This window comes from Mesorhizobium sp. WSM4308 (assembly GCF_002294905.1).
Classification (GTDB): Bacteria; Pseudomonadota; Alphaproteobacteria; order Rhizobiales; family Rhizobiaceae; genus Mesorhizobium.
Genome location: NZ_NSFW01000030.1, coordinates 1 through 46722 on the forward strand (window position 1 = coordinate 1; position 46722 = coordinate 46722).

At 58.8% G+C, this 46722-nt stretch carries 38 protein-coding genes and 6 pseudogenes; 19 read left to right on the forward strand and 25 right to left on the reverse strand.

Annotation, left to right across the window (positions count from 1 at the left end):
- Positions 1-132, forward strand: a pseudogene (locus CK227_RS34670) (IS481 family transposase); the annotation flags it as partial.
- A 161-nt stretch (positions 133-293) separates the two neighbouring features.
- Here the strand turns inward: CK227_RS34670 and CK227_RS34675 are convergent.
- Positions 294-566, reverse strand: a complete 273-nt coding sequence (locus CK227_RS34675; RefSeq protein ID WP_199489650.1) for a hypothetical protein — start codon at positions 564-566, stop codon at positions 294-296.
- A 1173-nt stretch (positions 567-1739) separates the two neighbouring features.
- Here CK227_RS34675 and CK227_RS34680 point away from each other — a divergent pair.
- Complete coding sequence (locus tag CK227_RS34680; RefSeq protein WP_063169380.1) at positions 1740-2273, forward strand: peroxiredoxin; 534 nt, start codon at positions 1740-1742, stop codon at positions 2271-2273.
- A 68-nt stretch (positions 2274-2341) separates the two neighbouring features.
- A complete protein-coding gene (gene rpoN / locus CK227_RS34685) occupies positions 2342-3775 on the forward strand; it encodes an RNA polymerase factor sigma-54 (protein WP_063169381.1) in 1434 nt (477 codons plus the stop codon).
- Here the strand turns inward: rpoN and CK227_RS34690 are convergent.
- From CK227_RS34690 to CK227_RS34710, 6 genes and pseudogenes are all read right to left on the reverse strand, one after another.
- Positions 3772-4398: a nitrogen fixation protein NifQ gene (locus CK227_RS34690; RefSeq protein WP_063169382.1), complete on the reverse strand. Its 627-nt coding sequence runs from the start codon at positions 4396-4398 to the stop codon at positions 3772-3774. The genes rpoN and CK227_RS34690 overlap by 4 nt on opposite strands.
- Positions 4385-5437: an LLM class flavin-dependent oxidoreductase gene (locus CK227_RS34695; RefSeq protein WP_063169383.1), complete on the reverse strand. Its 1053-nt coding sequence runs from the start codon at positions 5435-5437 to the stop codon at positions 4385-4387. Before CK227_RS34695 ends, CK227_RS34690 begins: the two co-directional genes overlap by 14 nt.
- A gap of 138 nt (positions 5438-5575) precedes the next feature.
- Positions 5576-7177, reverse strand: a complete 1602-nt coding sequence (locus tag CK227_RS34700; RefSeq protein ID WP_063169384.1) for an SDR family oxidoreductase — start codon at positions 7175-7177, stop codon at positions 5576-5578.
- 148 nt (positions 7178-7325) lie between these two features.
- The gene (locus tag CK227_RS34705; protein WP_050580531.1) at positions 7326-7913 is read right to left on the reverse strand and encodes a nuclear transport factor 2 family protein; all 588 of its coding nucleotides are present in this window, start codon (positions 7911-7913) and stop codon (positions 7326-7328) included.
- Positions 7914-8051: 138 nt separating this feature from the next.
- Positions 8052-8213 (reverse strand): annotated as a pseudogene (locus CK227_RS37670) (ferredoxin); the annotation flags it as partial.
- Positions 8204-9382, reverse strand: a complete 1179-nt coding sequence (locus CK227_RS34710) for a cytochrome P450 (protein ID WP_063169385.1) — start codon at positions 9380-9382, stop codon at positions 8204-8206. The pseudogene CK227_RS37670 and the gene CK227_RS34710, both read right to left, overlap by 10 nt.
- A 1487-nt stretch (positions 9383-10869) precedes the next feature.
- Here CK227_RS34710 and CK227_RS34715 point away from each other — a divergent pair.
- Positions 10870-12102, forward strand: coding sequence for an MFS transporter (locus tag CK227_RS34715; RefSeq protein ID WP_063169386.1), 1233 nt, complete (start codon positions 10870-10872; stop codon positions 12100-12102).
- A 261-nt stretch (positions 12103-12363) separates the two neighbouring features.
- On the opposite strand, the pseudogene CK227_RS34720 reads toward CK227_RS34715, so the two are convergent.
- A pseudogene (locus CK227_RS34720) lies at positions 12364-13395 on the reverse strand (ChuX/HutX family heme-like substrate-binding protein); the annotation flags it as partial.
- A 51-nt stretch (positions 13396-13446) separates the two neighbouring features.
- The gene (locus tag CK227_RS36535; RefSeq protein ID WP_126066777.1) at positions 13447-13770 is read right to left on the reverse strand and encodes a hypothetical protein; all 324 of its coding nucleotides are present in this window, start codon (positions 13768-13770) and stop codon (positions 13447-13449) included.
- 210 nt (positions 13771-13980) lie between these two features.
- On the opposite strand from CK227_RS36535, the gene CK227_RS34725 reads away from it, so the two are divergent.
- The 14 genes and pseudogenes from CK227_RS34725 to CK227_RS34790 all read left to right on the forward strand — a co-directional run bounded on the left by CK227_RS34725 (position 13981) and on the right by CK227_RS34790 (position 25482).
- Complete coding sequence (locus tag CK227_RS34725) at positions 13981-14301, forward strand: iron-sulfur cluster assembly accessory protein (protein WP_029356570.1); 321 nt, start codon at positions 13981-13983, stop codon at positions 14299-14301.
- 347 nt (positions 14302-14648) lie between these two features.
- On the forward strand, positions 14649-15860 hold the full coding sequence (nifS, locus tag CK227_RS34730; protein ID WP_063169388.1) for a cysteine desulfurase NifS: 1212 nt from the start codon (positions 14649-14651) through the stop codon (positions 15858-15860).
- A 179-nt stretch (positions 15861-16039) separates the two neighbouring features.
- The gene (nifW, locus tag CK227_RS34735; protein WP_063169389.1) at positions 16040-16417 is read left to right on the forward strand and encodes a nitrogenase stabilizing/protective protein NifW; all 378 of its coding nucleotides are present in this window, start codon (positions 16040-16042) and stop codon (positions 16415-16417) included.
- Positions 16418-16605: 188 nt separating this feature from the next.
- Entirely contained in the window at positions 16606-17457 is an 852-nt protein-coding gene (locus CK227_RS34740) for an electron transfer flavoprotein subunit beta/FixA family protein (RefSeq protein ID WP_063169390.1), read from the forward strand.
- Between the two features lie 16 nt (positions 17458-17473).
- Positions 17474-18583 (forward strand): electron transfer flavoprotein subunit alpha/FixB family protein, encoded by a 1110-nt coding sequence (locus CK227_RS34745; protein WP_024505237.1) that lies wholly within the window; start codon positions 17474-17476, stop codon positions 18581-18583.
- 10 nt (positions 18584-18593) lie between these two features.
- Positions 18594-19898, forward strand: coding sequence for an FAD-binding protein (locus CK227_RS34750; protein ID WP_063169391.1), 1305 nt, complete (start codon positions 18594-18596; stop codon positions 19896-19898).
- 12 nt (positions 19899-19910) lie between these two features.
- The gene (locus tag CK227_RS34755) at positions 19911-20210 is read left to right on the forward strand and encodes a ferredoxin family protein (protein WP_024505235.1); all 300 of its coding nucleotides are present in this window, start codon (positions 19911-19913) and stop codon (positions 20208-20210) included.
- A gap of 255 nt (positions 20211-20465) precedes the next feature.
- Positions 20466-21182: an alpha/beta fold hydrolase gene (locus CK227_RS34760; RefSeq protein ID WP_063169392.1), complete on the forward strand. Its 717-nt coding sequence runs from the start codon at positions 20466-20468 to the stop codon at positions 21180-21182.
- 691 nt (positions 21183-21873) lie between these two features.
- Positions 21874-21960 (forward strand): annotated as a pseudogene (locus CK227_RS36545) (helix-turn-helix domain-containing protein); the annotation flags it as partial.
- A gap of 273 nt (positions 21961-22233) precedes the next feature.
- Positions 22234-23715, forward strand: coding sequence for a nitrogenase cofactor biosynthesis protein NifB (nifB, locus tag CK227_RS34770; protein ID WP_063169393.1), 1482 nt, complete (start codon positions 22234-22236; stop codon positions 23713-23715).
- A gap of 29 nt (positions 23716-23744) precedes the next feature.
- A complete protein-coding gene (locus CK227_RS34775) occupies positions 23745-23939 on the forward strand; it encodes a 4Fe-4S binding protein (protein WP_024505232.1) in 195 nt (64 codons plus the stop codon).
- A gap of 85 nt (positions 23940-24024) precedes the next feature.
- Entirely contained in the window at positions 24025-24345 is a 321-nt protein-coding gene (locus CK227_RS34780; protein WP_024505231.1) for a nitrogen fixation protein NifZ, read from the forward strand.
- Positions 24342-24554: a putative nitrogen fixation protein NifT gene (nifT, locus tag CK227_RS34785; protein WP_024505230.1), complete on the forward strand. Its 213-nt coding sequence runs from the start codon at positions 24342-24344 to the stop codon at positions 24552-24554. Before CK227_RS34780 ends, nifT begins: the two co-directional genes overlap by 4 nt.
- Positions 24555-24588: 34 nt before the next feature.
- Positions 24589-25482, forward strand: a complete 894-nt coding sequence (locus tag CK227_RS34790) for an SIR2 family protein (RefSeq protein ID WP_024505229.1) — start codon at positions 24589-24591, stop codon at positions 25480-25482.
- 307 nt (positions 25483-25789) lie between these two features.
- On the opposite strand, the gene CK227_RS34795 is transcribed toward CK227_RS34790, so the two are convergent.
- The 5 genes and pseudogenes from CK227_RS34795 to CK227_RS36550 all read right to left on the reverse strand — a co-directional run bounded on the left by CK227_RS34795 (position 25790) and on the right by CK227_RS36550 (position 32569).
- Positions 25790-26356 carry a sugar O-acetyltransferase gene (locus CK227_RS34795; RefSeq protein ID WP_024505228.1) on the reverse strand — a complete coding sequence of 189 codons (567 nt, stop codon included), beginning with the start codon at positions 26354-26356 and terminating at the stop codon, positions 25790-25792.
- A gap of 464 nt (positions 26357-26820) precedes the next feature.
- Positions 26821-27864 (reverse strand): annotated as a pseudogene (gene nifA / locus CK227_RS34800) (nif-specific transcriptional activator NifA); the annotation flags it as partial.
- A 772-nt stretch (positions 27865-28636) separates the two neighbouring features.
- Positions 28637-29845: a beta-ketoacyl-[acyl-carrier-protein] synthase family protein gene (locus tag CK227_RS34805; protein ID WP_095804225.1), complete on the reverse strand. Its 1209-nt coding sequence runs from the start codon at positions 29843-29845 to the stop codon at positions 28637-28639.
- A complete protein-coding gene (locus tag CK227_RS34810; RefSeq protein ID WP_029356603.1) occupies positions 29846-30127 on the reverse strand; it encodes an acyl carrier protein in 282 nt (93 codons plus the stop codon).
- Positions 30128-31345: 1218 nt separating this feature from the next.
- Positions 31346-32569, reverse strand: a pseudogene (locus CK227_RS36550) (IS110 family transposase).
- A 701-nt stretch (positions 32570-33270) separates the two neighbouring features.
- Between CK227_RS36550 and CK227_RS34825 the strand changes: the two are divergent.
- On the forward strand, positions 33271-34188 hold the full coding sequence (locus CK227_RS34825; protein WP_063170390.1) for a LysR family transcriptional regulator: 918 nt from the start codon (positions 33271-33273) through the stop codon (positions 34186-34188).
- A 48-nt stretch (positions 34189-34236) separates the two neighbouring features.
- On the opposite strand, the gene CK227_RS34830 is transcribed toward CK227_RS34825, so the two are convergent.
- From CK227_RS34830 to CK227_RS34880, 11 genes are all read right to left on the reverse strand, one after another.
- A complete protein-coding gene (locus CK227_RS34830) occupies positions 34237-35040 on the reverse strand; it encodes a TIM barrel protein (RefSeq protein WP_063169395.1) in 804 nt (267 codons plus the stop codon).
- Between the two features lie 164 nt (positions 35041-35204).
- A complete protein-coding gene (locus CK227_RS34835; RefSeq protein WP_051695606.1) occupies positions 35205-36266 on the reverse strand; it encodes a LacI family DNA-binding transcriptional regulator in 1062 nt (353 codons plus the stop codon).
- Positions 36267-36541: 275 nt separating this feature from the next.
- The gene (locus CK227_RS34840) at positions 36542-37825 is read right to left on the reverse strand and encodes a dicarboxylate/amino acid:cation symporter (RefSeq protein WP_210326678.1); all 1284 of its coding nucleotides are present in this window, start codon (positions 37823-37825) and stop codon (positions 36542-36544) included.
- 392 nt (positions 37826-38217) lie between these two features.
- Positions 38218-38979, reverse strand: coding sequence for a sulfotransferase domain-containing protein (locus tag CK227_RS34845; protein ID WP_063169397.1), 762 nt, complete (start codon positions 38977-38979; stop codon positions 38218-38220).
- Between the two features lie 283 nt (positions 38980-39262).
- On the reverse strand, positions 39263-40051 hold the full coding sequence (locus CK227_RS34850; protein ID WP_063169398.1) for an ABC transporter permease: 789 nt from the start codon (positions 40049-40051) through the stop codon (positions 39263-39265).
- A gap of 3 nt (positions 40052-40054) precedes the next feature.
- Positions 40055-40969: a nodulation factor ABC transporter ATP-binding protein NodI gene (gene nodI / locus CK227_RS34855; RefSeq protein ID WP_024505873.1), complete on the reverse strand. Its 915-nt coding sequence runs from the start codon at positions 40967-40969 to the stop codon at positions 40055-40057.
- A gap of 261 nt (positions 40970-41230) precedes the next feature.
- Complete coding sequence (gene nodC / locus CK227_RS34860; RefSeq protein WP_063169399.1) at positions 41231-42556, reverse strand: chitooligosaccharide synthase NodC; 1326 nt, start codon at positions 42554-42556, stop codon at positions 41231-41233.
- A gap of 15 nt (positions 42557-42571) precedes the next feature.
- Positions 42572-43231, reverse strand: a complete 660-nt coding sequence (nodB, locus tag CK227_RS34865) for a chitooligosaccharide deacetylase NodB (protein ID WP_063169400.1) — start codon at positions 43229-43231, stop codon at positions 42572-42574.
- Complete coding sequence (locus CK227_RS34870; protein ID WP_063169401.1) at positions 43228-43818, reverse strand: NodA family N-acyltransferase; 591 nt, start codon at positions 43816-43818, stop codon at positions 43228-43230. Before CK227_RS34870 ends, nodB begins: the two co-directional genes overlap by 4 nt.
- Positions 43819-44671: 853 nt before the next feature.
- The gene (locus tag CK227_RS34875; RefSeq protein WP_095804226.1) at positions 44672-45880 is read right to left on the reverse strand and encodes a beta-ketoacyl-[acyl-carrier-protein] synthase family protein; all 1209 of its coding nucleotides are present in this window, start codon (positions 45878-45880) and stop codon (positions 44672-44674) included.
- A complete protein-coding gene (locus tag CK227_RS34880) occupies positions 45881-46162 on the reverse strand; it encodes an acyl carrier protein (protein WP_029356603.1) in 282 nt (93 codons plus the stop codon).
- Positions 46163-46722 lie beyond the last annotated feature (560 nt).

Here is a 46722-nt window from a genome sequence, read left to right on the forward strand (position 1 = left end):
CATCGTGCCGCCGAACTGCCTGTCTGGCTGCACAGATACAATTGGCATCGTCCACATGGCAGCCTAAAGTCAAAAACGCCTATCAGTCGCCTCGCCCTGATCGAGGACAACCTGTTGAAGCTCCACAACTAGGTCGTCCAGCATCACAGTGAACCGCGTACGTAGTATTTTGTCGTAGGCGGCATTCTGGATAGCCGGATACGGGCTCTTCACCCGCTGCACCACCGATTGCGGGATGATGTCGCGAGAAACATTCACGGATTTCGTGAAAAAAGTGTACCCGCCGAAGAGCCCTACTCGCGGGGGCGGTGCAGCACCACCTCGGTGTCACTGCTCGTGTTCATGCGATGGACTAGGCCGGCCAGCTGTTGACGCAGCTCGCGGTAGTTGTAAGTCTCACCCGTGTAGACGAGCACCAAGTCAGGTCGGCCATCCCCCTGGAGCATCCTCGGCTGGCGGCCGCCCTGGATATCGATGATTGCCAGGCGGTGGTGTCCCAGCGCCGCAGGCCCGCCGATCCAAGTCCCCTCGTCGTCCGGACCGTGGTTCGCTATGGTGGCCGTCATATCGGCAAGCTCCCTTCGCGCATCGGGACCTCCGAGGTCTCGATTGAAGTCGATCCATTCACAGATGCCGCACAGGTTATGTCGCCGCATTTGGGCGAAGCAGATATAAGGCCAGTGGGAAACCATCGAGGCAAAGTGACGGATCTAGCCCAGCTACGATCCGCATCCGACATTGTCGGACATCGGACAGCACCGCGATTCGCTGCATAGGAAGCCTGGAGTCGCGATTTCCCCTGGGGGAATCAGCGCATGAAAGGAGAGCTGGGTCGTGTCTGCCGAAATGAGAAATTGCTCCCCCTTATTGCATCACCGAGGAATGTTACCCAGCGCGATAGACGGACATGCCCTATCTCCCCCCGTTGCAGCTGAGGGAGATAGGGGCCAGCTCTTCATTCAACCCTCATGGAGGATGATCAGCCCAGCCATTTCCATGCGCCGGCCTTCACAAGCCGTGCACCATTCAGGTTCTTTTCCTTGAAGCGCGACGATCCTTGTCAGACGTCGCAACACTTGCTGCCGAGAGCACGAGCTCTTCCTCGAGCATGCCTTGATCTGCGCCTCGAACGGCTCGCACATGCTGGGTTTCAACGACTTCGCAGAGGTTGATATTCTGCAGTGACTTCGTCTCGCTGCTGCACGGCATTGACGCTGGGAGCCATGCTCGCGTGGCGCAATTGTGCTGAAGCCGGTGCCCACGGCAACGTTTCTTAACCCGCCCCAGATCCTGGCGTTTGGCTATTTCCGACATTCGTGTCCGGCTTCGGACAAAGGCCGGGTTTGCCGAACGGAGTCGCACCCAATTTCCAGTGCTGCTTGAGCAATAATATCGACCGGCATTACTGCACAACACGAAAGTTGCTGCAAAAACCGAAGTGAACCCAAGGCATCGGGTCAATTGGCATGGCGCTTGCGACTCGGTCGATAGAACGCAGTCAAAATCACGGTTGCAGACCATGCCTACCTCTCAAAGCTCGATAAAGCACGCGAGCAAAATTCCCCGTCTCCGCGGAAGCTCGTCGCCGTTAAACGTGCCTGCTCGGGGGCGGTCTTGCACAAGACCGGTCCGAGGCAACCACGCCAAGGCGCGAGGCTGCCGGAACTGTCGACCGAAGTCGATGCCGCTTCAGTTTAACCGAAAAATGCACCGTACCACTTTGGCCTGGAAGCAAATCAATGACCTATAGAAAGAACGTTCCTCTCGTGACCTTTCGCACGCGTGTTCGCGATGAGTCGATCGGGGGGCCAAATCCTTATCAGTGGGAGAACAAGACCTCCGACGATTATTTCGGGGGCAAGCGCATCATCCTGTTCTCGCTGCCTGGCGCCTTCACCCCGACCTGCTCGACCTTCCAACTGCCCGATTTCGAAAAACTCTATGATCAATTTCTGGAACTGCGAATTGACGCGATCTACTGCGTCTCGGTCAACGATGCTTTCGTCATGAATGCGTGGGGAAAGTCCTTGGGGCTGCAGAAGATCGAGCTGATCCCAGACGGGTCGGGCGAGTTCACGCGCAAAATGGGCATGCTGGTCGCGAAGGACAATCTGGGCTTTGGCATGCGCTCCTGGCGATACGCCGCTCTGATCGACGATGGCGTGGTGGAGCAGTGGTTCGAGGAGGAAGGCTTCTGTGACAACTGCGAGACGGACCCCTATGGCGTTTCATCCCCGCAAAACGTTCTCGACAAATTGAAGGCGGCGGCATGACCCAGAAGTGGAAAGTCTCACACAACCCAAGCACACACTAGAGCCTCCTCGGCAGATCACGGTTCAACATGCATCTCTCAGCAAGCCTGCTTCAACGCCAGAAGCAACGTATGGTCTTATCGCCTCAAGCCATTGAAGCTATTCGCTTGCTGCGATTGACGCATACTGAACTCCATCAGCTCGTGCAGCAGGCACTCGAGAAGAACCCCGTTTTGAAGCCTGACCCGTTTGACGACGATTCGCCGCTGCCAGGGGTGGATCAGCGGAGCAGTCAAAGCAGAAGCGAAATCGGCGAATCGCCCATTGGCGGGCCGTCTGGCGGGCGCGGGCAATGGAAGTCGCAACGCAGTAGCGGCAACGATCGACCTGCCGTCGAGGAGTTTACCGCCCACACCGAAACATTGCACGACCATGTCGCCCGCCAGGTCGCCCTCAACCCGTTCACCCCCCAGGAGCGGCTGATTGCCGGACAGCTCGCCGCTCATCTGGAGGACACTGGCTATCTTCAGGTAAACCTTTTCGATCTGGCCAGGACGTTAAACGTTCGGCAAGCTGATGTGGAACGGGTCATCGGAATCTTGCAGCAATTTGATCCGCCGGGCATTTTTGCGCGAACTCTCAGCGAATGCCTGGAGATTCAGCTGCGCCAGCAAGACCGGTTCGACCCGGCTATGGCAGCTTTGGTCGCCAATCTCGAGATGCTTGCACGGGGGGATTTTCAGGGATTGAAGCAGCGTTGCGGAGTCGACGAGGAGGATCTCCTCGACATGAGGAACGAAATCCGCGCGCTCGATCCCAAGCCTGGAGACCGGTTCCAGTCCGGGACGCCGGAAACCATCGTACCGGACGTCTGGGTAATGCCCAAGTCCGAAGGTGGATGGCGGGTGGAGCTTGATCCGGCCACGCTGCCCAAAGTGTTGATCAACCACACCTATGTCGCCGAAATCTCGCAGCTGACCAAGCAAAATCCGGAAGGCAAAGCGTTTCTCGACAATTGCCAGGAAAAAGGGAACTGGCTGATCAGCAGTCTCAAGCAGCGCGCTAAGACGATCCTTAAGGTTGCGACCGAAATCGTGCGCCAGCAGGATGCCTTTTTTACACACGGCGCCGCCCATCTGCGGCCTCTCTGTCTCAAAAATGTCGCTGACGAGATCGGCATGCACGAGTCGACGGTAAGCCGGGTGACTTCGAACAGGTACATGTTGACTCCGCGCGGGGTGTTCGAGCTGAAGTATTTTTTCGCTGCGCCAATCGCATCCTGCGAGGGCGGCGATGCGCACTCCGCCAAAGCTGTCTGCCATCGGATCAAGGCAATCATAGCCGAAGAATCGCTCGACAAGGTACATTCCGACGAAGACATCGTTGCTCAACTCAAGGAGACCGGCATCGATGTCGCTCGCCGTACCGTCACCAAATATCGCGAGGCGATGAACATCCCTTCCTCCATACGACGGCGCCGCGATAAGCGTTTGTCCGCAGCTGCGATCAAGCGAAGTGACTAACCGACATTCGTGGTCGGCGAGAGGCGACTCTCAACTTCCTCCGGGCCGAAGCAGCTTTCGAAGTCATGGCATTCCCCGCAACTGGGTGCTGTGCATGACGAAAAGCCTTCGGCCTCACACAGCTTGCGGTAAAAGTACTTTTTCCATTTCATGTTTTCTGTGTTGCCTGCCGCCAGCGCGGGAAAATGTCTGGCAAGCAGGCGGCTGAGCTCAGCGCGATTTGAGAGGCCAAGATCCCGCCAAAGATGGTCCATGCGCATCGCACGCCGGGCGATGATCTTGGCCAAGCGGGCGCTCGCCGGGTCGGCCGGCGCAGCATGCGCTAGCAGCAGCCGGCGTAGCAGTTCCTCTTCCAGTTCCGGCTCGGGCTCGCTCAACTCCTCCAAAGCGAATACGCTGCTGGAGGTAGACGGGAAAGTTGCGGCCAAGACATCACGCAATTCGACAGACGAAAGGCCTGTCCCCTCCGTCGCCAACACCTCGCCCGCCTGGACCTCCTCAAGCGAACGTGAATGTACGCAGGGCAGCACATGCTGATCGAAGCTCCTCCCTAGCTCGGACCCACGCCATTGCGCGCTGGATAGGCAGCCATCATCGTAACGGCCGGCTTCAGCTTCCGGCATGACAAAGCGCCTTGTTGACCGCAGGGATGATCTTGTCGCCCCAGAGCTCGATCTGGCGCAGCATCGTCTTTTGGTCGAAGTCGCCCAATTGAGTCTGAACTGCGATCTGGTCCGGTTTCAAGATATCGATCTCTTCCAGCAGGCGATCAATCACGCGATTTACGCTGCCAATCGGCAAATTTTTGCGCATGGTCTCGAAGGACAGATCCTGCTGGGTCGGTGTCTCCTGCAGCAGGTAGCCATCGTGGCTCTGTTGGCGACGCTGATGCAGGGCTTCAGAAAGCCGGCGCTGGAAGCGGGCATTGTCGAGATAGCTGTTGATCTCCAACTCGTCGTGGCTGGCATAGCAGCAGCGCAGCAGCGATATCTTGACGTCGGTGACGTTCTTTTCCTCGGATGCCGCCGCCCTCTCGACTGATTCACGCAGTGTGGTCAAAGTCTCTAAGCCGTCGTGGAAGGCTGTGACAAAAAAATTGTGCCCCTCGCGGTAGGCCCGAGCCATCCGTGCGGCTCCGCCAGCGATCCAGATAGGCGGCGTCGGCTGCTGGACTGTGCGGACCGAAATCGCTGTTGGGGGGATCTTCTCATACTGGCCGTCGTGTTCGAAGACGTTTTGGTTGAGGCCCTTGAGAATGATGTCCAGGTATTCCGAAAAGACGGCCGGCGCCTCATCGATGTCCACGCCGAACCGTTCGAACTCGAACTGCTGGTATCCCAAGCCTACGCCGAGCTCGAGACGGCCGTTCGCAACGATGTCGGCGAAGCCGATCTCGGACAGCAGGCGCTGCGGTTGGTAAAGCGGCAGCACGCAGACGGCAGTGCCCAGGCGAATCGTGCTTGTCAAGCCGCCGCAGTGCGCCACCATCATCAGCGGGGATGGTATGAGGCTGTAATTGTTGAAGTGGTGCTCAGCAAACCACGCGGTGTTGAACCCAGCCTGCTCCGAAGCGACGGCCTGTTCGATGGAGTTGCGGATGACGCTTTCTGAGGATTGGTGATAGCCACGCTGGGCGGCCAGAATGAAAGTGGCAAATTCCATGATTTCTCCTCGTTATAGACACGTCAGCCGACCGGGAATGTGCTCGGCATGCGCATGCTTGGATCTCAAGCACCTCAGGTGCGTCGTGGAGCCGAGGCTTCATAATGCTCGGCCGGTCGCCCTGCGAAGGCCTGGCAATTAACCTGCGGCCTCCGCAAAACATTCGTCATAGAGCTCGCTGGCGTTTCCCGCATCACCGAACGAGGTCCAGCCGCCGTCCACGTAGAGGATCGAGCCGTTGATGTATGAGGCGTCAGACGAAGCAAGGAAGAACGATGCATCTGCGACGTCTTCTGGCCGTCCCATCCTGCCCATGGGGATGCGTCGTCCGATTGCTGTCAGGTCGATGCGGCCGGCTTTGGCCAACTGAGCAAGTGCGGGCGTGCGGATGTGGCCAGGAGCGACGGTGGCTGTCCGAATTCCGACCGGCCCGAGTTCGGCCGCCATGCAACGGGTCAGCATATCCATCCCCGCCTTGGAGGCGCCGTAGGCATGGCGCGGCGCGAACGGCAGAAAGCTGTCGATCGACCCGAGATTGAGGATCACGCCGCCCGGGCGCATAGCCTTGATCGCTTCGCGCGCGCAGGTGAAGGCGCCGGTAAGGTTGACATCCAGGACGTGTTCGAGCTGTTTCGACAGTTGCTCGATCGCAGGCACAATCCTGTCGGCGGTATCAGCACTATTGACCAGAACATCGATATACCCGAAGCGTCCCCTCAGTTCTTCGAACATCGACACCACATCGCTCTCGACGGCCACGTCCAGCGATTTCGCCAGATGCTTGCCGGGGAGCGATGTAGCCAGCTCTGCCGCTGCAGTGCCATCTTTATCAGCAATCACGACGGTGTCGCCGTTCGCGGCAAAGCGGCGAGCGACGGCCGCGCCAATGCTTTTTGCGCCACCGGTGACGAGCACGATTCGCGCATCTGTGCATTCGGCCGGACAGGAGAGCTCGGCTTGGAGCGCACCATCCACCGGCGGGTGAGCATCCCCCGGCTGGTTGAATGACATCCAGCCTCCGTCGACTGCCAGCACCGAGCCGGTGATGTAGCGCGCCTGCGTGCTGCTCAGAAAACGCACGACCCTGGCGATCTCGTCGGGGCGAGCCAAGCGCCCCATCGGCACGCGGCGGCGTATCGCCGCGAGGTCCATTTTGCCAGCGCGTGCCAGTTCTGTGACCATTGGGGTGCGGACGGAGCCCGGCGCCACCGCCGTGACGCGGATTCCTCGCATAGCCCACTCGCATGCAAGGGACTTTGTCAACGAGATCACGCCAGCTTTCGAGGCTGCGTAGGCGTTGCGCCTGGGATTGCCGACCACGCCCGCCATCGAAGCCACATTGACGATCGCACCGCCCGGCTTCATGCGCCGCGCCGCTTCCCGGGCCATAACGAATGGCCCAATAAGGTTCACTGTCACGCCGCGTCGGAAGGTATCGACAGCGGTGTCGATGATCCTATCCATCGTGGGTCCAACCGCCGCATTGTTGATGAGGACATCGATTTGCGCGAACCGTGCTTCGACCTGGCCGAAAAGTGAGAGCATGTCCTTCTCTCGCGACACATCGCACTCCAGACCGACGTGCGGCGACCCGAGATCCCGAGCCAGTTCAACCACACCACTGCCCGGAAGGTCCACCGCAACTACAGTGTCTCCGTCCGCGGCAAGGATATCGACCAGGGCACGGCCGATCCCGCCCGCAGCGCCTGTGATGATTACGGTGCGTGCTGCCAGTTTCACGAGAGCTTCTCCACGATGACCGCTTGTGATCTCAGCCCATCAACCTTGGGCGGAATGAAGGGCCGAGCCAAATCGTTGCAGTGACCGCCAGTCGCGGCCCCACACAGATGTCGTTCCCGTAGGGCGCTCATCCTCCATTCCTACCCACTTATGCAGCTCCCAGTTGGGGACCCTCGACGCCATCTTGGTCGGTGGGGATGTGACCCTTGAGCAACTGGTAGATGGGATCGTCTGGATGTGGTGCTCCAATCGGCTGTCGCCGGCCGAACCTATCTGCCTCAAGAATCGCTGGCGGGATTTGCTCCTCAACCCAATCGTAGACGACTGTCCGTTCCGCAATTCGCCACTCGTCCTGCCTCTTCTGAAACAGATCGCAGTAACGGCCGCAAAGCAGCGTCTGACGTATTTCTTGGTCTGTATCCGGTCCGCGTTGCAGCGCGGTGAAATAGCTCTCGACCGCGGCCTCTGCTGAACTGATGAAGTCGATCAGGCTGTTCGTGATTTGATGGATGTTACGGTGCCCCGGCAGACCGAGAGCAAATTGGATGAAGTCCTCTGCCGGTCCGCAATAGGGACCGTGCCTGTCATACGCTTCGGGCCAGTATGCGCTACGCAGCGCCGCCTCATCGGCGCGGTCTATCCCGCGGCAGTACCGATACAGGCAGTTGCGGATCGCCTCTCGGTCACGCAGTTCGGTAATTTTCGCGTGGTCGACAGGGTCTGTCGCGAATTGTATGATTGTTTTGTCCTTCCCGATGCCAGTCTGCACTTTGCGTGTGTCTCTCTCTACAACTGAGTTAGCGGGGGGCTCGTCAACTTCCAGAGCTTGTTCGGGGCAGGCTCGTACCCCTTTTGAGGCAAGCAGTTGCTCCCCATCGGCAACATCAATATCACCGGGCAAGATGTAGCCGGCGTCATCAAGCTTGAAGACTCTCGGCGCCCGCGCCCAGCAGCGCGCATGACCCTGGCATCTGGCTTTATGTACGACGACACGCATAGCGAACTCCAATGTCGTTGGCTGAAACTTCAGGACCATTCCAGGATCAGATTCTCGATCCCGAACACATGGCCGCCGAAGGTGATAGGTTCAGTCCCTGTCTTGATCCGAAAGGCTGGGATGCGCGCCAGCCACTCCTCCAGGCCAATGACAATCTCCCGCCGGGCAAGGTGTGAGCCAAGACAACGATGGGGACCATAGCCAAAGGCAGCGTGCCGGTTGTCCTCGCGCGCCAGATCGATCTCATTCGGGCATTCGAATTCCGCCGGGTCACGATTGGCAATCATCGTGGCACAGGAAACATAATCTCCCTTGCGGATCGGCGCGCCTTTGAAGTCGACATCCTTCGTTGCCACTCGGATCATCTGAATGGTCGAATAGGCGCGCAGCAATTCTTCCGCAGCGACGGCAATCCGGTCAGGTTCGCTTCGTAGCAATTCCTGATCTTTGGGGTTGCGCGCGAGATGGGCCAAGTCGAAGCATATGGCTGCTGAGACCGTGTCGAGTCCCGCGACGAACACAAGCACGCCGATGCCACGGACTTCTTCGTCACTGAGCAGACGACCCTCGACCTTTGCCTTCACGATGAAGGTCATGAAATCATCGACCGGCTCCTTGCGGCGCTCGGTGGCAAGTTCGTCGATGAAGGCCACGATCGTCCGGGCTGCGGGTGGTCGTTGCTCCTTATCGCCGTGGAGCAGATCTCTAGCCCAGCCGACAAATGTTTCTAGTCCGTTGTCCGAAAGCCCAATAAAGCGAAGGAAGATATTGACCGCGAACGGAACTGCAAAATCCTTCATGATGTCGCAGCTCGTGCCTGATGCGGCGATCCTGTCGATCAGCTTGATCGCTCGTTCCCGGACAGCCGGCTCCAATGCCATTACCCGCTTTGGCGAAAGCAGCGGATTGAGCAGTGAGCGAAAAACACCGTGGAATGGCGGATCGAGCTCAAGCGGGATCATCGGCCAGCTCTCGCCGAGCACAGAGGCGAAGATGCTGCGATGGCTGGAAAACGTTTCGGTGTCCTGCAGCACCCGGCGCTGGTCGCTCGCGCGAGTGATGACCCAGGTACCCCGACCGTCGCGCGTGTTGCTGGTTGAATAAAAGATCGGAGGCCCGGCATGAACGCAAGCAACCGCTGCATGCGGATCCCCGTTAGCCGTCGGCAACATGCCGGGCGACGTAAACAGGTTGAAGTCCCTCACCATTTCGGGCGGGACATGATCTGGAACCGGCCGCGATTTAACCGCGCCAGAATCGAGAGACCGTTCATGAGATGCTGTCGGCATTTGCATGCAATCGTCGGTGCAAGCTCCGTGCCGAATTCGTCTTTCGATAATCCTTGCCGTTTGCTGGGCAACAGGTGGCGCCTGCGCTGACTTGCTGGTCGGGATTGCAACATTCTTGTCCAGCGTCGGACACAGAATGTAGAATGCTAGACAGCGACTTGGAGCAACTCAACTGGTGGGATCGCTAGCCGATCATGTGCCCGGGGAGCATCCAGTTCGAAAGCTTGCGCTAAGCGGCTTGGTGACTTGGCCGAGGTCACCAGGTGGAAACGACCAACACTTGGGGTGAGCCTAGTGGCGCTCCCCTCGATGATGTCTGGCGGGGTGGTTAGCCGCCTCCGTAGGACAAGATCAGTCTACACGAATGGACTATAGCCTCTCCTCGCATGCCTCATTGGCCGTCCTTCAGAGCCGGCCACACGAGCTTTTGTCTTTCAGCAGGGCGTTTTTCTCGCCAGCTACAGAGCCACACCGACGCCATTAATGAGCGTCCAGTCGACGGGTTGGATGGCCCTGTCCATCTTGCCCAGCACCTTGGCTTAGCATTTGCCGGTGCGGCGGAAGCCTTCAAGACGCAGTTCTTGACCTTCTCCAGATCAGCCTCGGATGGATATCGGCAAGGGTTCAGCTCGTCCTTTTGAACTTGCGCATCTTCGTGTTGGCCAACCCCAGGCCGCCCGACATATTTGCGGTCTATCCGGCACCTCAACTTCGAACAACCTTGCGGCAAGCTCTTGGGATAGCCCACGCTCGTGCCTCCACCACCCGCTCAGCAGAGCCAGATTTGTCGTTGATGGCACGGAACTTGCGGAGTCATTCGCAGATGCGTCACGGACCGAGAGTGTCGTCCCATGAATTCGATCACCAAAAAGGCCGCCCGACGTTGCTGGGACCGCCTGCAATTACCTTATCCCAGAATTGGGAGCAACGGCTTCAAAAGGGATAACTCATCACCTCAATTTTGTCGATCGCGCGGCCATCGAACCGCAGCCATCGATCAGACTTCCGCCTCGTTGCACTCATTGCGACCGCCTTGGTGCTTGCGACAACCGCTCAATTCTGGCTGCCAGGATAACCACATATGGCGACGGAACTTCCTGCTTCAAAGCAATATAGAGATCGTCGATCATCCCCCCATCAAGGCCTCGATCGAGGACACCGCGTTCGGCTTGCTTGGTTCGCAGTGAACAGACCGCACTTCGACGAATGCGATCGATGCGACCGCGCCGAGAACTCTCCCGCATTGTCGACGGTTGGGTCCGTCGGCCCTCCGATGAGGCCTCGGATGCGTCGGGCTCCGAGGCCTCGACTGATGCCGACTGGCCGCCGCCGGAAGGTCTCGCGGCTTTGATCCCCGGCGATGTAGCCACCCCTGCTGCAACAGCTCCTAGCCGGAGAACTCATTCATGACCGAATCGGCGACAGATTTAGTGGACGCGGCTTTGTTCGACCGAGATCGGCTTGACCCAGAAAGTCCCTATCAACGTTCTGGCCCTGCATGGGGTGCCATCATTTCGCTTTCCTTCGGCACCTTCGGGCTTGTGACGGCAGAGTTTCTGCCCGCCAGCGTTCTGACACCGCTCGCGCATGATCTCCGTATCACCACGGGCACGGCTGGACAGGCGCTAACAGCGGCCGCAATCGTCGCGGCGATCTCGGCACCGATAATCGCCATCGTGACAAAGCGTCTGGACCGCAGGGTCGTCATCTGGGCGATGACGCTCCTGCTGATCCTGTCGAACGTTCTGGCGGAGGTTGCGGGGTCGCTGCCGGTTTTGCTGGCGGCACGCGTCGTCCTTGGCATATCGCTTGGTGGTTTTTGGTCAATTTCGGCAGCGTTGGCGATGCGGCTGGTTCCAAGTCACCTCATGCCGCGCGCCATGTCGGTCATCCTCACCGGCGTTTCTGTCGCCTCCGTCTGCGCGGCTCCAATCGGCGCTTATGTCGGTGACATTTGGGGATGGCGAGCCTCGTTCAAGGTCGCCGCAATCGTGAGTGCCGTTGCGCTGCTCGTGCAACTCGTAACCATTCCGCCACTGCCTCCGATCGAAGTGCGCAGATTCCGCAGTCCGCTGGATGTCGCGAAGAATCCGGCGATGAAGGTTGCGGTGCTAGTCGTGCTATTGGTCGCTTCCGGCCATTTTGCCAGCTTCGCCTACATCCGCGCCTTTCTCGAGAGCGTTCCTGCGCTCGACAAGAAGTCAATCCCGCTCGTGTTCCTTGCTTTTGGCACGGCCGGCGTCTTCGGCAATTTAGCCGGCGCATTCCTCACCAAACACAGTCTCAAGGCGGTCGCGGCCCTGCCGCCCCTGCTCATTGCCGTAGCCGCTGTCTCGCTCCTGACCATGAGAGCATCGGCCTTGACCTCGGCAATTGCAGTTGCCGTATGGGGCTTTGCTTTTGGCGCGGTCCCGGTCGGATTGCAGACATGGATGGTGCTACGCGCCGCTCCGAAACAGGCCGAGAGCGCTGGTGTACTGATGGTCATAACCTTCCAAGTGGCCATCGCAGCCGGCACAACTTGCGGTGGCCTATTGGTGGATCACACGGGTATTGCCAGTGTCTTTGTCTACAGCGCGGTTGCCACGTTCCTCGCTGTCTTGACAGTATTTTTGCTCGGCCCGAACCGCAAAACCTGACCGCCTGGTGGGGAGTGACGGTCGGCGGCGTTCACGCTATTGTCACCTCTGAGCTCGGCCCAAAGGCCGCGGCTTCGTCGTAACCATGCGGTCGATGGGGCAGCGCCAAATTGCTTCCTGCTCATCGCGTTGCGATAATACAGCGCGCTTATTGCGTCATCGTGTCCCCGGTCTCGGCTTCAATGCCCGGCTACTGGCTGCGGAGGCAGATGGGCGCCGGCGTCCCACCGACGACGATCGGTCTTTTCTCATGTAGCTGTCGGGGAAACGAGGCAGGTTTTCCGCCAGAACCCGCCAGTCGTCGCGCTCGCGTTCGCCTTCCTTGCGCGCACCGAACAACTGGATGATGATCTTGCCGTCGGACCCATATGCTTCGAGCGAGGTGACGTGACTGTCATTGGTCGGCTTGCGCACGGCCCAAACCTCACGGATTTGGTGGGTCCTGAGATGCAGCCGGAACGTTTCGTCCAGCACATGGATGCACGGCCCGATCTGCTTGACCGACTTGATTAAGCCGGAATGGGTCTGGATAGAACCTCGGTTGCCGACGAAGCACATGATCGGCAATTCGTCTTCGGCCGCACGCTGGAGCACGGCGCCAACTGCGGCATTGTCGAGCAGCCAAGCGTAATCCTGGCCGACCATGCGCAAAGCCTGGCAGCGGCTGAGCTTGAGCGTCTTTAGAAGGTTGACGTCAGTCAGCCGGCTCCAGTACTCGCGTAGGTCGTCCACCGTGCCGGCCCAGTCCGCAGTCCTCGCGCCCAGGTCGGCTACTCTCGCCTTAAGCGACATGGTCGGCTCCTGGTTGGCGGATACGAGCTCGGCCACCAGCTTTCGATAGGCATGAAGGTTGGAGACCGGCCTGAGATGCACCTTATGCACTGCTGCGCCGGCGGCGTCGAAGAATTGCAAACTGCGCTGGATTCCGCCGCGATGGCGCCTTTCAACAGCGAAACCATACCTCCAAGCCTGCGGGAAGACGCGAAGGTCGAATTCGTCACCAAGGACCATGGCGTGATTGTTGCCGGTTATCACTCTGTTGAAGACGCCAATCTTTTCGTGCACGGCACCTTGATTGCGGGTCAGCGCCGTCACTTCGCCCACGAATTCGAGGCCCGTCAGAAGGTGATTGACGCGCGGGTCGATGCGTGCCGCGCCGAAACCGCAATGGGCCGCGACCAGTTCCGCTTCCGAAATGGCCAATTGGGCGGCGAAATCACGCGCGGGAATGTTCGGACAGACTTCCCACGCACGCCGGATTTCGTTGGGCGACCGCTTCTTGCGCTGATCCATGTTTTTACCCCTGCCCCGTTCTTCTTTTGACGATCGATCGAAAAACGGGCCTCAGGGATGTGCACGGCGGACGCGATCGATCGTCAGGCACATGCCAGTCGAATCCTGTCTCCGGGCGGTCAGCGGCCAATCGCCGGTAGCGAGCGATTGTTGGGTGGTCGGCGCCAATCGGCCGATCGAGCATTCGGGTACCACCGGCGGTGCTGCTTTCCCACCAAGGCGGGTCTGATGGATCATATTGCTTTCCTTCGTTCTTCGATTGCGAGGGCAACCCAAAGGTGAATCGGCCGGCAATTTTGCCGCCGCAACGAAGGCTTCACAAAAATCGTGCCAGTTGCTCCGCGGCAAGCTCTGAACATCTTTGGCTCTGTTCATTGCTTTACGCGTGAGTGCATCGCGAACTCAGGCGCCCTTCCTGTGACGCGGACGCGACAAACCCGACAGTAAGTGTCGGTTGTCGGACGTCTCCCCAGCAATCGAGCATAAGAGACGTCGGGATGTCCTACGGTTTTTGACACGTCTTCCCTTTGGCACGGTCCATGCGAGATGATCCACGAAAACGCCGGACCGAGGAGAAATCGAGCCATGATTACGCTCACCGACAACGCTGTTGCCGCCATCAAGGCCGCTCTTTACCGCGCCAGCGAGCCGGCGGAAGGATTTCGCATCATGGTCCATGCCGGCGGCTGCGCCGGCTTCCAATACTCAATGGGCCTGGAGAGCGTCTCACGTGAGGGCGATGCGATCATCGAGCGAGATGGGCTCAAGGTGTTCATGGATAGAGGCTCCCAACCCCATGCCGCCGGCATGACCGTGGACTTCGTCACTGGGCTCGAAACATCCGGCTTTGTTTTCGATAACCCCAATGCGCGTGAGACGTGCGGCTGCGGCAAGTCCTGCAAATGATTGCGAGGGAACAGGCTATGTTCGACTATAGCGACGCCAAGGAATACTGCGTCGAACCGGTAACCGCCGGCGCTCTGGAACCGGCCGACACGCACTGTCGGCCCGGAACAATTGCGTTCGGTGATGCACCAAATCGCGATCATCGATCGTTGCCGTGGGCAAGCAAACAAAATTGCCCGAAACAGCTGAATTCCCGGCGGATGCCGCCACCAAAGGGCAATGTCGACAGCGACCGGTCAGCCAAGCCATCGCTCCCCCGGCCGCCCACCTTACCAGATACGATATGCGCCAGAGGTTCAATGGCCCGACTACCCTTGAATCATTTCAGCAGTTGAAGGATCACTCCCATGAACCCTGTCTATCTCGACAACAACGCAACGACGCGGGTTGATCCTGCAGTCGTTGGAGCGATGTTGCCTTTCTTTACGGAGCAATTTGGCAATCATTCGTCCATGCACGCCTATGGCGCATCGGTTGCTGAAGCCGTGAGAAAGGCGAGGCAACAGTTGCAAGCCCTCATCGGCGCGGGATTCGAGGACGAGATCATCTTCACCTCGGGCGGGACTGAAAGCGACAGTACAGCCATCCTTTCGGCGCTGGAGGTGATGCCCGACCGAACGGAAATAGTGACTTCCGCGGTTGAACATCCGGCCGTTCTGAAGTTGTGCGCGCACCTTGAGAAGACGCGCGGCGTCAAGGTGCACATTATCCCAGTCGATCACTACGGCCGGCTCGACCTGGACGCCTACAGAACCGCCCTCACCCCACAAGTGGCAATCGTCTCGATAATGTGGGCGAACAATGAGACCGGTACGATCTTTCCCGTGGTTAAGCTTGCCGATCTAGCCAGGGAAGTCGGCGCGCTTTTCCACACTGATGCAGTGCAGGCGGTCGGAAGGCTTCCGATTGAGCTGAAATCGACCGCGATCGACATGCTGTCGCTCTCCGCCCACAAGCTGCATGGTCCAAAGGGGATAGGCGCGCTTTATGTAAGACGTGGCGTGCGCTTCTCCTCCATGATCAAGGGTGGGCACCAAGAGCGCGACCGGCGTGCAGGCACTGAAAACACACCCGGCATAGTCGGACTGGGCATGGCGGCCGAACTCGCCTTGAAATTCATGGACGAGACAAAACGAATAAAATGGTTGCGCGACCGCCTTGAGAACGGGATCATCCAGCGCATCCCAAACACATCCATCAACGGCGATCCGCAAGAGCGATTGCCAAACACTGCAAACATTGGATTCGAAGGTATCGAAGGCGATGCAATTCCAATTGTCCTGAGCCGGCTGGGAATCGCCTGTTCCGCCGGGTCCGCCTGTGCCTCTGGCTCACTGGAACCGAGCCATGTTCTGATCGCTATGAACGCGGCATGTGGGGCAGTCCGCTTCTCCTTGTCGCGTGACAACGGCGAAGATGACGTAGACCGCGTGCTTGAGGTCCTGCCTGCGATCACCGAGAAGCTACGGGCCGTTCCCAGTGCTGGACTGTGCGGGCGAGGTGCAGAACAGCTTCATTCCGGCCCGGGTCCGAGCGGCACAATAGCCGACGAGCCGTGAGGTCTTCCTCAACGTGACGACCCTGCGCAAGGAGAGCAGTTAAACTCGGGGTCGCCTTCACCACTTCAGAAAAGCTTGAGATCGCCAAGTCTCTTGCCCAGCCGCCGTGCCAGAGGTCGGCACGCCGTCAGCAATGTCACCAATGCATCGACACCACAATTTCGCGCCGGGAGAATACAATGAACTGCTCCGCTGATAGCCGCCCGATCGATCGCACCGATATCCTAGCGCGACTGAAGGGCCTGTCGGCCGCGGAGGACTTCTTCGCCTGCCTTGACGTCTCCTACGACCCGAAAGTGATGAATGTCTCGCGGCTCCATATCATGAAGCGCGTGGGCCAATACCTTGCCGAAGAAGATTTCTCCGGTCTGCCTAACCAGGTAATCGCCGCGCGGGTGCGCGCCAAGCTGGAACGCGCCTACGAAGATTTCGCGACTTCCTCGCCGCTCACGCAACGTGTGTTCAAGGTGCTAAGGGACCACGATCCAAACATATGTCCCGCACCTGGCCGCGCCTTCGTCCCGCTCGACTCTGCACTGAAGCGGTTCGGAAAGTAATGAGCCCGACACGGCTGCGACGCGACAATGTCGAGAAGTCGACAAATCCAGTCCTCATGACGCCTCCTCGGAAGCAAACGAAGCCACCTTCTGGAATAGAGGCAGGAAGACGACTTGGCATGAACGATGCAGGCAATGAGGTGAACCGCCAAGCACGAATCCGGACTGGGAGCTTAGAGAAACCGCCAATGCATATCGTAGTCTGCATCAAGCAGGTGCCGGATTCGGCACAGATCCGCGTGCACCCGGTGACGAACACGATCATGCGTCAGGGTGTTCCGACCATCATCAATCCTTACGACCTGTTCGCCCTCGAAGAAGCGCTCAAACTGCGCGACGTTCATGGTGGCGAGGTTACTGTGCTCACAATGGGTCCGCCCATGGCGGAGGACTCGCTGCGAAAGGCGCTCGGTTACGGTGCTGACCGAGCAGTTCTCTTGACGGACCGCTATTTTGCCGGATCCGATACGCTGGCGACTTCCTTTGCTCTTTCGCAAGCAATCGCAAAAATTGGGGAGACTTTCGGCAGGCCGGACATCGTCTTCACCGGCAAGCAGACGATTGACGGCGATACCGCCCAGGTCGGACCGGGCATAGCCAAGCGCCTAGATTTATCGCAACTTACCTATGTCGCGAAGATTGCCTCCATCGATCTCGATACGCGAGAGATCGAAGTCGCTCGTCGCGCCGAAGGCGGCACCCAGTTGCTGAAGAGCAGACTCCCTTGCCTCATTACCATGCTGGAAGACACCAACGAAATCCGCCGGGGCTCGCTCCAGCAGGCTCTGTGCGCGGCGCGCAGCCAAGTCGTGAAGTGGACTGCAGCCGACGCCGGCATTGACGATCTCACCCGGTGCGGTCTGCGTGGCTCGCCTACAGTCGTCAAGCGTGTTTTCGCCCCCACCGCACGGGCAGAAAGGGCGGCGCAGATCGACACCGCGGAAAGGGGCTTGCAGGACATAGCCGATGAACTCATCGCCGATATCTTAACCCGCCGGCCGGCGCTGGAACATGAGCTGGCCTTCAACAGCGGCACGTGACGGCCAGGAGCAGAAAATGTCGACCGCAAGCCAAACTACCCCTCGCATTGCCCCCGGCCGTGCCGGTGTAAAGAAAGAACTTCCCGACCGTTTCAAAGACTACCGGCACGTGTGGGTCTTCCTCGAGCTCGAACGCGGCAATGTGCATCCTGTATCATTCGAACTGCTGGGCGAAGGCCGCAAATTAGCCGACAAGCTTGAAGTCCAGCTCGCGGGCGTCGTGCTGGGACCGCCGGGCGAGATGGTCGAGGACGCTGTTGCCGAGGCCTTCGCTTACGGGGCGGATCTTGTCTACATCGTCGATGCGCCGCCGCTCGCCGACTACCGGAACGAGCCGTTCGCCAAGGCGCTCACGGATCTGGTCAATACCCATAAACCCGAAATCCTCCTTCTCGGCGCGACCACACTGGGCAGGGATCTTGCAGGCTCGGTAGCGACGACCCTGCAGACGGGGCTCACGGCCGACTGCACCGAACTTGATGTAGATTCCGACGGTTCACTCGCCGCGACCCGTCCGACTTTTGGTGGCTCATTGTTGTGTACGATCTATACACTAAATTACCGGCCGCAAATGGCGACGGTGCGACCAAGGGTCATGCCTATGCCGCAACGGGTGGATAAGCCGGTCGGGCGTGTCATGCGGCACAAGCTGTCGCTCGTTGAGGACGATATCGTCACCAAAGTCCTCGGCTTCCTACCGGATAACCAGTCGGCAATGGCAAATCTTGCCTATGCGGATGTCGTGGTTGCGGGAGGCCTCGGTCTCGGAGCGGCGGAGAACCTTCAGCTTGTGAAGAATCTTGCCCGAGCGATCGGCGCCGAGCATGGCTGTTCGCGCCCCTTGGTCCAGAAGGGCTGGATGCCGGCTGATCGACAGATTGGACAAACTGGCAAGACCATTCGACCGAAGCTTTACATCGCGGCCGGAATTTCCGGCGCCATCCAGCACCGAGTTGGGGTCGAGGGGGCCGATCTCATCGTCGCGATCAACACCGATCCGAACGCGCCGATTTTCGAGTTCGCCCACCTCGGGATCGTCACGGATGCAATCCGCTTCCTGCCCGCACTGACGGAAGCCTTCACCCGGCGGCTGTCGCCGCACAGTCGAGACAAGCTTGCGAGTTGAGGGAGAGGACATGATTGAACAATTCGATGCCATTGTGGTCGGAGCCGGCATGTCTGGAAACGCAGCTGCTTACACTTTGGCAAGCCAGGGGCTGAAGGTCCTGCAGTTGGAGCGCGGGGAATATCCGGGCTCTAAGAACGTCCAGGGTGCCATAATGTACGCGAACATGCTGGAGAAGATCATCCCGGACTTCCGGGATGATGCGCCCCTCGAGCGGCACCTGGTCGAACAGCGACTTTGGGTGATGGACGACACGTCTCACACCGGAATTCATTACCGGTCGGACGACTTCAATGAGGCGAAACCCAACCGCTACACGATCATCCGCGCCCAGTTCGACAAATGGTTTTCCCGCAAGGTGCGCGAGGCTGGCGCGACGGTCCTGTGTGAGACGACCGCGACGGAACTCGTCCGTGATGGCAATGGCAAGGTGATCGGCGTCCGCACAGACCGGGCTGGCGGAGTGGTCTTCGCGAATGTGGTCGTTCTCGCAGAAGGGGTGTCGGGATTGCTTGGCACTCGCGCAGGCCTGCGCGAGATGCCGAAGCCGGAGACCGTGGCGATTGCCGTCAAGGAAATGCATTTCTTGCCCGAAGAGGTCATTGGCCAGCGGTTCGGGGTGAAGGGCGATGAAGGCTGCGTAATCGAGGCCGTGGGCACGATCTCTCGCAGCATGGCCGGGCTCGGCTTCCTTTACACCAATAAGGAGTCGATTTCACTCGGCATCGGCTGCCTGGTCTCGGATTTCGCCGCGACGATGGAGAGCCCGTCCGCCCTCCTGGATGCGATGAAAAACCATCCTTCGATCCGGCCGCTGATCGCTGGCTCGGAGGTGAAAGAATATGCCGCCCATCTTATCCCCGAAGGTGGTTACAGGGCCATTCCGCAGCTATTCGGCGACGGTTGGGTCATCGTCGGCGACGCAGCGCAACTGAACAATGCCATTCACCGTGAGGGTTCGAACCTTGCCATGACCTCGGGTCGTGTCGCGGCTGAGGCGATCATCAAAGTCAAAAGCCGCAACGGTCCTATGACCAAAGCGAACCTTGCGCTCTACAAGACGATGCTGGATGACTCCTTTGTGATCAAGGATCTTAAGAAATACAAGGACATGCCAGCCTTACTCCACACCAATTCCAGCAACTTTTTTGACAGCTATCCGCGGTTGATGTCGCATGCCGCTCAGACCTTCATGCGTGTCGACGGCACGCCGAAGATCGAGAAGGAAAAGAACACCACGGCCGCCTTCATCAACGCGCGCTCGCGCTGGGGGTTGGTCAGCGACGCGGTCCGCCTGGCATTGGCATGGCGCTGAAGAGGGTACAAGATGACGATCGCAGTGACGAAGGTTCGTGTCGAGGACAAACTTTACCAGAACCGCTATCTGGTCGATTCCGGCCGCCCCCATATCATAGTGCGACCGCACGACAAGCCAAGCGCGAACTTGCTTGCGTTGACCTACGTCTGTCCGGCGAAATGCTATGAGTTGAATGACAAGGGTCAAGTCGAGATCACCGCCGACGGCTGCATGGAATGCGGCACCTGCCGGATATTGTGCGAGAAAGGCGGCGACATCGAGTGGAACTATCCGCGCGGCGGCTTTGGTGTCCTGTTCAAGTTCGGATGATCAGCCGGTGCCAAGAGCATGCCGGCAGCGAGCAACTGCGGCACACCATGAGCCTCTCCATCCACTTGCAAAGAGCTAGTGAATATTGGGTTTCGCAATTCAAGTTTCCTCGACTTGGTAGGGGTATCCTCAGGCCACGGGGCGCCTGTGCCGGACTTACCACCGGTAACGTGGTCGAGCCCCTTTGGACAATGTCCGGCCATCGTGCCGGATGGCAGCCACAACGGCCGGTGAGCAAATGGAACGGCACAATCCATGATAAAGACGTATGTGCTAGTGCATGGTGCCTGGCATGGCGGATGGTGTTGGCGGGACGTCGCCGCCAATCTTCGCAAGATGGGATGCCACGTGACCACGCCTACCCAGACAGGTGTCGGCGAACGCGCACGTTTGCTGTGCAAGGACATCACGCCCGACACATTCGTGACCGACATCGTCAACCACATTGTAACGGAAGAGCTGAGCGATGTGATCCTTGTCGGTCACAGTCTAGGCGGCATCAGCATCACCGGCGCCGCCGACCGGATACCCGACCATATCAGCCATCTCGTTTATCTCGACGGCGCCATCGTCGAGAGCGGTCAAAGTGTATTCAGCACCATGCCCCCCGACATCGTCGCCGCCCGTCGAAAATTGGTTGCGGAGGAAGGACGGGGTATCTTCATGCCGACTCCGCCGCCAACAGCATTCGGCACTCCCGAGGGACACTCGCTCACGGACTGGGTGCGGCGCCGGATAACACCGCATCCGGCAGGCACCTACGAAAGCGGACTTAAGCTCGAGCACCCGCTCGGCAACGGCAGACCCCGAACCTATGTCGTCTGCACTAATCCACTCCACCCGCCGATGGCGGGAGCGCGAGAATGGGTCGCGAAGCAGGATGGCTGGGCGTGGCAGGAACTCGCCACTGGCCACGACGCAATGATCCTCGCGCCGACGGAAGTTGCTCTCCTTCTTAGCGCTGTCGGCTGAGGAACCAAGTAGGGGGAGCGGCGGCCGATTCTCAGGCCGTGGCCTTGAGCTCTGGTGCAAGGATGTAGGCCCAACGGGTCGTTCCGGTGGCGCCACCGAAACCACTAGGCGGGAGTGGCCTGTCCTGCCGACGTCGCAAGCTTGCGAGCGTTCCGCCGCGGCCGCAGCCCGTAGCGCCGGGCAACCTCCGAGATCACCGCGTCGGCTCCAGGGTCTCGGAGATGACTCCGTGCCTTGTCGTCCATCGACCAATGCCGCCGACCAACAGCGCCGTTGATCACCCTCGAAAACGCCGAGGCTGCCGCTCAGGGTCAATCGTAAGTTCAAGTTCAGACACAAGCCGATCTCCGATCCACCTCAGAATCGGCAGGCCCACAGATCGCGGGTCCTCCTGGAAGGACACAGCGCTTACCCTTGAAATATGGAGAACCATGGCTTTGCGCCGTCGGCAGTTGAGCTGATCTCGCAATGCTATTTCCCCGGCAACGTCCGCGAGCCGGAGAACTGCGTGCTTGGCGTTCTCCTCTGGAAGGAACCAATCTTTCGGAACGTGGCAATGTCATCGACGAGCTCTCACGGGCCAGCACGATGCCGGTTCGGCGCATCGGCGCCCGCCTGAACACGAGATGGCCACTTGCGATTCTAACGATACGGCCGGACGGGGGCTGGGACCGCGGCGGACGAAGCGTGACGGCTGATCGACACAATGGAGAAGGCCGGCTGGGTTCAGGCTAATGCGGCTCGAATTCTCGGCCTCAAGCTGCGACAAGTCGGCTAGGCGATACGCCGGCATAGTATCGAGGTGAAGGAACTTCTAAGAGCCTGATGAGCCAATCGTCAGGCCAGTGGTCTTGCGCGCCCTGTGCGCGACAAGGAGTGCTTCGTGCTTCTGAACGGATTTGGACTTGCACTGTCGCAAGCAGGACAAAATTGTGTCGCGCCGGCCTGACACAATGCGATATCGACCCGAATAGTGAACTGAAGCCGCTTTTTTCAGTTGGTATGGCTCTTGCACCTTGAACCGCGACGTTACCAGCAACGGAGCCGTTTGATGTCCTCACCGACAGTTTCGATTGAGGGGCCGACTAGCACGACATCCGAGGGTCTTCTGGCAGCCGCGAAATCCGGTGGCTGCGCATCGTCTTCCTACGGCTCGTCGCCGACCAGCCCGGGCGAAGAGGATCCGGCTATTTGGGAAAGGATCAAGGATCACCCCTGCTTTTCGGAGGAAGCGCATCATTATTTCGCGCGTATGCATGTGGCGGTCGCGCCGGCTTGCAATGTCCAGTGCAACTATTGCAATCGCAAATACGATTGCGCCAACGAGAGCCGGCCTGGTGTTGTGTCTGAGAAGTTGACGCCCGACCAAGCGCTACGCAAGGTCATCGCCGTTGCCAACAAAGTTCCGCAGCTTTCGGTTCTTGGCATCGCTGGGCCGGGGGATGCCTGTTACGATTGGGAGAAAACGAAGGCAACGTTCGACCGCGTCATCAGGGAAATCCCCGACATAAAGCTGTGCGTCTCCACTAATGGGCTCGTGCTGCCGGACCATGTCGCCGAGCTTGCCGAAATGAATGTTGATCACGTGACGATCACCATCAACATGGTCGACCCGGAAGTCGGCGCGAAGATCTATCCATGGATCTTTTATGAAAATCGCCGCTACTTCGGCATCGAAGCCGCTCGAATCTTGCACGCGCGGCAGATGCTGGGCCTGGAGATGCTGAGCGCGCGCGGCATCCTCACCAAAATCAACTCGGTGATGATTCCTGGAGTGAACGACCAGCACCTGTTTGAGGTGAACAAAATGGTCAGGGAGCGGGGCGCGTTTCTGCACAACGTGATGCCTCTGATTTCGGACCCGGCGCACGGTACCCACTACGGACTCATCGGGCAGCGCGGCCCAACGGCAACGGAGATGATGGCTCTTCAGGATCGACTTGAAGGTGGCGCCAAGTTGATGCGCCACTGCCGGCAGTGCCGGGCAGATGCTGTCGGCCTGCTCGGTGAAGATCGTGGCCAGGAATTCACGCTGGACGGTATTCCCGACGATGTCGCCTACGATGCTGGCAAGCGTCAGGCCTATCGGCAGGTGGTCGCACACGAGCGCCGTGATCATGAGGCGGCGAGGAGCGAGGCCATCGGTATGGTCAAGGCAACAGACTCCGAAAAGTCGCTTCTGGTTGCGGTGGCCACTAAGGGAGGTGGACGGGTCAACGAACACTTCGGCCACGCGAAGGAATTCCAGGTTTATGAAGTCTCGCCTAGAGGGATCAGCTTGGTCGGGCATCGGAAGGTCGAGCGGTATTGCCTCGGAGGCGGGGGCGAAGACGCCATCCTCGAGGGCGTCATCGCAGCGCTCGAAGGCATACACATAGTGCTATGCGCCAAGATCGGAAATCGCCCGAAGGAACAACTCTCGCGAGTTGGACTGCGCGTAACCGACGCCTATGGCCATGACTACATCGAGACCGCAGTCAGCGCACTTTACGCGGCAGAGTTTGGGATCAGACCACTAGCGGCGACGGCCTGAGCCGTCTCGTCCGATAACCAGGAGTTAGAATGGCTTTAAAGATCATCGCATCCCAATGTACCCAATGCGGGGCCTGCGAGTTCGAATGTCCTTCGGAAGCGATCAAGTTCAAGGGCGACGCCTATGTGATCGATCCAAACAAGTGCACCGAATGCAAGGAGGCCTTCGATACGCAGCAATGCGTGTCGGTCTGTCCGGTACCGAAAACCTGCGTTCCCGCTTGATTCCTACCGAAACGGTCGGGTTCGCCGCACGACGACGCCTGCAACCCGCGACCACAACAAAAGCCTCGAGAAAGGAATGGACAGCATGTGGTCCAGACGCGAACAGGAGGTCGAAATCGGCAGACCGCCACGGTTCATGCAGGGTGAGCGGGTCCGTGCGATACGCCACATAAAAAACGACGGCACCTATCCCGGCAAGGAGATCGGCGAAAACCTCGTGCGGAAGGGCGACGAAGGCTACGTGCGCGACATTGGAACCTTTCTCCAGCAATTCTTCATCTATGCGGTCGAATGGATCGATCGTGGCACGGTCGTCGGCATGCGAGCGCGCGAACTCATTAGCCTCGACAAAGTCGAGGTTCCCTGCGGAGCTGAAGGCATTTCCAACGGGGGAACAGCCGGATGAAAGTAATGATTCGCAGGACCGCTACTGGCTTGTCGGCTTATGTCCCCAAGAAGGATCTCGAAGAGCCGATCACCGAGATTGAGAACGCTGACTTATGGGGCGGGACCGTGACGCTCAGGAACGGTTGGCGGCTCATGCTGCCCGACCTTCCGCGCGACACGCGTTTGCCGATCACCGTCGAGGCGATGAAGATTTCCGACGGGGCCTGATGCCGGTGGGTTCAGTGGCGGAGAGGAAACGCGTATGAACACGATGCTGAGCTGGGACCATCTCGTCGTCGTCCGGGGCAGTTTTGCCAAAAAACTGATTGACCTGCTGAACGGCGCTCTCAAGGCCGATCGAGTGATCCCCTATCTCGGTCCTGGTCTTCTGCAGCTTAACCCACCGGAATCCCCTGTACCTTGCACCCCTGAAGATGTCGCCGCGGCCCTCAACAAGCGGGCGCCTGCCCCTTCCAGGATTCGCACCAATATGTGGTCGGTCGCGCAGTTTATCGAGCAGCGCCGACATCGTCGGACTCTCCAAGCGTGGATGGCGGAGATATTCGCAGCCCCCGCCGAGCCGACCGTTCTTCACGCCTGGCTCGCAACCCTTCAACTGTCTGTCATCATCGACAGCTGGTACGATGGCGCCATGCGAGCAGCCCTTGCAGAGGCCGGCCAAACAGACGTTGTCGAGATACAAGGAACGACGCGCGCGACCGGAATCGGTAACATCTGGACGAGAACTTACGATTTGTCAGGAACAGAACTCGAGGCCGAACAAGTGGCTAGGACGGTGCTCTATGCGCCGCACGGCAGCGTCAGGCCGGCGGCAAACTTCCTCGTGGCTGATTCCGATTACGTCGAAGTCCTAACCGAAATTGATATCCAGACGCCGATCCCGGACGCGGTGAAGCAACGGCGCGTCAACCGGGGTTTTTTCTTCGTGGGCTGCCGCTTCAACGATCAGATGCTGCGCACATATGCCAGACAGCTGATGAAGCGCTCCACTGGCCCACATTTTGCGGTGATCGATTCGGCTACGCTGACCAGAAACGAACGTCGTTTCCTTGCCGAAGGCGCAATCACGGTCATCGACATGCCGATCCGCAACGCCGCGGCTCGCCTCGTCGGGGTCGATGCTAGCCAGGATTAATGGCCGGCGATTGCTGGTGAGTCGCTGCTTGCCTCCAAGGGCGAAAACTCAGTTGGGAATACATTCGTGAGCAGTAATGCTAGTGGCAGCACAACGTAGGCTCTGAATTCGTTGGGCCATGTGAAAGGGTCCGCTGCTGCGGGACGTGAGCACGTTGCGGCGGCATTACGCACATGATCTTGTGACCCCCGTGGCAAAAGAACTGAAGCGCCCGAGTCGCGACAACATATGCAGCGCTCAATGGCTTCGACAAAAATTCGGCACAGTTTCGACAGTTCGCATGCACCTCCAGGGTCAACGAGGTTGATTATGCCTGTTTATGTGGGTCGGCCACGCGAGCAGGAATTCCCACTACCTTTGCCCCGGCGGGAACATCTCGTGTGACCACGCAGCCAGCGCCTACCACTGCATTATCACCAATCGTGACGCCAGGCAGAATGATTGCTCCACCGCCGATCCAGACACGGCTGCCAATGTGAACAGGACGCCCGACCTGCAGGCCGGCCTGCCGCTGCTCGGCATCATGTGGATGATCGGCGGTATAAATCTGCACAGCAGGCCCAATTGCCGTTCCTTGCCCGATTTTGACCTCTACCACGTCAAGAATAACGCAGTTGAAGTTGATGTAGGCATTGGCTCCAATGCGGATATTGAATCCGTAGTCGCAAAAAAAGGGCGGACGGATGACCGTTCCGCGCCCAACCTCTCCCAGCCGCTCGGACAAAAGCTCATGCCAATGCCCCGTGGTCTGCCCCAGCGTATCATTGTACCGCTTGAGCCAAGCCCCGGTTGCCAACAGGTCAGCTTGGATCTCCGGATCCGCCGCATTGTAAAACTCGCCTGCGAGCATCTTTTCTTTTTGGCTACGCATCATAGTCTCCCGTCAGGTCGTGTCCCGTACAGTGATGCAGGAACGCACATCAAACTGCCTCGGCAACTTTGTAACTCGATCTTGCCGGGCGCGCGGTCGGTCACGAGCCGGGGCGACAGTTTCGTCTCGACCAACTTCCAAGAATTTGGATATCGGAGATCAACCGGTCGCAGGGGCCAATACCTGACGAAGTCGGCAACTGTCCAGCGGTCGAACTCACTTTCATGCCCATCTCAGATTGCGTGATATCGAGCGGTAAGCCATCAGCTAATGTATCGACCAGGTCCCGCCAGAGGATTACTCCTTTTTAGTTTGTCAGTCGCAGAGCCCCAGTACGACTGGTGGTAGAAAGCACACGGCCGGAATCTTGGCAGCGCTGTTCACACCCACTTCGTAAGCCTGGCCGATGGGCTCGGCGCCAGAGCACCAATGCTTGACCTGCTCCAGCTCTTGCTCGGCGGGTTGTTTCAGAGACGCTTGATCTCGATACCGCGTTTTCTCAGCACGTAGCCGATCTGGCGCGGGGTCAAACCGAGCAGGCGCGCCGCCTTTGCCTGCACCCAGCCACACTTTTCCATGGCAGCAATGACCGTATCGGCATCGGGCACCCTACCACGAGTCGTGGCAGGGCCTATCGGCGCTTGCCCGTCGCCGACGGGCGGGGCGGCACAGGCGGCGGAAGGCTCGATCGTAGTCGACTTCTCTGACGTCGGCTGTCCGTTCTTCCACAGCGCCGCGGCCAAGCACTGATCCGCGTAACAGGCAAAGTCAGTTCTGAGGATTGATGGACCCGTCGCCAGAACTGCCGTCCGTTGAACGCAGTTTTCGAGCTCTCGGATGTTACCTGGAAATTCGCAGTTCATTAGCACCTCAATCGCTTCGGGAGCGAAGGTCAGCGTGTGATCATTCTCAGTATTGAAATTCTTGAGAAACTGAGCGGCCAAGAGCGGAATATCACCTCGCCTTTCGCGCAATGCCGGCACGCGTAAAGTGACGACGTTGATGCGATAATAGAGGTCTTGCCGGAACTCCTTGCGTTGAACTGCCGTTTCCAAGTCCCTGTTCGTTGCGGCAATCACGCGAACATCAACTTTAATGGTGTGGTTGCTGCCGACGCGCTCAAACTCCTGCTCCTGCAGGACACGCAGCAGCTTAGCCTGGAACGAACCTGATATTTCGCCAATCTCGTCCAGAAACAATGTGCCTTTGTCGGCAGCCTCAAAGCGCCCCTTGCGCAAACTGCTCGCGTCGGTGAAGGCACCCTTCTCATGACCGAACAAGTCAGATTCCAGAAGCGTCTCGGTGAGCGCCGCGCAATTGACCTTGATGAAGGGCTGCTTGGCGCGAGGCGAGAGCTCGTGAATGGCTTTGGCAACCAGCTCCTTGCCGGTTCCGGATTCACCTCGCAACAGGACCGTAGTCTTCGCCTTGGCCACCTTGACAAGGTGCTCACGCAGCTTGCGCAGCGCCTGACTATCGCCAAGCATCTCCTTGCTGATCTTTTTACGTTCCATTTGGCAGCCCATCCCACTCCGCCACCCGCCGGTAGAACTGCACTGGACGGTGAGCTGTGTTGTATTTCGCCATCATCATTCTCGATCTCACCTTTGTTGCTTCGAAATTTCCGGCGCGCGGACCCCCTCGGCAAATGGCAATGGCGCCTGAGCATCGTTGTCTTTCACCAGGACGAGCGTCTTCTCCTCCGTGCGGGCGCCCGCAATATGCGCGCTTGTTTGCGCAGGCCTTTACTCGACCGGTCGCCGTTCTGTCCGGCTTCTGCCGCACCGCAGCCTGCAAACCCATCCTTGACAAGAAAGGAGGGGAGTCAATCGAGCTCTCCTTGCATTCGTGCAAGGAAAATTGTCAGTTTGATAGAATTCTATCAAAACGGCAGAAACGCCCCGCCCCCAATTTGGCTGTACCTGCGGCGTTCAGCTTACGTGACGACATGTGCGGACTTGTCCCAATTGCCGTCCGAGTTGTGCGGGAAACAGTAGCCGCTGCGCTGTTCGCTTCAACCGCGTGATGCCGCTGACAGTAGAGGCGGCGGCTCGTCGAGCGAGGCTTCATTGTTCGGCTACTAAAGCGGCTGTGCTTTGGTGGGAGTTGGTTTCGCCCAAGTTCTGGGCCTGGGGGCGTCTAGCCCGTTTCGCCGCACAGGCTCCTCCCACATCGTCGAGGCCGAGAAGGAGGGACCCCACAGCCCTCCCTGTATCACAATGCCCCGCCCCTCAAGCAGCTAGATACGACAGGTGACCTCGAATGAGGCGTCTTGCATGGCTTCTACACCTGCCTGAATGCCAGAACTGCGTTCGTACCGCCCATGGCGAAGGCGTTGCTCATGGCGACGCGCACCTTGCGCTCGCGCGGCACATTGGGTGTGATGTCGAGGTCGCAAGCGGGATCTGGCTCGCGATAGTTGGCGGTCGGCGGCACGACGTCCTCTTGGATTGCCATCACGCAGGCGATCATTTCAAGCGCGCTCGCTGCGCCGAGGCAATGCGCGTGCGTGGACTTGGTGGAAGAGATGGACATCGAATAAGCGTGGTTTCCAAACACACGCTTGATCGCCGCCGTTTCAGTCTGATCATTGCTCTTGGTACCGGTGCCGTGCGCGTTGAGATAGTCGACGTCCTCGGCATTCAGCCCGGCATCGGCAAGGCAGGCGCGCATCGCCGACGCTGGCCCCTCGACAGATGGCGCGGCAATGTGGAAGGCATCGGCGGAAAGGCCGACGCCGGCGATCTCGGCAAGAATTGTGGCACCACGCCTCGTGGCATGCTCGTAGCTTTCCAGCACGGCCATGCCCGCACCCTCGCCCAGCACCAGGCCCTTCCTATCGGCGGAGAAGGGCCGGCAGGTATCGGGTGAAAGCACGCGCATTGCTTCCCATGCTTTCAGCACGCCCCATGCGAAGGGTGCGTCGCTGCCTCCGGAAACCATTACGTCGGCCCGGCCCAGCTTGATCTGGTCCACCGCCGAGGCGATCGCATGGTTGGCCGAGGCACATGCGGAGGTCACCCCGAAGACCGGCCCGCGCAAGCCGAGGCTCAAGCTAAGATGGACGGAAGCGGCGCTGGGCATCACCTTTACTCCAGTGAAGAGTTCAGCACGGATTGCGCTACCCAAAAGCAGTGAGCGGTAAGTTTGTTCTGTTGCGTACGAACCGGTAAATCCGACGCCCACTGTCGCGCCGAAGCGATGGGCATTCCCCTCGTCGCAGGAAAGTCCGGCCTGCCGCATGGCTTCGCGCGCTGCAAGCACGGCGAGCAAGCTGAAGCGGGCCATGGAGACGAGCTGCTTGCGATCGATGTCGTGCTGGGGCAGCGCCTTGATCTCAGCGCCGGTCATGCCCTCCAGGTCATGAAGCTCGGAATTGGCGATCGGGCCGATGGCGGAGCGGCCTTCGCGCATCTCTTTCCACATAGAGGCGGCGTCGGTGCCCAGTCCGCACAGGCCGCCCACTCCGGTGATAACGACGCGCCTGTCCATTCAAGCCTCCTTCGCAAGCAAGCCGCGGACGGCTTCCACGACGTCGCCGACATTCTTGAGATTGGACCAGGCATCGGCCGTGTTCATGTCGATCTTGATGCCGTAGGCCTGCTCCACATCCCAGAGGACGTCCGCCAAACCCAGCGAATCGAACCCGAGCGCGTCCAGTTCCGTGGCGATTGTTATCTCGCCGACGAATGACGCAGGCATTCCCTCACCGCTCTCCGACTCGGCGCGTTTCTTGATCAGGGCAATGACGTCCGTTGCGAATTGATCGGCCATTCTGTTTCCTGTCTTTCTTTCCCGCGTTTCGACCTGGACGCGGCTCAGTTCCTGAGGCGCGCCGCGTCGCGAAAGCCATCACGCTTGGGCAACTGACAAAGCCCAATGCTCATAAAGCCGGATCAGGTCCGGCCGGTGTGTGGCGTAGGTGCAGTATGACGATGTGAGCCGCTACACGTGCGCGTCTCCCGGTCTGTCCATAGGCTCGGAAGAAGTCGGACAGTTTGACATGGCCGGTCAGTTGCAACTCCCTTTCCCAGCACTCCACTGCCCGGTAGAGCGCATGAAAAATCTCCTTTCGGGCGGTTTCTTAAGACGCTCGCCACGCCATGAGGCAGTGGGGGCATCGGTGTCCATCAGGTGCTTCTGCCCATGCAGGATTCCAGAACATTGATGAAATCGTTTGTTTCGATGAAAGGCATCCACACTTTGGATGGTTGACCACGCTTTTCAAAGATCGTGAACTACATCTCCTCGTTGTGCTCGACGCACTCCGGACAAGTAACCTCATGGGCGCGGCATGCAGGATTAACCGAGCCCAGCCGGTCATGAGTGCGGCCGGCGCTCGGCTGCTCGATTTATTTGCGCGATAAGCTCGCGACCATGTCCGCGGAGGTATTCAAACTTAACGCTGCGTCCGGGAGCTCTTGCCCTCCAGTTTGCGACGCTCCCCCGCCCATCCAGTGATCGTTTATTTCGTCGGATAGTTTGACCCGGCTCTACCGAATCGCCGCTTCAGGATCATTCTTTCCGATTTCGTCACGCTCGTATTTCTGCCGCGTCCTACACCGATTGGGCGCGAACAAAACTGAGCGCCTTGGAACCCGAACCCGTGCGTCGTGACCGGGAGCATCCGGGGCGAACTCATCCGCTCGGGGGCATCGCATCACCGGACGGCGACAGGCACGGTCGACCGGCATCTCGGCATCGGCTGGGAATTCGTCCATGGTCTGCATTGGCGACGACGCTTCCTGAGGCCACGTAGCCCTTATGCCAAGCTGGGCGCCCGGGTCGAGCGCGTAATGACGACAATTGCTTCGCTGCAGGTCAAACGCTTTCCGGGCCACCTGCAAAGTCTTCACCCGGCCGTACAGCGCCCAAGACCACTGATGTGATCGACAAGAGCCTTTTTGATAAATCTGCGCTATTCTCCTGTCGCGCACGGACGACCGCGTGGCGAAGAGCAGGGTCCGAGATGAGAGCCCTGCCGCGCAGCTTCTATCGTCGCGCCTCGTTTGCGGCATCCGTGCCTACCCTCTTCGGACCTCGTGGGTTCCAACCGGCGACGAGGCGTGCATAGGCGCCCTCGGCCTGCTCCACCCAGCGGCGCTCTTCTTCCCGGTGGCTCTTTATGTTGTAGGCGTGCGCTCCCTTTTGGCCGCGCACAGCCTTGCTCCCGGCCTTGAGTTCCACATCGCGCAAGCTTCTTGGCATGCAGGGAGGGTCGAGCCCACGCGTAACTCTCGCCCTTCTCAACAGATGACAGATCACGACAGAGAGTTTGCGTGCGGTTGCCACGGCCGCGACATGCTGTCCGCGCCGGGCTCGCACGCCGCAGGGAGAAGGCTCGCAACGGTCCGGGAGCACGAGCGGCCGCCCAGGCCGCCTCGACGAGCATGCCGCGCGCATGACCACGGCCCTGCTTGGTGATCCGCCCATGGTAGGCCGGACCTGGCCGGACTGCTGGACGCTTGGGTTCAACCCGAGATAGGTCACGAGCTTCTGCGGATCGTCGAAGCGCGACACGTCGCCGATCGCCGCCCTTCATCGCCAGCGCGACGGTGATGTCGACGCCGGGAATGGTCATCAGCCGCTTCACGCCTTCATCCTCGAGAGCCGAGCGGACAAGATCGCGTTCGATGACCTGGAGGTCTTCGCCCAATCGGTCGAACTCGCGCAGATGCCCATCGATCGCGAGGCGCTCGTCCTGCGGTACGACCTGCTCGATTAACCAGGTCCGACCCTTGGCGCCGCACAGGTCAGCATGCGGGCAGGACGGATCAGGTGGCTATGAAGGATCGACTGGATGACGCTCTTCAATCGAGATCTCTGTCGGACAATCTGATTGCGCCGTGTCACCTGTCGACGCAGAGCCTGCGTCGGCTCGTCCGCAATCCAGACTTCTGGCAAGAAGCCGCTGGCATAGAGCTGCGCAAGAACGTCGGCGTCGATCGTCGTTTTGATCTTGGCATAGGCAACGATAAACACCTGTTTCGGCTTGGCGATCCCCACCTTCTTCACATGCGGCGCAACCACAGCTGCAGCGGACGTCGCGTTGCCGGTGGCCTCGATCACCCCGACATCGTTCGGCGACAGCTTCGCGGCGAACGCCGCCAGCAGATCGCGCCGCATGTCGACGCGGCCGAGTCGCCTGAGCCTGCCCTCCTCCCATGCCACTGCTTCGGCGAAGGCGCGGTGAATATCCAGTCCGATGATAAGCATGCCCGTTCCTCCTTCTTGGCTCGGTCAAAGACGGGAGCTGGCGGGCAACACGACATCTACTGATCCGCGCTCGCAGCGCATCCGGGAAAGTCGCGAGGGGCGGCCATGTAACGAGCTCGGGCTCTCAGCCCACGGTCTATTGACGGCCTGCCTGCACCTTTGTGCTCCCGGTGCCCCACGTCCCGGATGGGCTCACCATAAGGGCGTTCCAAAACAAGAACAGCAGGACGAGAAGGCACCACAGATCACATACCGGATAGCGGCAAGGCCAAGCGCTTCGTTCAGATAGGCTTGCGCCAATGGGCTTAGGCCGAGCCTACAACAGCTCTCAAAAACGCTGCCGGACTGCTGCATTGGCTCGCCGATACAATTGGCACAGGCCTCACGGCAGCTTAGGATCAAACCGCCCATCAGTCGCCTCGGACTGGAAAGGTGCACCCTATTAGGTTCCACGCCTAGCTAGGTCGGGGCCGCCGAAGACGCTGGTTGATAGACCGGCGCCATCGGCCCGGCGTTTCAAACTGCCAATCTCTGACCTGCACAGTACGAACGATTGCTCGCTTCGGCAGATCACGCGGCTCATATGTCGGACCTTAACGTCATCCATCATAAACTTTTTGCGACAAAAGATTGCAAGAATGCTAAATTGTTAAAGTCGTTTGTTTCGGTTAAAGGCATCCATCCCATGGATGGCTGATGACATGCGTTTCAAAGGACTTGATCTAAATCTCCTCGTTGTGCTCGACGCACTCCTGACGGAGCGTAATCTCTCGGCGGCGGCACGCAGGATTAACCTGAGTCAGCCCGCCATGAGTGCGGCCGTCGCCCGACTGCGCGATTATTTCCGCGATGAACTGTTTACGATAAGAGGTCGCGAAAGATTTCTAACCCCGCGTGCGGCAGCATTTGCCCCCGCAGTTCGCGACGCTCTCCAGCACATCCAGTGCTCGATTATTTCTTCGGATCCGTTTGACCCAGCTCGAGCCGATCGCCTCTTCAGGATCATTCTTTCCGATTTCGTCACGCTCGTGTTTTTCGAAAAGCTTGTGGAGCGTATTTCACGGGAAGCCCCCGCCGTCAGCTTCGAACTGCTGCCTGTCGACGATAGCCCCGATGAGCTTCTCCGGCGCGGTGACGTCGATTTTCTAATTCTACCGGATATGTTCACGTCGAGTGTGCATTCAAGCGTTGCGCTGTTTGACGAGAAGCTCGTGTGCGTAGGCTGTCCCACAAACAAGCAGCTGCCACAGCAGCTTACATTCGAGAGATACATGTCGATGAGGCACGTCGCGGTCAGGTTCGGGCGTACGATGAAGCCGTCTATCGAGGAATGGTTTTTGCTTGAGCATGGCCTTAAGAGACGTGTCGAGGTCGCCGTGCAGGGCTTCAGCATGATTCCACCTATGGTGTCCGGCACAGCTCGTATAGCGACCATGCCCTTACGGCTGGTCAGGCATTTCGAAAAAACGTTCCCCCTGCGGGTTATCGAACTTCCGCTGCCATTTCCCACATTCACCGAGACCCTCCAATGGCCGGCCCTCCACAATAGCGATCCGGCAAGCATCTGGATGCGGGAGATAATGATACAGGAGGCATCTCGGATGGCTGCCCCGCTGTGAACCCACGGAAAATTCAGGCGCACCTATAGTCACTACTCCTGTCACCATCTACTTTGACGACAATAGCCCTCGCCGGATAAAGTCGATGCTGGCGGCAAGTGCGCCTGCGAGATCGTCCAGAGAATGGACTTCCTCGACCAGCTCGAATGAGAAAGGTCCCGCGTAGCCGCCATCCAGCAGCGCCTGAATCTGGCTGCCATTGTCGGAACCTGCAAGAAAGCGATCGGGGTAAATCCAGAAGGTCGGGTCGTTTACGCTTGAAATGTGCACCAGGCCGGTAAGCTCGCAGAACAGGCATGTCTCCCCGGCCAGGGTGTGGTGGAACGTGTCGTGCACGAGGCGAAAGACGGACTGGCCATCAACCGCGGCAACGGCCTCGGCCGCTTCCTTCTTTGATCGAAGCGAGCAGGTTCGGAAACCCAGCGGCTCGATGAGACCGATCAGACCCCGCGACTGGAGGATTGGCTTGATCTCGTTTAGAGCGAAACGAAGATTGTCCTGGCGCTCGCTATTGGTGGGCCACGAGCTGCGGTTGGCCGGCACCAACACGAGCGTCTCCGCCCCGCACGCCGTCGCATAATCGGCGAGGTTGCTTGCCTCGGCCTGACGCGTTGGAGTCCAGTCGTTGAACCGCTGCAAGGCGTTGACAGAGATGATCGTGACGCCCGCTTCGGTAGCGGCCAACCGAACGTCCGCAGCCGGAATGCCGCGTGCGACAGGATTGCTGAAATGAGGGTAACGGATTTGGACGTCGGTCAGGCCTTGGTCACGGGCAAGCGCGAAAAGCGCACTGACGTCAAGGCGGGGCGCCGCCATGTGATCGAGTGCAAAGCGGGGCGATACCTGGCGCATTGCTTGACTTTCCTTCCATGAAGCGCGGCTGCCATTTCGGCATCCGGCTTCTTTCAAGACGGAACCACGCCGGTTCACAGATCGGACAGAGACGGCCGAGTCAATCGAGCTTTCCTTTCATCGGTGAAAGGAAAATGGGCGCTCATGATAGAAATCCATCAAGGTCAAATATTTTCCGGAAGATAAATGTCGAACGGCAGAAATGTCTGCCCCGGGCTCTCCGCGACGCCGGCTTTGATGGCCCGCTCCATTGCCATTATCAGCTCCTGGCAAAGTCGGCGCATTGGCGTGCCGACCGCCATCGTCAAGATGTCATCCGCAAGCGCCCCACGTGACTGCGGCGTCATTTCACTCACGATCGCGACGAGATCCTGACCGCTCCCCTCTTCTCGGAGCGCGGAAATTGCCCCCTCTATCCCCCCGCCGGCCATATAGAAGCCGACGAGCTCTGGTTCCCGCTGCATAAGATCCAGCAATTTTTCGTAAGTGAGCTGCCGTTCATCAAGGTTCACGAGCGCATCAAGCACCTCGAATTTTGGCGCGTTCTCACGAAAATACGCACGAAAGGCCGTTTCCCGCGTCGCATGCGCCTGGAAGCGATGGCTTCCGACAAACACCGCCACCTTGCCGGGCCGTTTTGCGGCCTTGGAAAACACCCAAGCGGCAGTCCGTCCGACCTTGCTGTTGTTGAGGCCGATGTAGCCCTCGCGCACGCCATCGGCGAAGTCGGATAGCAGCGAAAATACCGGGATACCTTTCGCCTTGAGCTCCTCGACTGATGCTGTGATTTTCGGGTGATCGGCCGCCACCATGGCGATCGCCTGGCAGCGGCTCCCAAGGTCCTTAAGAAGCGGGAGCAGGTCACGCGGCAAATGTGACTGCGCGAACTCGATGATCGGAAGGCCGTGGAAGGATTTAGCCATACTGACCGACTCTTCGATCTTGCGAGCGAAATCTTGGTAGAAATCGTGGGTAGGTTTTCTCAAGATGAAGCCCAGCTTGTAGTGCGGCAGGTGCTGCTGCAAGCGCTGTTTGATGAGACCGGCAGCATGATAGCCGATCGCGTGCGCGGCCGCATGGACCCGCTGGGCGGTCTCCTCTCGCACCGGAAGGCGGACGTTCAGAACCCGATCGACTGTTGCTACGCTGACTCCGGCTTCGCGGGCGAGATCGGCTATTGTGACGCGCTTTCCCCTAGCGATTCTGATCGGCCGGTCCTCCATCATCCGGTGCGCTCCCGCGACGGCTTGGGGCGGCAAGCTGAAATAGTTCCCCCACCCCGCGGATAGCGCATTCGACGAACAGCGCTCCATGCGCACCCAGATGAGTCTCCGTGAACCGTTCGTTTGCTTAGGGGCTTCATGGTGTTGTATTACTCACTGCGTTAGTACTCTATTTCCAGCGCTCTTTGGAGGCTGGCAATTCGACTGTTGTGTCAAGGCCGCTACTTACACGTCGCGCTGTTGCGATCTTGCTTGCGGGGAGCCAGTTTGATGTAACCCTAACCGCGGAAAGCGGTTTCCATCCGTGACTGGTCCAATTCGCCTTCCCAGCGAGCGACAACGAGCGATGCCACCGCATTACCGACTAAATTCGTCAGCGCGCGGCATTCCGACATGAAGCGGTCCACGCCAAGAATTAGAGCCATTCCGGCAACGGGAACACTCGGCACGACAGAGAGAGTAGCGGCCAATGTGATGAAGCCGGCGCCGGTGACGCCTGCCGCACCCTTCGAGGAAAGCATCGCAATTAGCAGCAGGAGGATCTGATCGGCAATTGACAAATCTGTGTTCGTCGCCTGGGCGATGAAGAGGGCGGCGATCGTCATGTAGATATTGGTACCGTCCAGATTGAATGAGTATCCAGTAGGGATGACGAGACTTACGACCGAACGGGCGGCGCCGGCCTTCTCCATCTTCTCCATTAGCGAGGGCAGCGCGGCCTCCGAGGAGGACGTTGCCAGGACAAGCAGCAGCTCGTCCTTGATGTAGCGGACGAGAGAAAAGATCGAGAAGCCGTTGTAGCGGCAGACCGCGCCGAGAACCCCGAACACGAAGAGGAAGGCGGTAAGATAGAACGTCGCGACCAGTATCGCGAGGTTGGCCACCGAACCGATTCCGTATTTGCCGATCGTAAAGGCCATTGCGCCGAAGGCGCCGATGGGTGCAGCCTTCATCAGAATGCCGACGAGCTTAAAAATGGGGGCGGTAAGCGCCTGGAGAAAGGTAACGACCGGCCTGCTCGTCTCTCCGGTCATCGCCAAAGCAATGCCGAACAGGACCGAGAAGAACAGGACTTGCAGGATGTCGCCTTCCGCGAAGGCACTGGCAATCGTTGACGGGATGATGTTCATCAGGAAGCTGGTCACGGACTGCTCGTGAGCCGTGGCCACATAGCCCTTAACGGCTTGGACATCGAGCGAGGCCGGATCGATGTTGAGGCCGGCGCCAGGTTGAACGATATTCGCGACAATCAGTCCGACAACGAGTGCAAGTGTCGAGAAGGTGAGGAAATAAACCATCGCCTTGGCGGCAACTCGGCCGACCTTCTGCAGATCGCTCATGCCGGCAATGCCGGTCGCAATTGTCAGGAAGATGACAGGTGCGATAATCATCTTGACGACTTTGATGAAGGCATCGCCGAGCGGCTTCAGGCTCTGGCCGGTTTCCGGATAGAGGTAGCCAATTGCGGCTCCCAGGACTATGGCGGCAAGCACCTGCACGTAGGTCCGGGCAAAATGGGGCTTGCGGGGCGCTGCGATCGCGCGGGGGACTCTTGGAACCAACACCGTTTCTCTCTCCCTGACCGGATCGGGGTGGGGGCTCCTCCTTCTCCCATGCTGCGCTCCGGTCGAGCGCTGCTGTCATCTCGGAGCAAGCGCCGTGCCAACTGGAGGCCTGTCCCGTCCAGCGAGATTGGTGCGGGTTGCGCACTGGAACCCTCCACCTTTGCCGGAATTTGCACTCAAGGCTCGCCAAAGATCGCGTCTGAAGAAGTGCTTCGCCAGAGAGGGAATTGACCAGGTCGCCTTGCGGCCGTGTCTTTGATGTCTGCCGCAGATCGACTGCCGGCCGATATCTCTGTCGTCTTGGTGACTTTGGTTTGTCAGTTTTGCGACGGAATGCGCGCAAACTGCAGGATATCCTACACGCCCATCAGAGCACGCGGTACAAGCGATTAAGCGTAGGAGCGCATTGAATCTCCGAGGTCAAAAAATCTTGAATAAGGTCCCCGTGCGAAGTGAATCCGCAACTCGTCAAAGTTCTCCACCGTTTGATCCAGCGGTCGCGTTTCCTGGCGCTGCAGGATGGCGTTATCTGATGGCTCAAGCGCTGGAACGCCCAGGAAATCCCAAACCGCTCCCAGGCATTGGGCAGGTTCGTGAAGTAGGCTCTCGTATTCCATTACAAGCAGGTTGGTCGACGTGAAGGAGTCCATAACGCGAGCGTGAAAATCGTCGGCGGCTTTGAAATAAGCCTCACAGTCGGCGATTGACAACCTGACGCTCGGTGGCCGAGCGGTATCGTTGTCCCAGCTGAACTTCAGCCAGTGACCGCTTTCCCTGGCCTGCACAAAGGATCGGAGCGATTCCAATACGTTTCGGCGAACAACAAGGATGACCTTGAGTGCTGGCCAACGAGCCAGTTCCGCAAAGAATGCGGGACGCTCGCGAAACTGAGGTTCATTGATCTTGCATCCAAGATGCGTCACATTCTTGTAGTCGCGCATAGGGCAGCGCACATAGGCAAGCTCAAGAAGCTCGCGATCCGTGCCTAGCAGGCGATCAGTGCTGGGCCAATTGGGATCATATTCGTTTAGCAACTCACCGTTACTCAAAACGGTCGGATGCTCGTTTAGCAATTCTTCTAAATAGTGTGTTCCGGTCCTTGGCATAGCAAGGATCACAAAAGGCTCAAGAGTTGCTTCGTTGTGGGTCATTGCATGTGTATCCAACTAAATAATGGCCGCGACGGTCTGTGGACGCGCACAAGAAGCTTGGCTGCTATCGATTGAACGCTCCGGGTGGGTCCGCGCCTCACCATCCAGCCTGTTCTTCGAGGTGTGGTCGCGAAGCTGGGCGGGTGCCTGCAGCGGCTGGGTGGCGCCCGGCTTCGGCGTTGTACCACTCGCGATTCCTAGCATACGCATGCCTCCGGGCCGCTGTGGGCAGTTTGCATCCGGCATTGCGGACCTCCTTCTGGTTAATGGGTGTAAGCAAGCGTCAACGCATTAGTCGTCGATGAAACAGTCCAGCCGACAGAAAAAAAGGCAATACAGCGAACATGCAAAGTGCGCCTATATGCAGCCCTACATTGTCGCCCAGGCGGCCGAGCATCACCGGACGGATTAGCTCGATAGAATTCGCCAGGGGCGAGAAGGCCGCAATCTGCTGAAACACTCCTGGCAATTGGCCGACTGGAAAAACCGCGCCCGAAAGGAACAGCATGGGTGTGATGACAAGCGTCTGATAGAAAATAAAATAGTGATAACTGGGCGCGAGCGCGATGACGAGCATGGCCAGGCTCGCAAAGGCGAATCCGGTGAGAGCGACGACCGGTAGCACGTAGAGAACCGACGTCCACGCGGCATAACCTAGCGCGGCCGCAACAATCGCAATTGTCGTACCGGCCAGAAAAGCCTTTGTGGCTGCCCAGGTCAATTCACCGAGAACGATGTCGCCGAGGGTAAGTTGTGTGTGCAGGATTGCTTCCCAAGTGCCCTGATCGCGCATTCGACCGAAAACCGCGTAAATTGTTTCGAAGGTTGATGCTGTCATCGCGCTCGTCGCAACCATGCCGGCTGCCAGAAAGGCGATGTAGGATGCACCTTCGATGCGGCCTACCAACAGTCCAAGGCCAGTGCCGAGCCCGAAAAGGTAAATCATCGGATCAGCAAGGGTGCCGAGCATTGAAGCAAATGCCACCTTCTTCCATGCCAGATGATTGCGGCGCCACACCGCCATCCAGTTCCAGGCGTTGGCGGGTAGAGCGGCCGCAAAACGTTCACCCATTGCTCACTTCTCCATCTCACGTCCGGTTAACCGCAAGAAAACGTCCTCCAGACTGGGTGGACGCTCTAGAATACGCAGACCCGCTCGACCGCGAAGCTGGATGCGCACATCCTCCGGCTCAGGCGCATAGCAAAAGAGCGTCTCGCCGCTTACCTCGACACGCTGAACGTACGGTCTGATCAGCGAAATCAGCTCCTGTGGATTACCGCCGAAGATCTCGATCACGTTGCACCCAATGTACTCGTCGATCAGCGCATGAGGACTGCCCTCGGCGATCTTGCGTCCCCGCTCGAGAACACACAGCCGATCACAAAGCCGCTCAGCCTCTTCCATGAAATGGGTGGTCAAAATGATCGTTTTTCCGCTCGCCAGCAGGAAACGAAGTCGCTCCCAGATCAGATGGCGGGCATGCGGGTCGAGGCCGGTCGTGGGCTCATCCATCACAAGCAACTGGGGGTCGTTGATCAGAGCACGTGCCAGCGTCAGGCGCCGCTTCATCCCGCCGGATAGCAGGCCGACACGTGAATCCGCCTTGCTCTCAAGGCGAGCGAACTCGAGCAGCCGTGGGATGACGGCGTTGATCTCTCTTGTACTCATGCCGAAGTAGCGCCCGAACACCAACAGGTTCTCACGTACCGTAAATTCCAGGTCGAGATTGTCGAACTGCGGGACCACGCCTATGCCCTTGCGGGCCAAGCGGCTGCGTGCCGGCACTGGTAGACCGAGGACTGTTATATCACCCGCGTCAGGCCGGGTCATACCGAGGAGCATACGCGCAATCGTGCTCTTGCCTGCGCCGTTAGGCCCCAGCAGACCGAAGCACTCTCCCGATGCAACGGTGAAGGACAGCCCGTCCACAACGAGCTTGTTTCCGAATAATTTGGTTACGCCGGTAAGGTCGATTGCTACATTGGACATGCGTCTATCTCAAGCGGAATGAGTCCGATTGGCCACCGGCAGCTTACTTGCGAATTCTGGTTCAGAGCAGGCCACCGCCTTGAGATGACACCTTTGGAAAGTCGCGGCCGGAGCGACGTGTGTATCGCTTCCGCCAAAGAATAACGTCAAGATGCCACGTGTCGCTTCCACATAGTCCCCGTTCTGACCATAGGTAACTCGACAAGCTTCACCCCGTGTCGACTGACACAACTTACTCGGTCACTCGGCGCTGCAAGGCCGTCAGACTTCACTAGCTGTGAGCGAAAGATCTGCAGTATGAAGTGACTCCGCAATTCCAGAATTGCCCGCAGCATTTGCTCCGCCAAGCGGCATCGCGCTTGTGATTTCCTTTGTGCTGCTGTTGGGCAGGGGAACACTTTTACGCGACAGCCAATCGCTATTGCTCAATGTACACAGGGCGTAAGCCTTCAAGGGGATCAACAGGAATATCCTGATTAACGCGTGCATTGAATAGCCGATGAATCGAAGCTGCCGAGTGCGGAAAGATAACACCGTAGATCTGATTATGGTCATCGTGACAATAGCCAGCACCGTCCACCAATTTACTGTATGTGAAAATAGTAACTCACCGAGCGCCGTTACTACCGCGATGCCGAGCAACAATGGGCCGAGATTCTCTCCCATCACATCCAAAGTTAGATAGCGATCCAGGCCACGCAGTAGACCTCGCGCAAGCATCGTGTCCCGGAAAGTGCTTCGTGCCCAGCGGAGTTGTTGGCGCAAATAAGGTCCCATCTTGTCCGGAACGACTGTCGCCGCGACGGCACCTGGAACGTACTCGGTTCGAAAGCCTGCTTTCAGCATGAGGATCGTAAGATGACGGTCTTCACCGAAGTCGCTTGGTTTCCCCCTGAACAGCTGCGTCTCGTATTGATCCAGCAGAGAAAGGAGACAAGACCGGCGGTACATTGCACATGGGCCGCAGCAGCACATGACCGCACCAAAGCGACCTTGCGCCGCGCGCTCCTCATTGCAAGCCAGCCAGTATTCCATATCGATCAATCGGGTCAACCAAGTGTCGCTGCGGTTGTATGCCGTCAGCTGGCCCATGGCCGCTCCGACCATGGAATCCCGCATTTTTACTGCAAGCTTCGTGATGACGTCGGACGCAAGTGTCGTGTCAGAGTCGACGCTGAGCACGAAATCTCCAGATGAGCGGCGGATGGCGGCGATCTGCGCCTTGCGTTTGCCAACATTTTCGCGGAGCAGAATGAAATTGAATCTCGGGTCGCCCTCGTAGGCGTGATGTACCGGGATGACGGCATTACGATTTCCAGAACCGTCGTCAACCAGATAGACCTGAAATGTTCCGGAGTAATCTTGATTTGCAATGGAAGCTAAACACGCCGCGAGTGTGCGCGGGTCCTCATTGTAGCAGGGGATAATGACATCCACGCTCGGCCAACGGTCGGATCCGAACAAGCTTTCCGACGGCGGCGTAACATTTTCCGGTTGGGAGTAGACCGCTTGCATGCCTCTGTAAACAGTCGAGAGCACCGCATAAGACGAAACGGCAACAGTACTGGCTGTGGTGAGAAGGTCCATAGGATCTCTGTTTGTTCAGGGATGTTGAGGAAGTGATCGGATTACAAATCCGCGGCCGTGCAATTCTGGAATTAGGCGTGACAACGCTGTCACCGTCTGGTCGCGCAGACTGGCTTGATTGCCTGGTTGCAATTCGTCGGGAGCGCACCCGTCGTGCAACAGCACGATTGCGCCCGGCCGGATATCGGCGAGCACTCTGTCGACGATGGCGTCAACGCCGGGGCGAGACCAGTCGCGTGGATCAATGGACCAATGGACGGGCGCCAATGCCTCACCCGCTAATGCAGCGATTACTTCTTCGGTCCAGATGCCATAGGGTGCACGAAAGTACCGAACCATGGCCTGCGGGCAAGCCATCCCTATGACTCTGTTTGCCTCAACTATCTGGCAGTCGACTTCGACGGACCCGCATTTAGCTAGGTCCGGATGAGTCATCGTGTGGTTGGCTATACCGTGGCCGTCTGTAATAATTCGGCGAACGAGTTCCGGCTCGTCGGCCGCGTAGGCCCCAACAACGAAGAAGGTCGCCGGCACCTGATGTTGCGCCAGCACATTGAGTATCTGCGGTGTGAAAAATGAATTGGGACCGTCGTCAAACGTCAGATAGACGCTGCGCTCTGCAATGCGATCGGCATTGTCACTCTGCCCTTCGCATATGTAGTCCAGAGGCTTCATAGTTCCGGACCGTTCCGGTCGATCAGGGTACCAGACGGCCACTCGTCCATCGAGCGTCCGATCGGCGAAACCAACACGAGTACGTCTTCCAGGCGCGTGGGCGGCAGGTCGGGATGCACATCTGGACGGGTCGACCGTACGCGAACGCCCGACACAATGTTCGCGAGGCCGGCTCTGCAGAATCTTTCGACATGGTTTCGCAGCGCGTGCCGAACCGTGCCGAAAGCGAATGGAACACCCAACTGATGGAGCACTGGGTACGCCACGCGCATCGAAAAACCGATTCCGAGCCCTTCAAGATCCGGACGAACCGCGTACAGGCCCAATTCAGCGACGATCAAGTCGACCTCGCCAACTTTGATGAAGCGCCGCAGCATGCCGATGTGAGCCGCTACCCCATGCGCGTCGTAGCCGATTGCGCGGAATTCCGGCCTCGCGCCGGCCCAACTGCGGCCGCCTTCGAATGGCTCCGCGTTGAAGGCGCCAGTCCGTCCATAGGTCTTTCGAAAAAAGTCGGAGAGTTCGACATGGTCGGCCAGTTGCAGCTCATTTTCCCAGCACAACTTCCACTCGACATTCGGACGCATGGAAGACCTCACCTTGTAGCTGTCTGGTTGAGATAAATGTCCAAGCATTGATTAAATAATTGGCGTCGCGCCAACGGGGCGTAACTTGTGGGGACCGCCGAAAGACCAAGCCGCAATGCAGATGCGACTGACTTTGTACGCCCCGCACACCAGATGATGCTCCTCAGATCCAACGCAACCATCGGAACTACCTATCTTTCCAACTTGAAGCGCTTCTATGGGACCTGCAGCAAAAACGGTAAAATCCTTTGTTTAGATGAAAGGTATCCACGCTTTGGATAACTGGGCGAATGCGTTCCATATGGCTGGTCAATTATCGTCGTCACGCTCGAGGCACTTCTGACGAAGCGCAAAGCTCACGCCCGCGGCACGCGCGGCCGTTGCCGGGCCGCGCGATTATCTCCGTAAGAGCCGAGTGGAGCTCAGACACGACGATTGATCAGAATCTGATTCGCGGGTTCAGTATCTCTTTCGTGTATCCAGCTCTGGGCTGTCCTTTGGCGGGAGTTAGGTTCGCCCAGGTTCTGAGCCTGGGGCGTTGGCCCGTTCGCCGCGCAGGCTCCTTCGCACATCGTCGAGGCCGAGAAAGAGGGGCCACACAGCTCCCCCTGTACTTTCCACCACCCGACACCAGCGCTCACCCAGGGCGCCGGCCTTGCTCACCTCAACGGATAGCGCACTCGCGCCGCTTCACGATTAAAAGAATTCTACAAGCAAGATGCCTGTTTGATCGAGAGACGTCCGCTGCCAATTCCCGCATCGCAGAGGCAGCCAATAGCGCTCGCTTTACATAGTGGTCCGGCAAGCAGCTAGATACGACAGGTGACCTCAAATGAGGCGTCTTGCATGGCTTCTACACCTGCCTGAATGCCAGAACTGCGTTCGTACCGCCCATGGCGAAGGCGTTGCTCATGGCGACGCGCACCTTGCGCTCCCGCGGCACATTGGGTGTGATGTCGAGGTCGCAAGCGGGATCTGGCTCGCGATAGTTGGCGGTCGGCGGCACGACGTCCTCTTGGATTGCCATCACGCAGGCGATCATTTCAAGCGCGCTCGCTGCGCCGAGGCAATGCGCGTGCGTGGACTTGGTGGAAGAGATGGACATCGAATAAGCGTGGTTTCCAAACACACGCTTGATCGCCGCCGTTTCAGTCTGATCATTGCTCTTGGTACCGGTGCCGTGCGCGTTGAGGTAGTCGACGTCCTCGGCATTCAGCCCGGCATCGGCAAGGCAGGCGCGCATCGCCGACGCTGGCCCCTCGACAGATGGCGCGGCAATGTGGAAGGCATCGGCGGAAAGGCCGACGCCGGCGATCTCGGCAAGAATTGTGGCACCACGCCTCGTGGCATGCTCGTAGCTTTCCAGCACGGCCATGCCCGCACCCTCGCCCAGCACCAGGCCCTTCCTATCGGCGGAGAAGGGCCGGCAGGTATCGGGTGAAAGCACGCGCATTGCTTCCCATGCTTTCAGCACGCCCCATGCGAAGGGTGCGTCGCTGCCCCCGGAAACCATTACGTCGGCCCGGCCCAGCTTGATCTGGTCCACCGCCGAGGCGATCGCATGGTTGGCCGAGGCACATGCGGAGGTCACCCCGAAGACCGGCCCGCGCAAGCCGAGGCTCAAGCTAAGATGGACGGAAGCGGCGCTGGGCATCACCTTTACTCCAGTGAAGAGTTCAGCACGGATTGCGCTACCCAAAAGCAGTGAGCGGTAAGTTTGTTCTGTTGCGTACGAACCGGTAAATCCGACGCCCACTGTCGCGCCGAAGCGATGGGCATTCCCCTCGTCGCAGGAAAGTCCGGCCTGCCGCATGGCTTCGCGCGCTGCAAGCACGGCGAGCAAGCTGAAGCGGTCCATGGAGATGAGATGCTTGCGATCGATGTCGTGCTGGGGCAGCGCCTTGATCTCAGCGCCGGTCATGCCCTCCAGGTCATGAAGCTCGGAATTGGCGATCGGGCCGATGGCGGAGCGGCCTTCGCGCATCTCTTTCCACATAGAGGCGGCGTCGGTGCCCAGTCCGCACAGGCCGCCCACTCCGGTGATAACGACGCGCCTGTCCATTCAAGCCTCCTTCGCAAGCAAGCCGCGGACGGCTTCCACGACGTCGCCGACATTCTTGAGATTGGACCAGGCATCGGCCGTGTTCATGTCGATCTTGATGCCGTAGGCCTGCTCCACATCCCAGAGGACGTCCGCCAAACCCAGCGAATCGAACCCGAGCGCGTCCAGTTCCGTGGCGATTGTTATCTCGCCGACGAATGACGCAGGCATTCCCTCACCGCTCTCCGACTCGGCGCGTTTCTTGATCAGGGCAATGACGTCCGTTGCGAATTGATCGGCCATTCTGTTTCCTGTCTTTCTTTCCCGCGTTTCGACCTGGACGCGGCTCAGTTCCTGAGGCGCGCCGCGTCGCGAAAGCCATCACGCTTGGGCAACTGACAAAGCCCAATGCTCATAAAGCCGGATCAGGTCCGGCCGGTGTGTGGCGTAGGTGCAGTATGACGATGTGAGCCGCTACACGTGCGCGTCTCCCGGTCTGTCCATAGGCTCGGAAGAAGTCGGACAGTTTGACATGGCCGGTCAGTTGCAACTCCCTTTCCCAGCACTCCACTGCCCGGTAGAGCGCATGAAAAATCTCCTTTCGGGCGGTTTCTTAAGACGCTCGCCACGCCATGAGGCAGTGGGGGCATCGGTGTCCATCAGGTGCTTCTGCCCATGCAGGATTCCAGAACATTGATGAAATCGTTTGTTTCGATGAAAGGCATCCACACTTTGGATGGTTGACCACGCTTTTCAAAGATCGTGAACTACATCTCCTCGTTGTGCTCGACGCACTCCGGACAAGTAACCTCATGGGCGCGGCATGCAGGATTAACCGAGCCCAGCCGGTCATGAGTGCGGCC

Coding starts and splice junctions, on each gene's coding strand:
- CK227_RS34675 (WP_199489650.1), bottom strand. CDS start 566: ATGACGGCCACCATAGCGAACCACGGTCCGGACGACGAGGGGACTTGG.
- CK227_RS34680 (WP_063169380.1), top strand. CDS start 1,740: ATGACCTATAGAAAGAACGTTCCTCTCGTGACCTTTCGCACGCGTGTT.
- rpoN (WP_063169381.1), top strand. CDS start 2,342: ATGCATCTCTCAGCAAGCCTGCTTCAACGCCAGAAGCAACGTATGGTC.
- CK227_RS34690 (WP_063169382.1), bottom strand. CDS start 4,398: ATGCCGGAAGCTGAAGCCGGCCGTTACGATGATGGCTGCCTATCCAGC.
- CK227_RS34695 (WP_063169383.1), bottom strand. CDS start 5,437: ATGGAATTTGCCACTTTCATTCTGGCCGCCCAGCGTGGCTATCACCAA.
- CK227_RS34710 (WP_063169385.1), bottom strand. CDS start 9,382: ATGGTGAGGGACTTCAACCTGTTTACGTCGCCCGGCATGTTGCCGACG.
- CK227_RS34715 (WP_063169386.1), top strand. CDS start 10,870: ATGACCGAATCGGCGACAGATTTAGTGGACGCGGCTTTGTTCGACCGA.
- CK227_RS36535 (WP_126066777.1), bottom strand. CDS start 13,770: ATGAACAGAGCCAAAGATGTTCAGAGCTTGCCGCGGAGCAACTGGCAC.
- CK227_RS34725 (WP_029356570.1), top strand. CDS start 13,981: ATGATTACGCTCACCGACAACGCTGTTGCCGCCATCAAGGCCGCTCTT.
- nifS (WP_063169388.1), top strand. CDS start 14,649: ATGAACCCTGTCTATCTCGACAACAACGCAACGACGCGGGTTGATCCT.
- nifW (WP_063169389.1), top strand. CDS start 16,040: ATGAACTGCTCCGCTGATAGCCGCCCGATCGATCGCACCGATATCCTA.
- CK227_RS34740 (WP_063169390.1), top strand. CDS start 16,606: ATGCATATCGTAGTCTGCATCAAGCAGGTGCCGGATTCGGCACAGATC.
- CK227_RS34745 (WP_024505237.1), top strand. CDS start 17,474: ATGTCGACCGCAAGCCAAACTACCCCTCGCATTGCCCCCGGCCGTGCC.
- CK227_RS34750 (WP_063169391.1), top strand. CDS start 18,594: ATGATTGAACAATTCGATGCCATTGTGGTCGGAGCCGGCATGTCTGGA.
- CK227_RS34755 (WP_024505235.1), top strand. CDS start 19,911: ATGACGATCGCAGTGACGAAGGTTCGTGTCGAGGACAAACTTTACCAG.
- CK227_RS34760 (WP_063169392.1), top strand. CDS start 20,466: ATGATAAAGACGTATGTGCTAGTGCATGGTGCCTGGCATGGCGGATGG.
- nifB (WP_063169393.1), top strand. CDS start 22,234: ATGTCCTCACCGACAGTTTCGATTGAGGGGCCGACTAGCACGACATCC.
- CK227_RS34775 (WP_024505232.1), top strand. CDS start 23,745: ATGGCTTTAAAGATCATCGCATCCCAATGTACCCAATGCGGGGCCTGC.
- CK227_RS34780 (WP_024505231.1), top strand. CDS start 24,025: ATGTGGTCCAGACGCGAACAGGAGGTCGAAATCGGCAGACCGCCACGG.
- nifT (WP_024505230.1), top strand. CDS start 24,342: ATGAAAGTAATGATTCGCAGGACCGCTACTGGCTTGTCGGCTTATGTC.
- CK227_RS34790 (WP_024505229.1), top strand. CDS start 24,589: ATGAACACGATGCTGAGCTGGGACCATCTCGTCGTCGTCCGGGGCAGT.
- CK227_RS34795 (WP_024505228.1), bottom strand. CDS start 26,356: ATGATGCGTAGCCAAAAAGAAAAGATGCTCGCAGGCGAGTTTTACAAT.
- CK227_RS34805 (WP_095804225.1), bottom strand. CDS start 29,845: ATGGACAGGCGCGTCGTTATCACCGGAGTGGGCGGCCTGTGCGGACTG.
- CK227_RS34810 (WP_029356603.1), bottom strand. CDS start 30,127: ATGGCCGATCAATTCGCAACGGACGTCATTGCCCTGATCAAGAAACGC.
- CK227_RS34825 (WP_063170390.1), top strand. CDS start 33,271: ATGCGTTTCAAAGGACTTGATCTAAATCTCCTCGTTGTGCTCGACGCA.
- CK227_RS34830 (WP_063169395.1), bottom strand. CDS start 35,040: ATGCGCCAGGTATCGCCCCGCTTTGCACTCGATCACATGGCGGCGCCC.
- CK227_RS34835 (WP_051695606.1), bottom strand. CDS start 36,266: ATGATGGAGGACCGGCCGATCAGAATCGCTAGGGGAAAGCGCGTCACA.
- CK227_RS34845 (WP_063169397.1), bottom strand. CDS start 38,979: ATGACCCACAACGAAGCAACTCTTGAGCCTTTTGTGATCCTTGCTATG.
- CK227_RS34850 (WP_063169398.1), bottom strand. CDS start 40,051: ATGGGTGAACGTTTTGCGGCCGCTCTACCCGCCAACGCCTGGAACTGG.
- nodI (WP_024505873.1), bottom strand. CDS start 40,969: ATGTCCAATGTAGCAATCGACCTTACCGGCGTAACCAAATTATTCGGA.
- nodC (WP_063169399.1), bottom strand. CDS start 42,556: ATGGACCTTCTCACCACAGCCAGTACTGTTGCCGTTTCGTCTTATGCG.
- nodB (WP_063169400.1), bottom strand. CDS start 43,231: ATGAAGCCTCTGGACTACATATGCGAAGGGCAGAGTGACAATGCCGAT.
- CK227_RS34870 (WP_063169401.1), bottom strand. CDS start 43,818: ATGCGTCCGAATGTCGAGTGGAAGTTGTGCTGGGAAAATGAGCTGCAA.
- CK227_RS34875 (WP_095804226.1), bottom strand. CDS start 45,880: ATGGACAGGCGCGTCGTTATCACCGGAGTGGGCGGCCTGTGCGGACTG.
- CK227_RS34880 (WP_029356603.1), bottom strand. CDS start 46,162: ATGGCCGATCAATTCGCAACGGACGTCATTGCCCTGATCAAGAAACGC.